Source organism: Mesorhizobium sp. M4B.F.Ca.ET.089.01.1.1 (genome assembly GCF_004022605.1).
Classification (GTDB): Bacteria; Pseudomonadota; Alphaproteobacteria; order Rhizobiales; family Rhizobiaceae; genus Mesorhizobium; species Mesorhizobium abyssinicae.
Map to the genome: position 1 here is coordinate 1 of NZ_RZOS01000006.1, position 44,726 is coordinate 44,726.

Sequence of the window (44,726 nt, forward strand, 5' to 3'; positions counted from 1 at the left end):
TTACAAGGCCGCAGGGCTCGATCCGGAGAAGCCGCCGACGAGTTGGGCCGAACTGACCAAGGTCTGCGACGCCTTCAAGGCGCAGGGTAAACCCGCCTGCTTCATGATGGCCAACAAGGAAGGCTACAACGCCGAGTTCTTCCTTTCGGAAGCCGCGAACCAGTCGCTGACCACGCAGCAACAGGCCGATTGGCTGGCAGGCAAGCTCCATTGGTCGGATCCGCCGATCAAGGCGATCCTGCAGGCCTGGGTCGATACCGCCAAGAATGGCTGGTACCAGGAGGGCGGCAACTCGCAGACCATGTTCATGGATGAGTTCGCCCTCTTCGAGCAAGGTGTCGGAGCCAACGTGATGGGTCTGCTCTCCAACGTCGCGCATTGGAAGCAGTTCGAAACCAACATGGGCGTCGACAAGGTCGGGGTCTATCCCATGCCCTCGCCGACCGTTGCTGCCGATCAGCATGAAGGTGCCCCCGGCGTTCCGCTCGACGGCGGCGTTGGCTACGGCGTGAACAAGGACTCCGCGAACATCGATCTCGCCGTCGACGCGGTGCGAATCCTCGCCTCGCCGGAAGTCCTGTCATACCTGGTCAACGACACCGGCTCGGTGCCAGCAAACACCGAAGTCAATACATCCGGCATTGACAGCCCTGGCCTCAAGCAGATCATGGGCTGGCTTGCGACCAGAGCCGTTCCGACCACGCATGCCAATTCTTCAGCGGCCGAGCTCGATGAATGGCACCACCAGAGCCAGCTCCTGTTCAACGGTGAAGCCACCGTGGACCAGGCCGCGGCGGCGCTGGACAAGGTCCAGGCTGAAGCCAAGCCGCAATAGCAATCTTCTCCACGCAGACAGTGGGGGCGCGAGACGCGCCCCCGTCCCCGCATCAGTGACGTGCCCATGACCGCCAATTCGTTACACCAGACAGGCCAAGCCGCGCGGACCCGTACCCGCCCAGGCCGGAGCCGCCGGGCAGAGGCGCGCGTCGCGGTGCTGTTCCTGCTTCCGGCCATCCTGCTTGTCCTGGTGTTTCGCATCTTTCCGCTGTTCTGGGGGTTTGGCATCTCCCTGACCAGCGCGACGTCGACCGACCCGGGCCAGTTCATCGGCGCCGGCAACTATCTGCGCGCACTGGACGACCCGAATTTCCGCTCCGCCATGGCCAACGCCGTCGTGGTGTTGCTTTCGGTGCCGATCTTTGTGACCATCCCGATGCTGCTGGCCATCCTGATCCACCAGGGCGTGCCGGGGCGCACGTTTTTCCGTTCCGTCTATTTCTTTCCCGCCATTCTCTCGAGCGTCATCATCGGGTCTATTTTCAGCGTGGTGCTGAGCTTCAATGGCAATCTGAACGCGTTGCTGAGCATAGCGGGGATCAGCGGTGTGGACTGGCTGGGGCACTCGGCGACCGCACTCCCGGTGACGCTGGCGATCCAATGCTGGTCGACCTTCGGCATGGGTGTGCTGATCTTCCTTGCCGGGCTGTCGACCGTGTCCAAGGAAATGGTCGAGGCGGCCCGTCTCGACGGCGCCAAGATGTGGCAGATCTGGTGGCATGTCATCATCCCGGAGCTTCGCCCGATCATCGAGTTCTCGACGGTGATCACGACCATCGGCCTGCTGACTTCGATGTTCGGCCTGATCTACGTGCTGACCGGCGGCGGACCCGGCACGGCGACGACGGTGCCCGAATATCTGATCTGGGCCGCACAGGGAAAGCTCAACCGGCCCGCCTACGCCGCCGCTGTCTCGATGGTCCTGTTTTTCATGACGAGCATTCTCGCATGGCTGCAGATTCGCATCTTGTCGCGCAACGCGAACATCTGAAGGAGAGGTCGTGTCAGGAGCAGGAAAACGACAGCGTCTGACCCTCAGGATCGCGGCGATCCCGATGGGGTTGCTGGCCTTGAGCTGCCTCTACCCGATCTTTTTCGCCGTCAACAACGCACTCAAGACACGTCACGATTACATGCTCGACCGCTTCGGGCTGGCCACGCAGCCCACGCTCGACAATTTCGTGCAGGCCTGGACCCGCGCGCACCTTGATGAGTATTTCCTCAATTCCGTGATCGCGACGCTCGGGGCGGTCATCCTGTTGATGGTCGTGTCTTCCATGGCCGGCTTCGCCCTCGCGTCGCTGCGCTTTCCCTATCGGCGCTTCCTGTTCGCGGTCATCCTGTCGTCGCTGATGATCCCCGTGCAGGTCGTGCTGGTGCCCTTCATGCGCACGATGCTTGCCCTCAACCTGGTCAACACGCACATCGGGCTCATCCTGTCTTACACCGCATTTTTCCTGCCTTTCTCGGTCTACATGATGACGGCGTTCTACTCCGGCCTGCCGCGCGAGCTGATCGAAGCGGCGCGGATCGACGGGGCCTCGCTGCTGCAGGTCTGGTGGCACGTGATGCTGCCCCTGGGAACGCCGGCATTGGTGACGCTGGCCATCCTCAACACGCTGAGCTGCTGGAACGACATTCTGATCTCCCTGCTGGTCATGCAGAAGCACCGCACCCTCATGGTGGGGATTTCCGCGCTCAAGGGCCAGTACTCGGACCAGATACCCCTGTTTACCGCTGGCATCGTCATCGCGGCGGCGCCGATCGTTGTTCTTTACATCCTGTTCCAGCGACGAATTGTTTCGGGCATCGCCGTGGGCGCAGTGAAAGGTTAGCCGATGGCGCGTGTCGAACTGAAACAGGTCAGCAAGAGCTTTGGATCGACGGACGTTATCCGCGATGTCTCGCTTTCGATCGAGGAGGGCGAGTTCGCCGTATTCGTGGGCCCTTCGGGCTGCGGAAAATCCACCCTGCTGCGCATGATTGCCGGGCTCGAAGAGACGAGCGGGGGCGAGATCTTCATCGGCGGTGACGACGTGACAGACGCCGAGCCTGCCGACCGCGGAGTGGCGATGGTGTTCCAGTCCTATGCGCTCTATCCGCACATGACGGTGGCGGACAACATGAGCTTCGGCCTGCGGATGGCGCACCGCCCGAAGGAGGAAATCGCCAGCAAGGTCGGGCGCGCGGCCAAGATCCTGCAGCTCGAAGACTATTTGCAGCGCAAGCCGGCCCAGCTCTCGGGAGGACAGCGCCAACGGGTGGCAATAGGGCGGGCGATCGTGCGCGACCCGAAGGTGTTTCTCTTCGATGAGCCGCTCAGCAATCTGGATGCCGAGCTGCGGGTGCAGATGCGCGTGGAACTCGCCAAGCTCCACCGGGTCCTTGGCAACACCATGATCTATGTGACGCACGACCAGACTGAAGCGCTGACCATGGCCGATCGGATCGTCGTGCTGCGCAGTGGGCGCATCGAGCAGATCGGCACACCGCAAGACCTCTATCAGGATCCCGACAACGCGTTCGTCGCGGGTTTCATCGGCTCTCCGCGGATGAACTTTCTGACCGCCATTATGCAGGCGGGGGGCCGTCTCGCGTTTGGAGACCAGGAGATGGACAGCCCGGCACAGACCCCGCTTGAGCCCGGCCGGAAACTGCAGCTGGGCTTGAGGCCCGAACATCTCGACCAGGACAAGGGTGTCGACCTCGAGGCAAAGGTGGAATTCGTCGAAGCGATGGGCTCTACGGCCTATGTCCACGCCACGCTGGCGACCGGCGAGACCATCATCGCGGAGCGGCGGTCGTCGCAACCAAGGACCGGCGACAAGATCATCCTGCATTTTGCGCCCGCATCGGCGCGGCTCTTCGGCGAAGACGGACAACGCATCCGGTGAGCGTTCACGCGCCTCCTCGACCGCATGAGAACGAGAGCCGACCATCCGCCGCGTGGGACGTGATCAAGACCAGCGATGACTGAAGCGATAATCTTGGGTCCGCCGGCCCGGCGCCGGCACCGGCTGCTCGCTCTGGCTGGCTGACGCCCAATCAGTCGAAGAACCCGGCGTCTTCTTCCAGCAGATACTGCTTGGCGCCCTGGGCGTCGATGTCGAGGCCGAGCCCGGGAGCTTCGAGCAGGTCGACCATCGAATCCTTTACCACCTGCTTGGGCAGGCCGATGACGATATCGTTCCACCACGGCTCCGAGGCGCTTGGATATTCGAATGCCACGTAGTTGGCGGGCAAGGTGGCGCAGACATTGATCAGCGCGCCGAGGCCGAGCAGGCCGTTGGCGGTGCCGTGCGGCGCCATCAGGATCGAGTGCATGTAGGCGTGCTCGGCGACCCATTTGAGTTCGGCAATGCCGCCAATATCGGCCGGATCGGGGCCGATGACGCGCACCGCCTGGGTCTCGATCAGTTCCTTGAAATTGTGGCGCAGGTAGATCTGCTCGCCGGTATGGATCGGCGTCGAGGTGGAGGTCGTCAGCTCGCGATAGGCCTGCGGATTGACCCAGGGCACATAGTCGCCGGTCAGCATGTCCTCGAGCCACATCAGATTGTACTTCTCGACCGCGCGGGCGAACCTGATCGCATCGGGCAGCATCCAGCCTGGACCGCAATCGAGCGCCAGGCTGACCTTGTCGCCCAGCACTTCCTTCATCGCGATCACGCAGTCGAGCATGTGATTGAACCCGCGCTCGCTGATCACGCCCTGATCCATGGCGCCGTGATAGCCGGCCTTCTTCTGCGTCACGCCGTAATGGAAGCCCTCGATGGTGTCCTTCATGTTGGAATGGAACGAGATTCCCTGCTTGATCATGAAGAAGTTCTGCGGCTGCTCCATCATCCATTTGACGTCGGCGGCGTAATCCTCCGGCCGATCGCCCGCGCGTTTGCGGCGGATCGAGCCGTTGTAGACACGCACCTTGTCGCGCACCTTGCCGCCGAGCAGCTTGTAGGCCGGCACGCCTGCCGCCTTGCCGGCAATGTCCCACAAGGCATGCTCGATGGCCGAAACGGCGGCACCATAGGGCTTGAACGAGCCGCGTTGGCGGATCTTCAGCATCACCCGCTCGACGTCGGTCGGATCCTCGCCGATCAGCGCGTCGCGGAAATGCAGCACAAACGGCTTGAGATAGGTCTTGGTGAACTCGACCTCGCCAAGGCCATAGAGGCCCTCATCGGTAACGATGCGCACTATGGGGTGCTTGCCGATGACGGCACAGCGCAGGTCGGTGATCTTCATGGCGCAGTCCTATTTCACAGACGAGAAAGCTGTCGGCGTGAGCAGCTGGCTGCTGATATTGGCAATGATCTGCCCGTCGCGCTCAGACTCGTCCCGGGCCCTGTGCCATGCCGGATCGGTGACGAAAGCCGCCCATTTCGCCTCACGCTCGGCCAGCGAATCCCAAGCGAGGAAATAGGTGAGGCGATTGCTGTTTTCGCCGATCGCCGTGGTGAAAAACCCGGCTTGGCGGATGCCATGCCTCTCCCAGATGGCCAGCGTCTGGTCGGAAAAGCGCCTGAGCAAAGCCGGCAGCCTGCCCGGCAGACAGTCATAGATACGCAGTTCGTAGAACATGGTTTGGTCCGTTTCCTTCTTCGCCTCTCCATTGGGAGAGGTCGACACGAATGGTCGGTCGTAGGCCTTGTGAGCCTGGAGGGAAGGTGGTCTGGGCTAACTCCAGGTCCGGTCCCAGCTATATTCATTGTCCCAATGCTCGGTGGATTGCCATATTCCCATGACACCCGGTTGCAGGTGATGCGAGATGACCTCGTCGACGACGTCGTCGATCCCCAGCCCCGGCTTGTCCGGCACGGTGATGAAACCGTCCCTGACGAGCGGCCTGGGGAGACCTGTGACGATGTCGTCCCACCAGTCGACATCGGCGGAATGGTATTCGAGCGCCATGAAGTTTTCGGTCGCGGTCGCGACATGCGCCGCAGCCATCGCGGCGATCGGGCTTTCTGCCATATGGATCGCCATGGCGACGCCGTGGTCCTGCGCCATATCGCCGATCTTTTTGGTCTCGAGGATGCCGCCGCTGGTGAGCAGGTCCGGATGGATGATCGAGACGCCGTCGCTCTTGAGCAGGGGCTCGAAGGCCTCCTTGAGATAGATGTCCTCGCCGGTGCAGATCGGCACCGTGGTGGCTTGCTGCAGTTGCCGGTATTGCTCGGTGTATTGCCAGGGGATCACGTCCTCGAGCCAGGCAGGTGCGTATTTCTCGATGCGGCGCGACAGGCGTATGCCGTCCTGCAGCGAGATGTGGCCGACATGATCGATGGCTAAAGGGATCTCGTAGCCGATGACCTCGCGAACCTCGTGGATATATTGTTCGAGCAGGTCGATCCCCTTTTCGGTGAAATGCAGGCCCGTGAACGGGTGCTGCACGTTCTGTGCATCGTAGGCGAGGTTGCGGGCCTTACGCTCTTCGGATGTGCCGCCACGGCCGCGCGGATTGGCGTGAAACCCTTCGAGCGCGCCGGCGGGCGCGACGACGGCGCCCGGAACATGGGAGATCTGCATCAAGCCCAGGTCCATCTTCAAGAATGTGAACCCGCGGTCCATGCGCTCCTTGAGGCGCTTGCCGGTTTCGGTCCCGCTCGGTTTCTCGGCGTCGGTATCGCAATAGACGCGCACGTGATCGCGAAACTTGCCGCCCAGCATCTGATAGATCGGGACGCCATAGGCCTTGCCTGCGAGATCCCACAGCGCGATCTCGACCGCGGAGACGCCCCCGCCTTGGCGGCCGTGCCCGCCAAACTGCTTGATGCGGCGGAACAGGCGATCGATGTCGCAAGGGTTCTCGCCCAGCAGCCGGCTCTTCAGCATCAGCGCGTAGGTGGCGCTGGCGCCGTCACGCACTTCGCCAAGTCCGACGATGCCCTGGTTGGTGTAAATCTTGAGCAGTGCCGAGGTGAACGGCGCGCCGACGATTTCGGCAACCCGCATGTCGGTGATGCGGAGCTCGGACGGCCTGGAATTCGTGTTCACCCGATTGAGCGCCGCGTCGGCTCCACCCGTCTCTGGCATGACTTATCCTCGTTCTGGTCGATGGGGCTTGTGACCCGCACATGGGCCGGCGAGCACGCCTAACTCAGCTCGATCTCGTGAGCCTGCAGATAGTCGCGGTTCATCTCGACGCCGAGACCGGGTCTTGACGTCAGCTTGAGGCTGCCGTTCGAAACGTCGAGCGGCGTGTCGATGAGATGATCGTATTTGGAGAGATCCCACTCCGACGTTTCGAGCTTGTAGAAGTTCGGAACGGTCATCATCACCTGCGCTCCCGCAACCACGTTTATCGGTCCCGCGGCATCATGGGGCGAGACCGGGATGTAGTAGGCCTCGCACAGGGCGGAGATCTTCTTGAGTTCGGTAATGCCGCCGGTCCAGGTCACGTCGGGCATGATGTAGTCGGCGAGCTTGTTCTCCAGCACCGGCACGAAATCCCATTTCGTGTGGCCGCGCTCGCCCCACGAGATGGCGGCGCTGACCTTCTCACGCACCTGCTTGAGCGCGTTGAGGCTTTCGGGCGGGCAAGGTTCCTCGAACCAGTCGATCTGGCCAGCCTCCTCGAGGCTGCGACAGAGGCGAATGGCGGTGGGAACGTCGAAGCGGCCATGCGCATCGATGAGGATGTCGACATCGGGGCCTGCCGTTTCGCGGATGAGAGCTGTGAGTTCGGCGGCCTCTCGCTCGTCCTTGCGGGTGATGCTGCCGTCGAGGTAGCCGTCCCGCTGCTCTCGCGACAGTCCATCGGTGGTGCGGCCCTGGTGCGGGAACGGATCGAACTTCAGCCCGGTGTGGCCGGACTCGACGATGTCTCGAATTTCACGGACCACAGCCTCCTTGCTGGTAAACTTGGCCTGGTTGGGATGGGTGTAGAGGGCGATTTCATCGCGCACCGGTCCGCCCAGCAACTCATAGATCGGCTTGCCGAGGACTTTGCCGCGGATGTCCCAAAGCGCTATGTCGATGGCGCTGACGCATTCGACGGCGGCGCCGCGGCTGCCCATATAGGTGAAGCTGCGGAAAACCTTGTGCCAGAGATGCTCGATGCGCGCCGGATCCTCGCCGGTCACGGCGGCACCGATCTGCCGCAGGATCGTGCAGAGCGCGCGGTTGGCGAGCTTGGTGGTGGTGGTGATCTCTCCCCAGCCGCTCACGCCCTCGTCGGTCGCCACTTCGACGAACAGGTACTCTCCCCAATAAGAAGCAGCGGACTTGATCAGCCATGGCCGAATGCTCGTGATTTTCATCTCACCTGCCTTTGTCCGATGCGGTCGGGATAACGACGTTCCAGACCGGATAGCCTACCCTGCCCGAGCGGCGTTGCGCGCGCGCATGTGTTCGAGGACATGCCGCCCGGAGCCCTCGACATGGCGTGCAATGAGTTCGGCTGCCTCGTCCGCATTTCCAGCTTTGACATGCGCGATGAGTTCTCGGTGCTCGCGAATGATCGCGGCGCGCCGGGCGAGCGTGAAATTGAAGCGCCGGCTCACCGCCCGCAGCACTTCGCGATGCTTCCACCAAAGCTCGGCGGCATGGCGGTTGTAGTGCCTCTGGTACATCACGGTGTGGAAGGCAGTATCCAGCTCACTGTGCCTGAACGTGTCGGCGAAGTTGTTCTCTTCGATCAGGGCCTGGATGCGTTCGAGCTCAGCAATGTCCTCGACGGTAGCCATATTCACGAACCATCGCGTCAGAGCCGGCTCGATCAGGACTCCGATCTCGTAGATATCCCGGACAAAATCCTGGTCTATAGGCCGCACGCGCGCCCCGCGGTTGGGAACGAAGGTGACAAAGCCCTCGCCCCGCAACAGTTGCAGGGCTTCGCGCACGGGATTGGTCGAGGTGCCGTGACGCCGGGCGAGATCGGTGACCACCAGCCGTTCGTTGGCGGCGAGCCGCCCTTCTATGATGTCTTCCCTGATCAGTTGATAAAGCGAGGCGCCCTCGCTTGAGGCCCCGAGAGCGTCAATCCCTTCGGGTGGTTCCGCTTTGAAATCGCTTGTTTCTGCCAAGGCCCGCTCCCCAATCATACACACTTTGACCGATATCACGCACGGTCCCCATAAACAATGTACGATTTATCGCGTTGACAGACAATCTGCGATCTGAAAACGTACAAAATGCTCGAAGGGATACATTTGAACGAGATATCCCCATGGCCGACGAGCAAAGACCGCTCGCCTCGATGCTGAGCGGCATGGGAGAGAAACCTGGAGGATACCTATGACGAGGATTACACTCGGCGGTGCCGTCCTGCGCGGCACTGTCTCCACTGCCTTAATGGCATCGTTGATGTCCGCACCAGCGCTGGGCGCGGCGCCGGTCGATCTGAGCAAGTGGTCGCCGGAATATGTGCGCTCCATTGCCGGCACACAGGATTTTGATACGGCGGCCGATTGCGGCAAGGTCACCCCGCTCGACTACAAGGGGCGGCTGACTTTCTGGTATCAGGGCGTGTTCGAGGGCGATCCCGACCTCCTGCGCCAGTACTACAAGGACTTCTTCGAGACCTTCCGAAAGACCTATCCGAACATCCAGCTCGAGGAACAAGCCCTCACCTATAACGATCTCCTCGACAAGTTCCGCACGGCGCTCCTTGGCAATGCGGCGCCGATGGCGGTCCGCCTGCAAATCCTGGGTGGCACCGAATTCGCCTCAAAGGGCTATCTGGAGCCGCTCAAGCCGGAGGATGTCGGGTATTCGACCGAGGATTTCTGGCCCGGCGCCATGAAGGCCGTGACCTGGGACGGGGTGACCTACGGCATTCCAACCAACAATGAAACAATGGCTTTCATCTGGAATGCCGACATCTTCAAGCGCGCGGGCCTTGATCCGGACAAGGCTCCGGCGACCTGGGACGACGTCGTCAAGTACTCCAAGCAGATCCACGACAAGCTCGGCATCGCCGGTTACGGCCTGGTGGCGCGCAAGAATGCCGGCAATACGCCGTACCGCTTCATGCCTCAGTTGTGGGCCTATGGCGGCGGCGTCTTCGACGAAGCCACGGCGAACCCGACGTATAAGGAGATCGAGCTCAACAGCCCGCAGAGCAAGGCGGCGCTGCAAGCCTCTTACGACATGTATGTTCGCGACAAGTCGGTTCCGGTTTCCGCACTCACCAACCAGCAGGCCGACAACCAGCCGCTGTTCCTGGCCGGCCAGCTCGGCATGATGATCTCGCACCCGTCCGACTACAATGTCATGCTCGACCTGCAGAAGAAGGCGACCGGCACCGACAAGGACAAGGCGCAGACCGTCATCGACAACATGCGCTACGGCCTGATTCCGACCGGCCCGGACGGCAAGCGCGCCGTCGTGTTCGGCGGCTCGAACATTCACATCCTGAAGCCCGAATATGTCGAAGGCGGCAAGGTGGACGAGCCGGCGGCCAAGGCCATCATCTGCATGTGGACGAGCCCCGAGTGGTCGCTAAAGATGGCGTACGCCGGCTCGAACCCGGGCAACCTTAACGGCTTCAAGACCAAATGGATGAAGGAGCGGCTGGACAGCATCAAGTTCCTCGATGTCACCACCTCGATGCTGCCATACGGCATTCCGTTCCCGGCGCTGCCGCAATCGCCCGAGATCATGAACATCATCGTCCCGGACATGCTGCAGAATGCCCTGACCGGTGCGATGACCGTCGACCAGGCAGCGGACGACGCGGCCAAGAAGGTGAAAGACCTGATGGGCGGCGGCCTCTAGCCGAAGCCTGACCCGATCTTGCCGGCTGCGCCGAGCGCGCAGCCGGTTCGCTCCGAAAAACAAGGGCACGCCAAAGTGACGATCGTGGCCGGAAAGACCGGGGCTCGGCGAAGATTGCGACCCCTGCTGGGCAAGATTTGGGAGCATCGCGCTGACTACGCGTACGTGCTTCCTGCGATTGCCGTGATGCTGATCGTCATCGCTTATCCGATCTACTACACGATCGAGCTGTCGTTCTTCAACACGCCACCCGGCCTGCAGCTCCGCGACAAGATCTTCGTCGGCTTCGGCAACTACACCGCCATCCTCACCAGTCCGGTGTTCTGGAAGGTCACCTCCAACACCCTTATCTGGACACTGGCATCCACCTTCATCTCCTTTGTCCTGGGATTTGCCTGCGCGCTGGCGCTCCATCGCGAGTTTGTCGGCCGGGGCGTGCTGCGCGCCATCCTGATCATTCCCTGGGTCATCAGCGCGGTCGCCGCATCCTATATCTGGAAGTGGATCTACCATTCGGACTTCGGGATCATCGGCGCGGTATTGGTCGGCCTCGGATTGGCCGATCGGCCGCCGAATTTCATCGACAGCGTCAGCACGGTGCTGCCCTCCCTGATCGTCGTCAATATCTGGCGGGAGTTTCCGTTCGCCATGATCATGATGATGGCCGGTCTTCAGACAGTCCCCGAGCAGTTGTTGCGCGCCGCAAAAGTCGACGGCGCCAATGCATGGCAGCGCTTCTGGCACGTCACCTTCCCGCATTTGAGAAACGTCTCCACGGTGACGATCCTGCTGCTGGCGGTGGCCAACTTCAATTCCTTCATCATCCCCTGGATCATGACCGGCGGCGGGCCGTCCAACGCTTCGCACATCTGGATCACCCACATCTATGAGCTCGCCTTCGGCCGGCAGCGCTGGGGGGTGGCATCGGCCTATTCGGTGCTTCTTTTCCTCATCCTGATGACGCTCGGCTACTTCTACGTCCGAGCGCTAAGCGGAAACGAACGCAAGGATGCAGGCGCATGAGCACGATCGCCGAGACAGCCCGTCTGGGTCAGGCCCGTCGACGCGCGAGCATCGACGGATGGCGGTGGGGCGGGCGTATCTTCCTCACGTTCATGCTGCTCTACACCGCATTGCCGATGATCTGGATGCTGCTCACCTCGATCAAGTCCGGCTTCGCCGCGATGCAGTTCCCGCCGCAATGGTGGCCTGACCAACCAACCCTTGCCAGCTACCAGAAGCTGCTTGATCCGCAGAACAGCGTCGGCCAGGACTTCCTCCGCTTCTTCTGGAACAGCCTTTTCGTCTCCACAGCCACGACCATCCTTTCGGTGATCGTGGCGGTTCCCGCGGCCTACGCGTTTTCTCGCTTCACGTTTCCTGGCCGGAACTTCCTGTTCTTCGCCGTATTGCTGCGCAACATGTTCCCGGCGGTGATCTTTCTCGTGCCGCTCTTCATCCTGATGCGCGCCATCGGGCTGGTGAACACGCATGGGTCGCTCATTCTCACCTATCTCACCTTCGGCCTGCCGCTGGCAATCTGGCTCCTCAAGGGCTTCTACGACAACATCCCGGTGCAGCTCGAGCAGGCGGCGCGCATCGACGGGGCGACGCGGTTCCAGGCCTTTGTCCTGATCGTGATGCCGCTCTCGGCGCCAGGCATCATCGCCACGGCGATCTATTCCTTCATCGGCGCATGGAACGAATACATCTACGCGTACACCTTCCTCTCCAAGAACGAGCAGCTGACATTGCCGGTCGGTATCCAGCGCTTCTTCTCGGAAAACACGACCGACTTCCCGGGTCTGATGGCTGCCAGCTTCATGATGAGCGTGCCCGTCGTGGTCCTCTTCCTCGTCCTGCAACGATACTTCGTACGCGCCCTTACCGAAGGCGCGGTCAAGCACTAGGGAGTTGCCGATGGCCCACGTGGTCCTCAAAGATCTCGTCAAGACCTATGGCGGCTTCAAAGCCGTCAACGAGGTTTCGCTGACGGTCGATGACGGCGAGTTCGTTGCGCTCGTCGGCCCTTCAGGCTGCGGCAAGACAACAACACTCAACCTCATCGCTGGGCTGATCCCGATCACATCGGGCGACATCCTCATCGGCGACCGGGTGGTCAACGACCTCGACCCCAAGGACCGGGACATCGCTATGGTGTTCCAGAACTATGCGCTCTATCCGCAAAAGTCGGTCTATATGAACCTCGCCTTCCCGCTGCAGATGCGCAAGCTGCCCAAGGACGAGATCGACAGGAAGGTCAGGGAAGCGGCGCGGGTGCTCGACATGACGCAACTGCTTGAGCGCAAGCCGCGCGAACTTTCGGGCGGGCAACAGCAGCGCGTGGCGCTCGGCCGCGCGCTGGTTCGAGATCCGGCGGTATTCCTGATGGACGAACCGCTCTCCAATCTCGACGCAAAGCTGCGCGTGCAGATGCGGTCCGAAATCAAGCGCTTCCATCAGGACCTCGAGGCGACGATCGTCTACGTGACGCACGACCAGCTGGAGGCCGTCACCATGGCAGACAGGATGGCCGTGATGAACGGCGGCTATCTGCAGCAATACGATTCGCCGGCACAAGTTTTCGCCCATCCCGCCAACATGTTCGTCGCGAGCTTCGTGGGCAGCCCGGCCATGAGCCTCATTCCGCTGGAGGCATCGACGGCCAACGGCGCCACCGCTCTGACGAGCGCTGAAGGCTGGAGCCTTGCACTGTCGGAACTCAACGCGCGCAAGGTCCAGGGAGCGACCACCAGGAAGGTCGTGCTCGGTGCCCGACATTCGACGATCAAGCTGCACAAGAGCGCCGTTCCCGGCGCCATCCCGGCCAAAGCCTACACTGTGGAACCGACCGGAGACATCACCTTCGTGCAAGCGTTCCTCTCCGGCGCGATCGTCAATATCAGCGTGTCCCCCACCATCGCCGTCGCACCCGACGAGCAGATCTGGCTCGAGTTCGACCAGGAGCGCATCCACCTGTTCGACGGCGAAACGGAGATGGCCCTCGAGGCCAACTGAGACAGGGCGGATGCGTGTGGAACGAGTGTGAATGACCACGAAGCTCAAGATCACGGCGATCAAGCCCTATCCGGTGTGGGTGGGGACCCGCAACCAGATGCTGGTCAAGATCGAGACCGATCAGGGCATCTTCGGCTGGGGCGAGAGCGGCTTGAGCGGTCGCGAGAAAGCCGTGGCCGGCGCGATCGAGCACTATCGCGAGTTCCTCATCGGCCGTGACCCGATGCAGATCGGCCGGATCTGGCAAGAGATCTATCGCAGCCAGTACTTCGAAGGCGGGCGCGTCCTGCAGGCGGCCATCTCGGCCATCGACATCGCCCTTCACGACATCAAGGGCAAGGCGCTGGGGGTGCCGGTTTATGAGCTGCTCGGCGGCAAGCAGCGCGACCGCATCCCGACCTTCGCCTCGACCGGTGACGAGGCCGAGGGCGATGCCGCCATCGAACGAGCCGGGGAACTGCGCGCGCAGGGGTGGCAGGCGATACGCTTCTTTCCCGTCGGGCAAAGCAGCAGGGACATCTTCGAGCCGCGCGAGTCGATCGGCGCTACCGCAAGCATGCTGAACAGGGCGCGCGAGGCGCTGGGCAACGACCTCGTGCTCGGCATCGACTACCATCATCGGCTGTCGGTGGCCGAGGCGGCAAGCTTCTGCAACAAGCTCGGCCGCGGCGTGCTCGATTTCCTCGAGGAGCCGATACGGGACGAGACGCCGGAGGCCTACGAATCCCTGCGTACGATGACCGACATCCCATTCGCCATCGGCGAGGAATTTGCCAGCAAGTGGCAATTCCTGCCCTACATCGAGCGCGGCATCCATCAGTTCAATCGGCTCGATGTCTGCAACGTCGGCGGGCTCACCGAAGCGATGAAGGTCGCGGGCTGGAGCGAAGCGCACTATCTGGACCTGATGCCGCACAATCCCCTTGGTCCGGTGTGCACCGCCGCGACCATACATCTCGCCGCCGCAGTGCCGAATTTCGCCTGGCTCGAGACCAGGGCGCCGGAAAGAAAGCTGGGCTTCGACAGTTCCGAGTTCTTCCCGGTGCAACCACAGCTCGACGGCCCCGACTATCCGGTCAGCGATCTGCCGGGGCTCGGCGTCGAGATCAACGAGGCGGCGATCCAGGCGCAGAGTTTCCGTTTCTGGGAAGCACCCCACCTCAAGCGCCGCGATGGTTCTGTCACGAACTGGTAGCGCAACGTCAACCGGAGTCCACCATGACGCATAGCCCCGACATCACCCGGCCGTCCAAGGACCTGATCGACGCGCTGAGGGAGATCGGCGCCGCGACCGTTGCCGGCACGCTTGGTCACATGGGCTTCCGCAATCCGCATATGGTCGGTCCGGTGGCGCAGAACCACGGCAAGTCGATCGTCGGCCCGGCGCTGACGCTGCAGTTCCTGCCGCAGCGGCCCGACCTCTTCAACGAGGGAGAATATGCCGATCCGGAGACGCAATTGCACCGGCACGTGCTCTACCACGCTCAGGAGGGCGACGTGGTCGTGGTCGACGCGCGCGGTGACATGAGTTCGGGTGTCTTCGGCGATATGATGTCGACGTATTTCAAGGGCAGAGGCGGCGCTGGCATCGTCATCGATGGGTGCATGCGCGATCGGCCCAATGTCGAGAAGCTCGATCTGCCCCTATGGCTGCGCGGCTGGACGCCCAATTACCATGTGCAGACCAGCATCTATCCCAATGCCCTCAACGTTCCGATTGCATGCGGCAATGTCACGGTGATCCCCGGCGACATCATCGTTGCCGACGATGACGGGGTGGTGGTGGTTCCCGTCGCAATGGCCGCGAAGGTGATCGAAGAGGCGCAGAAGCATCACGATTGGGAGGAATTCTCGCGCGAAAAGCTCATGCAGGGCGGGTCGTTGCAACGCTATTATCCGCTGCATGACGATGCCCGCGGAGAGTACGAGGAGTGGCGAAAAGCCAGATCCTGATAGACGTTTTTGCCACCCCTTAGTGTCAAATCGGAAAATTATGGCGGACCAAAAACGGTAGCGAAGGCGATGTCCTTGAAGCGTCGGAGCGGTTCGCCGGAACGCTCCACTTTCATGCGCAGGATCGCGCCTTCCCAGGAGGCAAGAAGAAACTCCGCCAGATCCCGTGGAGTGAACGTGCTGTCGATTTCCCCGGCAGCCTGGGCCTCCGCGATGCAGTCGCCAAAAGGCTGAAGCCACTCCCGGTACATCGCGACGAGATGTTGGCGCAGCGGCTCGCTCTCCTGGACCACCTCCAGGCTGAAGTCGCCGATCAGACAGCCCCGCACATAGCCATCGGCAGCGAGCTGATCCGAGATGATGTCCAGGTACCGCAGCAGTCGTTGCCGGGGCGCAAGACCAGCATCAAGGAGCGACTCGGAGATCCGCTTTTGGATCGAGGCAAAATACAGGTCCAAAACCTCGGCGGCGAAATCCTCTTTCGATCGAAAGTGGTTCGTAAACGAGCCCTGGGCGACACCGGCCTCCGCAACGACATCTCTGACGCCCGCGCCGTGATAGCCTTGGCGGAACATCACGGCCAGGCCAGCGTCGAGAATCTTGCTTCTAAGGGAAGCTCTGCAACGGCGTCGCGAAAACGATCAGGGTGGGATGCCTGTCTAGCTCGGCATCTAGCCCATACTGATCACAACCTTGCCGAACGGCCCGCGCCGCTGGTGATCGAAAGCCTCGTGGACCGCCTCGAAGGGATAGACGGCATCGATCACCGGTCTGACGCCCAGCGCCTCGATTGCCACATTCATGTGCTCGAACTGCCGTCGCGAGCCCGTGGCGATGCCCTGCAGCGTAATGCGGTTGCGCGTCAGCACCGGCGTCGGCACGGCCAGTTCGGTACCCGCCAGCTGGCCGATGAGGGATACAAGCCCGCCGGCTGCCACTGTCTCGATCGATTGCCGCAGATTGGCGCCGCCGATCAGCTCCAGGACATGGTCGACCCCGCGCCCGCCCCTAAGCGTCCGCACCTGTGCGCTCCAGTCGGGATTGGCGCCGGTGTCGAGGCAGAGCCTTGCCCCTAGCATCCGGGCGCGTTCGAGCTTGTCGGCGTGGCGCGACAGCAGGATAGGGACTTGCCCGAAGGCCAGCGCGAATTGCAGTGCAAATAGCGCCACGCCGCCGGTTCCTTCGATAAGCACAGTCGTGCCCGGCCGCGACCGGCCGGACTCGACCAACGCCGACCAAGCGGTGAGCGCCGCGATTGGCAAAGTCGCTGCTTCCTCGTCGCCAAGCGAAGCCGGCGCCGGCACGGCGGCGTCCTCGCCGAACACGACGTGGCGCGCCAGCACGCCCGGCAGCGACAACCCCAGCGTCTGTCTGTGCAACACCGGCGGCCCATCGCCGTCGGCCCAGTCGGCAATCACCTGCCCTAACACGCGGTCGCCGACGCGGAAACGCGTCACTTCAGACCCGATGGCGACCACCTCGCCCACCGCGTCCGACGCCGGCACGAAGGGCAGCGACATCGCCGGCAACTTGCCATCGATCAACAGCAGGTCCTTGAAGTTGAGCGCCACCGCGCGCACCGCGACCAACAGCGCGCGCCGGCCGACCGACGGCAACGGCACCGCCCCGCGTACCAGCTTGTCGAGCCCAAACCCGGTCATGCGCCAGGCTTCAGTCATGTCATCCATTGCGCATCTCCATCCGGCCTATATTACCATCGCGCATCCAGCTACAATGGTGCGAATTTGTCGGAAGATCGTTGCGACTGGATATACAATGAACCTCATAGCTGGCAGCCTTGAGGGCGCCCTCGCCTTCGTCCAAGCCGTCGATGCGGGCAGCTTTACCGCAGCGGCGGCGCGGCTACGCCTGACCAAATCGGCCGTCGGTCGCAAGGTGCTGCAGCTCGAGCAGCGGCTGGGCGTGCGCCTGCTCAACCGGACAACCCGCCGCTTGAGCCTGACGGCCGACGGCGAGATCTACTACGAGGCCTGCCGGCGCGCGCTTGCGGGGCTCAGCGAGGCACAGGACGTCATCGCCGCCGGACGACAGGCGCCGGCGGGCGTGGTGCGGCTAGCTCTGCCGCTGGCCTTTGGCCGCCGCTGGGTGGCGCCGGTGCTGTTCGGGCTGGCCAAGGACCATCCGGCGCTCCGGCTCGAGATCGGCTTCGATGACCACCGCTCCGACCTTGTCGACGACGGCATCGACCTCGCCGTGCGCCTCGGCCCTCTCGCGGACAATGCCTCACTGACCGCCCGGCGGCTGGGCACGCAGCGTTCGCTGTTGTGCGCCAGCCCCGCCTACCTGGCCACGGCCGGGACCCCCGCCGATATTCAAGGGCTGGCCCAGCATGCGCTGCTGGTCTACGGCCGGCGCGACTTCATCAACCCATGGCCACTGCCCGATGGCAACGGAACCATGCTCTACCAGCCGCAAGCCAGGCTGATGATCGGCGACGGCGATGCGCTGTTGCAGGCGGCGGTCGCCGGCTGCGGCATTGCCTTCCTGCCCGACTGGCTCGCTGGCAACAGCTTGCGTCGCGGCGAGCTGGTGCCAGTGCTGATGAGCTCGGCCGTGGACACTGCCCCCCATCCACCTGCTGTGGAGCGCCGGCCGCGTCGTACCGCCGCGCATGCGCGTGATCATCGATGCATTGGTCGCTCACGCCGCCTTGCTGCACGAGCGGTCATGAGCTGTCGCTACGGAGGGTCCCTGCGCTTGTGAAGGAACTTAGGCCCGAACGACGCCCAGGTTCGGATCAGATTTCCAGATCGTCGATGATGCGGGAGAGCGTCGAGCGGCCAAGGGCACTCATGGCGGGGTTGGTGCTCCGATAGTACCAGACCAGGCCCATCGCCTGCTGGAAGGCTCATGCCGCTCCGCGCTGCCACTCGAGCTGGCTTGATCCAAGATGGGCACGCACGGTTTCGCGCCGACTGCGATCAAAAAGATGCCATGCGGCGACAAGATCCAAGGCCGGGTCGGCCGGTCCGAAGCTGCCGCAGTCGAGCACACCAACAAGGCGGTCCCCACGCACGAGCAGGTTGGCCGGAATAAGATCGCGATGGCCCATAACGTCGGGACCGGACGGCGGCAGTTCACGCAGCCGAGCCCAGATGCGACGGAGCCGAGACACGTCCAGGAGACCCTCGCTGTTGTTGAAACAGATCGACATCCACTCGTCGTGGTCCGGAAGACTGCCGCCCCTCCCTTGCCCATCAAAACGACGTCCATCCGTGGTCGCTGCCCGCAGCGACGCAATCAGCCTGGCAATGTCGCGTGCGAAGGTCGCGGAAGCAGCAAGCCCATCGTGCGTGGCAACGTCACCTTCTATCCAACTCTGCATTGCCCAAGGCAGCGGATAGAGCGGGCCCGGTTGACCAAGCCCGAGCGGTCGAGGACAGGCAACCGAAGAATGCGCGGCAAACTCGGTCATGGCCGCGGCTTCGTTGCGCAGCATATTGGCGCACTCGACAGGCGCCATCGCACGCAGCGGGAATCTTGCCGCTACACTCGATCCGATCCTGAAGATTGCATTGACCGTACCGATCGCGCCAAGCTGCTCGATCTTCTCGTGGCGGTGCTCCGGGAACTGCTCGAAGACGATCGCGCGAACGATATCCGCATCGATATGGATCTGGTCCGAGTGCATCATGGTGCCGGCGTCTCCCTGCCAATTCCTCGCCGAATGGTCGGGACAAGCGTCGATGGCATGTCCGCATCCGCCACGTCACACAGCGCCAGATGTCCCGGCAGATGACACCAGCAGAAACGTCAATTTTGCGAAGCCTAGACAGCCAGACCCGGTCGCGTCTGCAACTCCTCGGTCCGGGATAGATACAGGTCGCGCAGATCGCGCTGCCTGAGCATGAGGTCCAGGATGCCATCCCTCGATTGCCGGATATGACGGCGGGATTCGCGGCAGGCCGTGTCGGCGTCCCCGGCAGCGATCGCTTCAACGATCATGTGATGGTCGTCACGCGCCGCCTTCCAGTCGTTCAACTGGGTCAACTCCATCCAGACATAGACCTGGCACTTGTCCAAAAGTCCGTTCAGCATTTCCGCGAGCATGGCGTTGGCGCTAAATCGCGCGATTGCGCGATGGATTTCCATGCCGGTCTGCATCTCTTCCAGCCGGGCGCGAGGAGCCGAATCGGTTTGCGCCAGGCGCTCGCAGTCCGCGACCAAGCCGCGCAGCAGTTCCACTTCATCGCGGGTGATGCGGGCGATCGCCAAGGTCGTCGCATAGGCGTCCAGCTCAGCCCGGATGTCGAACACATTCCGAAGCATCGTCTCGTCAAATTGAACCACCGCAAATCCGGTGCGGGGACGTTCGACCACAAGCCCGTCACGCTCCAATCGATTGAGCGCCTCGCGCACCGGCGTCCGGCTGACCTGAAGCTGTTCGACGAGCTCGAGTTCCGTAATTCGCCTGCCCGGTGACAGCTGCCCGGTCACGATCATCGCCTTAATCGATTCATAGGTCGACTGACGCAAATGGCCGCGGGCAACGTCGTTCATCGGGGCTCCTAACACCGGCTGGCGTCAACGCGGCAAATAGGTACCGGTTGACTCGCGCATTCGCAAGCGCATAGTGTATACAACAAAGTATGCAAAAAGTGTAGTCAATTGCTGCCCTACCCGGAAGGGGAATTGGGCAGGCTGGGGGAACGTCATTGATGCAAGCTGACATGGTGGTCACGAACGCAAGAATTCTGACCATGGACCCGGCCCGGCCGGCGGCTTCTGCGATGGCAATCGCCAACGGACGAGTTCTCGCTGTTGGCCACGCAACCGATGTGCTGCCGCTTGCCGGCAATTCGACGCGGATAATCGACGCTGCCGGCCGAAGCGTGCTGCCGGGCTTCATCGAAGCGCACATGCATGTGTTTGGCGGCGGCGCCATCCTCAATGACCTGTTGCTCACGGGCACGAAGGGTGAAGCCGCGATCCGCGACAAAGTGCGGGCTCACGCGGCGGCAAATCCGGAGGCGAAGGTCCTTTTCTGCCAAGGTGCCGATTACGACATGCTCGACGGCAGGCCGATCGACCGGCATTTCCTCGACAGCATTCTCGATGACCGGCCGCTGGCCTTCGTGGCCTTCGACCATCACACGATGTGGGCGAATACCATACTGCTCAAGGAAGTCGGGCTTCTCCATGGAAAGGCACTGGGGCCCGGCAACGAGGTGGTCATGGGCGGGGACGCCCTCGCCACCGGCGAACTGCGCGAAGTCGAGGCCTTCGGACCGGTCAATGTCTATGCCGGCACCTTTCGTTCGTCGCTGGGGCTTTCCACGGGAGGCGAGCCGCCCGAACCGCCAACGCCAGAGGAAAGGGCGCTGGACCGGGCATCCATAAAAGCCGCCCTGGCCTGGTGCGCCAGGCACGGGATCACGTCGATCCACAACATGGACGGAAATCTTTACACGCTGGAACTGCTCACCGAGATCCAGGAACAGGGCGCCCTGCTCTGCCGCGTCAAGGTTCCCTTCCATTTCAAGAACTTCATGACGGTGGCCATGCTGGAAAAGGCGTCCCGCATGAATGACGACTATCGCGGAGACTGGCTGAATTCCGGTCTCGTGAAGGCGTTTTATGACGGCGTGATCGAAGGCTACACCGCTTATCTCGTCGACGGCTATGCTGACAGGCCCGACTTCACCGGGGAACCGCTCTTCACCCAGGCCCAATTCACGGAAATGGCGATCGAGGCGGACCGGCGCGGTTTGCAGATCGCCGTGCACGCGATCGGCGACGGCGCGGTGCGCTCGGTCCTGAACGGCTATGAAGCCGCCATGAAGGCCAATGGCCCGCGGGACGCGCGCCACCGGGTCGAGCATATCGAGGTCATCCAGCCCAGCGACATTCCGCGCTTTGCTGCCCTTGGCGCGATCGCATCCATGCAGCCGCCGCATCCCCCAGGCGTGATGGATTTCCCGCTTGAACCGGCCAAGACCCGCATCGGGCCCGATCGCTGGCCGCTTGCCTATGCCTGGCGGACCTTAAAGCAGGCGGGAGCCCATGTTGTCTTCGCGTCGGATTGGCCAGTGGCGCGGATTGATGTCCTGGCTGGCATCCACGCGGCCGTCAACCGCAAGCCCTGGGCGCCGCATCTGCCAGACCAGAGCTACACCGTCCACGAGGCGATTGCGGCCTATACGATCGAAGGCGCCTATGCCGAACACGCTGAGGACCGGAAGGGACAACTCAAACCCGGTCATTTCGCCGATTTTGTCCTCCTATCCGGCGATATCGAGGCCGTTTCACCCGAGGAGATCAACACCCTCTCACCCGCACTCACCGTCTGCGGCGGTCGCGTGACCTTCGAGGCCTGATATGCTGGCATTGTCCCAACCCATCCAGCCGCAAACCGCGGATCGTCGCCTGGCGGTCCAGGCGATCGGCCTGCATAAGAGTTATGGGACCGGCGCTTCGGCCTTTCTGGCGCTTGACGACGTGTCGATCGACATTGCCGAAAACGAGTTCTTTACGTTGCTGGGGCCGTCCGGCTGCGGAAAAACGACCCTTCTGAGGCTGATCGCCGGGTTCAACTTTCCGACCAATGGACAAATCCTGCTCCGCGGCAAGGACATTGCGGCGCTTCCGCCGTTTCGGCGGCCCATCAACACGGTTTTCCAGAACTACGCACTCTTTCCCCACATGTCTGTCGCCGAGAACATCGGTTTCGGACTGAAAATGCTGGGCTGGACGAAGTCCAGGAGCGTGGATCGCGTGGCCGCGATGCTGAAACTCGTGCGGATGGAAACGCTTGCCGACCGTCGGACCAGTGAGATTTCCGGCGGGCAACAGCAGCGTGTCGCCCTGGCCCGCGCTCTGGCTCCGCAACCGGAAGTGCTTTTGCTCGATGAACCGTTGTCGGCCCTCGACTACAAGCTGAGAAAGGAAATGCAGGTCGAACTGAAGCGGCTCCAAACCGAAACCGGCATCACTTTTATCTTCGTGACGCACGACCAGGAGGAGGCCTTGGCAATGTCCGATCGCATTGCCGTCATGAACCGTGGACGGGTGCTCCAGGTTGGCCGTCCTCGGGAGATCTACAACGCTCCGGTGGACAGGTTCGTCGCCGACTTCATCGGGGAATCGAACATTCTGAGCGGCCGGCTTGTCGGGCAGGCAGCTGCGGATGCTCACCAGGTCAGAATTGCTGGCGCTGTCGCTACCGCCTACGGCAAAGCCGGAACTTCCGGCGACGGGACGGTTCAGGTCCTGATCCGCCCGGAACATGTCGACGTCCTCGACTCCCCGTCATCGGACTGCATTCCTGCAGTCGTCGAGGACGAGGTTTTCGTTGGGACGGACACCCGCCTTCAATTGCGCCTGAACGACGGTTCGACTTTCACGGCCCGCCTGACCAACAGCCCGGAACAAGAGAAAATCAGGACGTCCGGCACACAGGTATGGCTGCGAATCCATAGCCATAGCGCCCGGCTGCTCGGAGGCGACCATGTCCAGCATCGCTGAGATGGCGGCCACACGCCGAACCGCCGAAGGCCGGCGCCGCTGGTTGCTCAAGGCGCCGGCGCTAGCGACCATCGTGATCGCCTCTGTCGGGCCGCTTGCAGTGATGCTTGTCTATTCGGTGATGGCAAAGGGTGCCTTCGGCGGGGTCGCGCTCGGTCACTTCAGCCTCGACGGCTGGACGAATGTCTTTGTGGAGCGGGATCCCTTTGACGACACGCTCGTACTGGCCGACGCCAATCTCATCATCTTCTGGCGTTCCATCAAACTGGCACTGGTAGCGACGCTGGCCACGCTGCTCATCGGCTTCCCGACCGCCTATTACATCGCCACCCGGCCCGAGCAGGTCCGGTCGCAATGGATGCTGCTGATCACGATCCCCTTTTGGACCAATCTTCTGATCCGCACCTTCGCGATCATGGGCCTCCTGTCCAATCAGGGGCCGGTCAACAACATCCTCATCTGGGCCGGGTTGATCGACAAGCCCATGCAGATGCTTTTCACGGACGGGGCGGTTCTCCTGGGGCTCGTCTACGTCTACCTGCCGCTCATGGTGCTGCCGATCTATGCGAGCCTCGAGCGGATGGATTTCAACCTTGTTGAGGCAGGGTACGATCTTTATGCGACGCGCTCAAAGGTGCTTTGGCATATCGTCATCCCCTCCTGCAAGCCGGGCCTGATCGCCGGATCGATCCTCGTCTTCATCCCCGCAATCGGCGCCTATGTGACGCCGCGCGTCCTGGGCGGGGGAAAGAACATGATGATGGGCAACCTGATCGAACTGCAGTTCGGTCAGGGTCGAAACTGGCCCCTCGGGGCAGCACTGTCCATCTGCCTCCTGGTGATCGTGACAGTGGCGCTCATCATCTACATCCGCGGAAGTTCGGGTAAGGAGAATGCGCATGGCGGCTAGTCAGCACGCATTCGATTTGAAGGCGCAGCCAGGCTTCAGCATCATTGCGCGATCGGCGATCGTCGCTCTCTATTTGCCGATCCTCATCCTCGTCGTGTTCGCCTTCAACGCGACCTCCTCGCTCGGCGTCTGGGGCGGCTTCTCGTTCGATTGGTTCGTCAAGGCCTGGCACAACGACCTGATCATTAACGCAGCCCTCTTCTCTTTGTTTCTTGCCACCGTGGCCGGCGTCCTGGCGACCGTCATGGCCACGATGGCTGCCATTGCCATGACCCGAACCGACGCCTATCGCGGGCAGTTGGTCTCCTACGCCCTGATCAACCAGCCTCTGATCGTTCCTGAAATCGTAACGGCCATCTCGCTTCTGATCGTGTTCGCCGCAGTCAAGTCGGCAACCGGCTACTCGGGCACCGGCTATCTGGTCCTGGCGCACACGGCCTTCTGCATCCCGTTTGCGTATCTGCCGATCCGCGCTCGGCTGGAAGGCATGGATCTGACCCTCGAAACCGCGGCAGCCGATCTCTATGCGGATCCGTGGAAGGCGTTCCTGCATGTGACGCTTCCGAGGCTGGCGCCCGGCATCGTAGCGGGTTTCATGCTGGCCTTCGTCATTTCGCTCGATGATGTCGTCATCACCGATCTGGTGAAGTCCGGCGGACAGGAAACCCTGCCGACCTACATGCTGGGTCAGATCCGTCGAGACATGACCCCCGAAGTCAATGCTGCCGCCACCATGCTTCTGGTGCCCTCGATCCTTCTAGTGACGGCCGTGCATCTGATCAACCGCAAAAAATAAGCAACCTTACAGAGGAGTGACAAGCATGCGATCCATATTGACGGCGCTGACATCGGCGATGCTGCTCGCGGCAGCAAGTTCAGCGGCCCTCGCGGAGGAAGAATTGAGCCTCTACAACTGGGGCAACTACACCAGCCCGGAACTCCTGGAAAAATTCAAGAAGGAAACCGGCATCAAGGTCACGGTGACGGACTACGACTCCAACGATACCGCGCTGTCCAAGGTCAGGGCGGGCGGCTCGGGTTTCGACATGGTGGTTCCGTCGGCCAATTTCGTGCCGATCTGGATCAAAGAGGGGCTCCTCCTTGAATCGCGGCCCGACCAGATGCCGAATTTCAAGAATGTCGACGAACGCTGGGTGAATGTCAGCTGGGATCCGGGCCGTCATTACTCTGTGCCGTGGCAGTGGGGTATGACTGGGCCGGTCGTTGCCACTTCCGTCTACAAGGGTGACATCAACACCAGCGCAATCTGGCTCGATCCGCCGCAGGAACTGAAGGGCAAGATCAATGTCGTGCCCGAGAAGAACGATGTTCTCTATGCCGCCATCCGGTACGTGGGCGGCACTTGGTGCACCGGAGACAAGGCGCTGCTGAAGAAGGTTCGAGACAAGCTGCTTGAAGCCAAGAAGTCCTGGGTCTCGATGGATTACGGCATCGAAAAGATGGACAGCCGCGATACGCTGGCCCAGCTCTACTACAATGGCGCCGCATTCCGGGCGCGGCAGGTCAATGCCGACATAAAGCTCGGCTTCCCCAAGGAAGGCTATTCGCTGTTCATGGACAGCGTAGCAATTCTCGCCGACGCGCCGCATCCGGACAATGCCAAGAAGTTCCTGAACTTCATCATGGCGCCTGAAAACGCGGCCCTGATTTCGAACTTCGCGACCTATGCCAACGGCATCAAGGGCTCGACCCAATTCATGCGCGACGACATCAAGGCCGCGCCCGAGTTGAACATTCCGGCGGAGTACATTGCCGCCGGCGGCTGGCAGGAAGTCTGCCCCGCCGAGGTCGACGAACTCTATACCCGTATCTGGACCGACCTGATGAAGTGACGTTGCGTGCTCCGGCGGAGACCAATTCTCCGCCGGAGCCCCCGAATCTCAATTATCCGGGGACCCCTGGCAGGCACACGTGACTTCCAGCCAATGAGCGATCGCCTGCGCCGCTTGGGCTAATCGAAACCCCAACCCCATTGGTCGCGAGGGCCGCCGACATGACGGATCTGGTTGCTATCTGGCGGCGACATCGTGCCACCAGGCTGCCCACGTCATAACTACCAACACGCGATCGATGCGCCAGCCCGGGCAGCGCTATTCCGGCAGCCCCGCCTTTCGCAAACCTTCCGCAAGCAGAGCCATATCGGCCGGACGGCTAGTTGAAACGACGTCGGCGAGATTGGAAATTCGTTGGCCGGGATCGAGGGCGAGCATTCGGCTCACCACTTTTTGCGCATCCTCGGTTCGGCCCGCGTGAGCATAGCTTGCAGCCGCAAAGCGCAACGACCCCAAAAAGTCCGGCTTTTCCCGCAACGACCTTTCAGCCCAAGATGATGCCTCCTCAAATCGACCAGCGAAGAGATGAGCCACTGCAACCGCATTCTGCATGTCGAACATGAGCGGGTCGACGGGGCTCATGCGTATCGCGGTCGCCAGGTGCCGGAGTGAGGTTTCCGTATCGCCGAGGTCGGCTCTGACCCAGCCGCTGAATAGCCACGCGGTAGCCAGGTTCGGATTGAGCGCAAGCGCGCGATCAATGAACGCTGCTCCGCTATTATTGTCGCCCACGACGTAGGCGAGCGCGGTCCCGCCGCGGGAAAGAGCGATCGCGTCATCCCTGCCCAAATCCACGGCCTTCAGAGCCAGGCGCTCGGTTTCGGCGGTTTCCTGCTTGCGATCCGTCATCCAGCCGTTGGCCTTGCGCATGACGGCACACCAGGCGGCCATGCCGTATGCCGAGGCAAATTCAGGGTCGAGTTCGATGGCTTTGTAAAACAACTGAAGGGCGTCTGCGGTGGATTCCCTGGTCAACTGGTGGAGGCTTGCTATCCCGCGCAGATAGTAGTCGTAAGCGTCAAGGTGCTCGGTCGGCTTGCGCTTGGCCCGCTCGATCTCTGCCTGTTCCAGCTTCGGAGCGATCGCTCCAACGACACTGCGGGTCACTTCCTCCTGCAGGTCAAAAACGTCCTCCAGCCCGCCGTCGAAACGGTCGGCCCATAGATGTGCTCCCGTTGTCGCGTCGATAAGCTGCCCGGTGATGCGAATCCTGCTCGCCGCCTTGCGCACGCTCCCTTCAAGCACGTAGCGCACACCAAGCTCGCGTCCGACCTGCTTGATGTCCACTGCCCGTCCCTTGTAGGTAAAGCTCGAGTTGCGCGCGATGACGAACAGCCAGCGCGTCCGGGACAGCGCGGTGATGATCTCCTCAACCATGCCGTCAGCGAAGTAGCCCTGCTCGGGGTCGCCACTCATGTTGTCGAATGGCAAGACCGCGATGGACGGTTTTTCGGGAAGCGTCAGCGTGTCCCTTGTCGAGAATGCCGAAGTGGGTTTTGCTCGACTGACCCGATAGGCGCGCACCGCCTCCACGATGTTGTGGACCTGATGGCTGCCGAGGTCGGTGTAGGCATAGTCCAGTTTGCCTTTGACCTGCTCGTAGACGTTGCTCGCGATGCAGACGCCGCCAGGTTCCGCAAGCTTCTCGAGCCGCGCGGCGATGTTCACGCCATCACCGTAGATCGTATCGTCCTGTGCAATCACGTCGCCCAAATTCACGCCCATGCGGAAAGTCATGCGCTTGTCTTCGGGCAAACTTGCATTGAGAGCGGCCAAACTCTCCTGGGCTTCGACCGCACACTGCACCGCGTGGACTGCGCTGGCGAATCCGACAAGAAGGCTGTCGCCAGCGGAACCGACGATGCGTCCGTGCGATGCTGTGATCTTGGGCTCGATCACTTCAGCGCGAAGCCTCTTCAGCTGTGCAAGCGTGCCAACCTCGTCGGCTCCCATGAGGCGGCTGTAGCCGACGACGTCGGCAGCAAGAATTGCGGTGAGGCGTCGCTCCATGCCTGTGTCCTGCCTGCCCCATAGGTCGAAGCTTCGGCAGCGAGCGTATGCTAGTCCTACCGCGAATGCGAGCGTCGACGACGCCGGGACTGTTCCACGCCTTCGGCTTCTGCGCACACGGCCCAACTCGGTCCGGCCGTCGGCGATGCCGTGGCCGAACTCATTACGACCGGTCGTAACGAAACGCCGCTCGATGATTTCAGGATCGATCGCTTCAGCGGCGCGGCCCAGCGATCTGAATTGATCACAATTGGCCTCCCCAAGGCCGGTAGCAATGACCTCTTTTGGGAAACGCCAAACCTTACCGCATCGGCCGATATCAGGCGCGAAGCTGCCATTGCGTGGAGGAAAAACGGTCGCTGAGTGGCCGGATCTGCTTCCTGAATGAATTTTGGCGAACCGCTTCGTAACCATTGGGACGGCCAAGCCGTTTCTGACGCGGTCGACGATCTGCGTAGTTCAGACGCGAGGGGGTGCAGCAAGCTGCTTGCTCTTTGTCTCAGCGCAACGAGCCTCCCGGAAAGAGGATGCAAGATACCCGCTTCCAAGACGCGAGCAAGCGGCATGAAAAGCAAGATCAACGACGATGCGACGATGGACGAAATCATGCACGGGTCGCCGGCCGCCGTCCGGGTCCTGCTACAGCACGGCATGCTTTGCGTCGGCTGCCCGATTGCTTCGTTCCACACCGTTTCCGACGCAGCACGGGAGCACGATCTGGACGAGGAACAACTCAATAGTGATTTGCAGGCGGCGATAGAGAATTCCGACCCCGACTAGCTTTTCTCGGCACGGCCTTCCGCGATCAGAAGGAGCCGGTGAGGTTCGACTACGGTCACCTTTTGACGCCCGCTTTTGACCAATCCCTGGTCTTCCCATGCCGACAGCAGCCGGCTCACCGTATGGAGTGTCGTGCCCGTCATCTCGGCAATGTCCTGTCGTGAGATGGGGAAGTCGATGAGAATTCCTTCTACGGTCTTCTTGCCAGTCTGCTTGACCAGCTTGAGCAGCGCATGGGCGACGCGCTGGTCCACCTGCTCGGTGGCCATCTCGATGACACGCGCATGGGCATCTTGGAGCCTTGTGCCGACAGCCTTGTAGGTGTTGGCGCTGAAGCTCGGGAAACTGGCAGCGAATGTCGGCCAGAGATGGCTTGGCCAGGCCAGAACCACGCAATCGACGGCGGCGATTGCGTTCGCTGGATAGGTGGTGCGGCCAAGCGCATAAGCGATGCCCATCAGTTCTCCTGGACTTATGTAGCGCACCGTCACCTCATGACCGTCGGGCGTCGATTTCACCACGCGCACGTGGCCGTCCAGCAGTAGGAAAAAGGAATGTGCTTCCTGCTCCTGCTCGAAAACCGGCTGGTCCCGAGCGATCCGCATCGACTTCGCCTGCCCGACTATTCGATCGAGATCCGCGGTAGTCATGCCCTCGAAGACCAACAACCCGGCAATCAGCGATCGATCGAGGCTTGCCAACTGCCATTCCTCCCCGGCTTCAACAATCCGATTCCAGACTGTGTCACGGACGACCGCCCATCGACAAGTGATGCCATCTGTTCGCCGTCGTCTGCGATCCTGGCATTGTTTGCGCTGGGGCAAATTGCACCCGTCAGACATAGGATAGAAGAACAATGAGGGCATCCCTGCCCGGCGAGGCATATCATGGCAATTCCGCGGACACAGCCAAGCGCTTATCCTGCAATTCTTTCCTATGGCTTCCGGCCCTTCTTTCTACTCGGCTCGCTGCAGGCCGGCCTCGCCATTCTTATGTGGTTGCCTCTCTACTACGGCAAGCTTGCAACGCTTAGCCTGTTTGTGCCTGTGGATTGGCATATCCACGAACTGCTCTTTGGCTATCTGACGGCAGTCATTACCGGGTTCCTGCTTACCGCAATCCCGAACTGGACGGGACGACTGCCGGTTCAGGATTTCCGCTTGGCCCTGCTGGTATCGATCTGGATCGCGGGCCGGGTCGCCGTGTTCTTCTCGCAGGAAACCGGCTGGCTCCTGAGCGCAGTAATAGATTGCTCATTTCTTGTTGCCGTAGTGGTTGCAGCAGCGGCGGAAATCATCGCCGGTCGAAACTGGCGGAACCTCAAGGTGCTGTTGCCGGTCGCGACCCTTCTGGTGGCAAATGTCCTGTTTCATGTCGAAGCCGATTTCGTCGGGATATCCGATACGAGCCGCCGCCTCGGCCTGGGAGCGGTCGTCATTCTCGTCATGGTTATCGGCGGCCGCATCATACCGAGCTTCACCCGCAATTGGCTGGTTCGCGAAAAGCCGGGACGGCTCCCGACACCCTTTGGCAGATACGATGTCGGGACGATCGCGCTTTCCGCGGCGGGGCTTGCGGCGTGGACCGTCTATCCCGAAGCAAAGGGTACCGGCGTTCTGCTGATCGCAGGCGCAATCTTCAATGCTGTCCGACTCGCCCGCTGGGCGGGCACCCGGACGCTGTCCGACCCCCTGCTTGTGATCCTGCACATCGCATTCGTCTTTGTACCGGTTGGACTTCTGCTTACCGGGCTGTCCGCCTTCGCCCCGGAGACCATCCCAATGGCGGCGGGAATTCACGCCTTGGCGGTGGGCGCGATCGCCTGTATGACGCTTGCCGTCATGACGCGCGCCACCTTCGGCCACACTGGCCGAGAATTGAGAGCAAATAGCGCGACATGCGCGGTTTTCGGTGCCATCGTCATAGCTGCCATCTTGCGCGTGGCGGCTTCCATGGCGCCTTCCTACTCAATCTTCCTTCATGTCTCAGCTGTGCTCTGGGTGGCCGCCTTCGTCGGCTATGCAGTCCAGTTTGGCGGCATTCTAATGCAGCCGCGTCTGCATGCGCGTGGCAAGGACGCTCGCTGAAAAAAGCCGACCGGCTGGCGCTCGATTCCGCCAGTCATTTTTCATCATCCAATTTGCGCCAGCTCAAATCGCGGGGCCGCGCGGCAGCTTACAAGCATCAACGACGGTCGATGCCGTGATGAACTTCAAGAAAGGACTTCCAAATGAAACTGCCTCTGATTGCCGCAGCGATCGCCCTGCTGTCTGTCGTTGCCCCGGCCAATGCCGCGGAACACGTCGTACAGATGCTGAACAAAGGAGAGAAAGGCTCCATGGTCTTCCAGCCTGCCTTTGTCCGCGCGGCGCCCGGCGACACGGTCAAGTTCGTGCCGACCGACAAATCCCACAACGCCGAGAGCATCAAGGACATGATCCCGGACGGCGCCGAGCCTTTCAAGAGCAAGCCAAGCGAAGAAGTAACCGTGACGCTTACCAAGGAGGGCGTCTATGGCGTCAAGTGTGCCCCGCACTACGGCATGGGCATGGTTGCACTGATCGTCGTCGGCAAGCCGGTCAACCTCGATGCGGCGCAAGCCGTCAAGCAGGTTGGCAAGGCAAAGCCCGTCTTTGCCGAACTCTTCGCCGAAGCGACCAAGGCTGCTTCGAACTGATTTGACATCTCTTGGACTGCCTCCGGCAATGGCGGGCTGGAGGCACTGGCCGGGCAGACCAGGGAGGGGTCTGTCCGGCCATTTCCGTCACATTCGTGATTTTCCTGGGAGCGCGTGATCTCGCTCTGTTTCCAAGAGCAACCCGGCTTCTCTTTTGAGATTTGCGTAAACGCAAAGACGCGACCTGCAAATCAATTATCCTCACGGCATTCAACCGTTGCAATCGAAGGAGATGACGATGCTTACGAGACGTGAAGCTCTATTTGGTTCTGTTCTCACCGCAGCCGCCGTTGCCGCCGTTGGCGCAACGCCGGCCATGGCAGCCGCCAAGCCGAAGGATGTAGCCGGGTTGCCGCGCGAGAAAGTGATCCTCGTCGCGCCGCCCTTCGTGCATGCTCACGACCAGGTGGCCAAGGGGGGCCCCAAGGTCGTCGAATTCACCATGAATGTCGAAGAGAAGCCGATGGTCATCGATGCCGATGGCACGCAGCTCAACGCCATGACCTACAATGGTTCCATCCCTGGCCCGCTCATGGTCGTGCATGAGGGTGACTATCTCGAGCTCACACTGATCAACCCGGACACCAACAGTCTCGCCCACAACATCGACTTCCATGCGGCGACCGGCGCGCTAGGCGGCGGTGCGCTGACGCTGATCAACCCCGGCGAGCAGGTCACGCTGCGCTTCAAGGCAACGCGAACGGGAACCTTCGTCTATCACTGCGCGCCGGGCGGCGCGATGATCCCGTGGCATGTCGTGTCGGGGATGAGCGGAGCCGTGATGGTGCTGCCGCGTGACGGCCTGAAGGACGACAAGGGCAAGACCGTCCGCTATGACCGCATCTACTATATCGGCGAGAACGACTTCTACATCCCCCGCGACGAGCAGGGAAAATTCAAGAAGTACGAGTCGGCCGGCGACAACTATGACGACACAGTGAAGGTGATGCGCGGGTTGATCCCGACCCATGTCGTGTTCAACGGCAAGGCAGGATCGCTGACCGGCGACAACGCCATGAAGGCCAAAGTCGGCGAGACTGTCCTGATCGTGCACTCGCAGGCCAATCGCGACACCCGCCCGCACCTTATCGGCGGCCATGGCGACTTCGTCTGGGAAGGGGGCAAGTTTGCAAACCCGCCGGCCAAGGACATGGAAACCTGGTTCATCCGTGGCGGGTCCGCTGGGGCGGCGCTCTACACGTTCCTGCAGCCGGGCGTCTATGCCTATGTGAACCACAATCTCATTGAGGCGGTGGAGCGCGCACTTCACGGTCGACGGCAGCTGGGACGACGATCTGATGATGCAGATCGAGGCGCCCAGGGTCATCGCTTCGTAGTCGGGAGATCGGAACCTCGGTGCAATCCCACGGCGGAGCCAAGGGGTTGCACCCACAGCCGGACTTGATGCGATGTCCCTCGACCCAGTCTTTGCCTTCGGAACGATTGCAGCTGCTGCCTTGATCGGCGTGGGCATAACCCATACGCTCGACACCAGATCTATGGAGTTCCCTCAACCGGCAACCGTCAGCGAAATGGTGATTCTCAGACCAGGCGTGTTCGATCACGCTGAGCCGGGAGAATTCCTCAAGGAGAACCACCCCGTCGCGGCGCCCATCGTGCAAGTATGGATCGATGCGCCGCTGGAGATCATGAAATATCAGGTAAGCGTCGTCGAATATGCACGCTGCGTAGCGGACGGCGCCTGCAAGCCAGCCGACCCGCGCAAGATTGGCAACGTTGCAGTCACCGGTGTAAGCCATATTGATGCGGAAGCCTATGCGACCTGGATTTCAAACCGCACTGGAGATGCATGGCGGCTGCCGACGGATGCCGAGTGGGCCTATGCCGCCGGTGAACGATTCCGGAGCGATATCGAGAGTAAAGAAAACGACCCCAATAACCCGGCCCGTCGCTGGCTTGCCCAATACCGCACCGAGAGTTCGCTTGGACGGAAGCCCGACCCTGAACCAAGGGTACAGGGAGCTTTCGGCACCAACTCAAAGGGATTGGCGGACGTTGCTGGCAATATCTGGGAATGGACCTCGACGTGCTACGTCCACGCAACTATCGCCAGCGACGGCTTAGGGATTGCGAGCTCGATCGACAATTGCGGAGTGCACGTTGTCGAGGGATTCCATCGCACTTACATGTCGAACTTCATCCGCGATGGCAAAAGTGGCGGTTGCGCGGTCGGCACGCCGCCTGACAATCTGGGTTTCCGGCTTGTCCGCGACCGGTCCGGTGCCGTGCAGGCCGCCCTTCGGCACCTAGAATTGTCCTGACAGCACCGTAAACGAAAGTGCATGATGACAGTGAAACCAGTATTGACTGACAGGGTGCGCCCCGTCGCAGAACAACCTTTGGACCACGCCGGCATCGATCGGGCGTCAATAGGAAGACTTGTCCGCCAATTCTATGCCAAGGTCAGGAGCGACGAGCGGCTCGGGCCGATCTTCGCGCGCGAGATCACCGGCGCTTGGGATCCGCACCTGGAGAAGATGACCGACTTCTGGTGTTCGGTCATCCTCAAGAGCGGTGACTATCACGGCCGCCCGGTGCCGGCGCACCTCAAACTCCAGGACGTCACCGAAGCCGATTTCGGTATCTGGCAGGATTTGTTCGGGGAGACGGCCGCTGAACTCTTCGCACCTGAAACGGCGGCGGTGTTTGTCGACCGAGCGGAACGGATAGCGACAAGTCTGAAGCTTGCGATGTTCTTTCGCCTTGCTCCAGCGGCGGCCGGTGGTAGCGAATAGGTCGGCTTGGCAAGCGCCGGGCGCTGTGATTCTGCCAGACCGGTGCGGGGCTTGATTTTGCGCAAGGACTCCAAGCGATCGGGGCCAGTAGGTTCCTCGCATGATCCTTAATCTTTGCGTCGGCACGATCGTCATAAGCCTGACGGTCCTGATCCACACTTTCGGTCTTATCGCGATCACTCACGTGATGACACATCTTGTGGCGCTCTTCCGCATGCACGGCCGCCGCAGCCGGATCGTCGCCATGATCAGCGTGGTGATGGGGCTTTTTGTCGTCATGACGGCAGAAGTCTGGTTATGGGCTGGTATCTACCGGCTGCTCGGAATCTTGAGCGACTTCGAGACGGCGCTTTATTTTTCGACCATCACTTTTTCGACCGTCGGCTATGGGGACGTGGTGCCCGCCCATGGCTGGCGAATCCTGGCGGCGCTGGAAGGCGTCAACGGGTTTCTGCTGATCGGCTGGTCGACTGCTTATCTGATTGCCGCCGGCACGCGCGTCGGTCCATTCAGGATTGGCGAGCACTTTTGACTTGTGGCTTGGAGCCGTCGGTTCACACCGCCGCCGAATGCCGGCCGATTCCATTCTTCAGGTATTTGTCAAATTTCGCCGCCACGGTCCGGACAAGCGGACGGCTTTCCTCCGGTACGACGAAATTCTCGCCTTCGAGCCGGAGAACCTGTCCTGCGCTGGCAATGGCCAGTCGACTCGCTTCACAAAGTAGCCGTTGGCCGACGTTTCCAAAACGTTCGACAAGGTCTGTCGCCGAGAAAGCGAATTGGCACATCAGGCGTTCGATGACCCAGCCTCTCGCCTGATCATCGACACTGAATTCAATCCCTCGCGCTGTCGCCACCTGTCCGGAATTGACGGCCTTTTCGTACTCGCCGGTCGCAACGATGTTCTGGGCGTAGCCTTGCCGGTATCGGCTGATCGAGGAGGGGCCAAGACCGATAAGCGTTTCGCATTGGTCTTCGGTATAGCCCTGAAAATTGCGACGGATCTTGCCGGCGCGGGCGGCGATGGCCAGCGTGTCCTCCGGTTTTGCGAAATGATCCAATCCCAAGGCCTCGTACCCGGCCTCGACAATCAGTCGTGCAGTAAGCTGCGACTGCGCCAGACGTGCGGCGGAATCGGGCAGCCAGGCTTCATCGATCATCGTCTGGTGCTTCTTGAACCATGGCACATGCGCGTAGCCGAATAGAGCCAGCCTGTCTGGCGCCAGCGTCAGCGCCTGGGCGACGGTCGTTGCAACACTCTCGCAAGTCTGATGCGGCAGCCCATAGAGCAGGTCCAGATTGACGGATGCAACGCCCCGCGCGCGGACCGCATCGACAATGCTTCTCGTGAGGGCAAAACTCTGCTCGCGATTGATAGCCCTCTGCACTTTGGGATCGAAGTCCTGGACGCCAAGGCTCGCTCTCGTCATGCCGATCGCAGCGAAGGCATCCAGCCGCCCTTCGTCCATATCGTTTGGGTCGATCTCGACGCTAAGACTGGCATCATCGAGAAAGTCGAACCGGTCCCGCAACGCTCTACCGAGCGCCAGGATGTCGTCGGGCTTCAGCATCGTCGGGGAGCCGCCCCCGAAATGGACGGCGCGGACCTTGCCCCGACCGCTCACAAGCCTGCCGACAGTTTCGATCTCCCTATGTAGGGAGTGCAGAAAAGTGGCCACAGGAGCATAGTGACGTGTCTGCTTGGTATGGCAGGCGCAGAACCAGCAAAGCCGGTCGCAATACGGAATATGCAGATATAATGATATCTCGTCATCGCCTTCGAGCGCGTCCATCCATCCACGAACCACTACCGCGTCAACGCCCGGATGAAAGTGCGGCGCCGTTGGGTAACTCGTGTAACGAGGCACGTTCTCTGCCGGATTGGCCGTCAAAACGGGGCGTGCGTCTTTGATTGCTTTCGCTGGCATGGGGCCAAGGTAGCCCGCGCAAGTGTGGCGAGCCTTGATTTCAATCAAGGCATTTGGCGCCACGGACAAACTGACGCAACAGCAACGAGATGCGGTATGGTATTCTATTTCTCTCTCTGGGCTCGAGCGATGCAATGACGATCAGACAGGATGTCCACAGTGCCGGCATCCCCGTTCTTTGCCGATCCTGCGAAGCGCGCCACCGGGGGGTGTGCGGCGCGCTCGAGCCCAATCAATTGATCAAGTTGGCCAAGACCTCGTCGAGGCGTGCCGTTCCCCCGGGCGGTGAGTTGGTTGGCGATGCCGAAGCTGTTGAACGCTATTCAAACGTGCTTTCCGGGGTGGTTAAGTTGACAAAAAGCCTTCCGGACGGAAGGCAGCAAATTGTCGGACTCCAGTTCGCGCCGGATTTCTTGGGGCGTCCGTTCAAGGCGGAAAGTGCTATCAATGCCGAAGCTGCGACAGAGGTGTCGCTGTGCTCATTTCCAAAGACCGTCATCGAGCGGATGATGAAAGACTCGCAGGAGCTGGAGCATCGCCTGCTTGAGCAGAAGCTGAACGAGCTTGACGATGCGCGCAGCTGGATGGTGGCGCTGGGGCGCAAGACAGCCTCGGAGAAGGTCGCGAGCTTTCTTCTGATGATCACCAGGAATATCGATCCGGCCGTTGATGTCGCGGCTGGGCCGACAAGTTACGATCTGCCCCTATCACGCTCCGATATTGCTGACTTCCTTGGGCTGACGATCGAGACGGTAAGTCGCCAGTTGACCAGGCTGCGAGCCGATGGGGTAATCCGCATCGAGAACCATCGACACATAATCGTAGACAGCCTGAGCCGGCTGGAACAACGCTGCGGCGGCTGATGATTGGCGACAGAGCCCATACTGTTCTTCTTTGCAGCGCTGGTGCCACCGGCCTAGGAACAAGCACCGACAAAGCCTTGATCTCGATCAAGGCGGTGCAGGCCACAGTCGGAGCAAATAGGCGTCCTATTGATCATAGGCGTCACAATGGCCATCAAACAGGGTGCTCAACAAGCTGACATTCCCACGATCTGTGAGTCCTGCGAAGCGCGACAAGGTGGATTATGCGGCGCACTTGAGACTGGGCAACTAGTCAACCTGGCCAAGGCTTCATCAAGGCATGAAATCCCGGGGGGGACAGAATTGGCCGACGACGGAGCCTACTCGAATGTACTGTCCGGCGTAATCAAACTTACGAGAAACCTCTCGGATGGACGTCAGCAGATTGTCGGCTTCCATTTCGCGCCCGATTTTCTGGGCAGGCCTTTCAAGGCACAATGGCCCATCACGGCGCGAGCCCTCACGAAGGTGACGCTATGCTCGTTTTCAAAGACGATCATCGAGCGCATGATGGAGGAAACGCCAGCGCTTAGGCGTGTGCTGCTAAAGCACGCGCTGAAGCAGCTTGACGAAGCACGCTATTGGATGGCGGCGTTGGGGCGCAAGACTGCTTCGGAAAAGGTCGCAAGCTTCCTTCTGAAGATTGCCAGGAACATAGGTCCTGGCAACCACTCGGCGAACTCGATGAGCTTCGACTTGCCAGTCAAACGCGCGGATATAGCTGACTTTCTTGGACTGACGATCGGGACTGCCAGTCGCGAATTGTCCAAGCTGCGAACAGATGGTGTGATTAGGATTGCAAATAGGCGGCATATCAGCCTGGAAAGCGTTGCTCGGCTTGAGGAACGCTGCGGCGATTGAACTGCCAATCGTCCCTTCTCCGGGAAAGTAATAATATCCGCTTCGGCCGCCCTATCTGAATCCAACAGTTCGCCTGCAGGCTGCCCCATTGCATCGTTCTGCAGAACTGTCGCTCCCCAAACAAAAAAGAAGCCGCCCTTTGACCTGGATCAAGGCCAGAAAAGGGAAAATCCCGAATTCGTGCCGATGGCGGTCACGATCCGCCGGAAATTCGAGATCGGGGACTTCGCGATGAGATTTGGCACGGAGATCGTCCTTCTAAGCCTGTTTGCCTTTGCGGCCCTCGTCGCGGCAGGCTTCGGCGCGGATGAGCCTTTCCGCCAGCACATGTGGGTGTTGTTCTTCGCCGTGGCCGGCTTCACTGCGATCCTGTTGCGCAAGACGGAGTTCAAGCCGGCGGCCCCGATTGACCCAGAGGCTTACATGGATGGCCCGGTCCGCTACGGCGCCATCGCCACCATGTTCTGGGGTGTTGTCGGCATGCTGGTCGGCGTGGTCATTGCGCTGCAGCTTGCCTATCCGGATCTCAATATCCAGCCCTGGTTCAATTTCGGCCGTCTGCGGCCGCTGCACACATCCGGCGTTGTCTTTGCTTTCGGCGGTAACGCGCTGCTTTGCACGTCCTTGTATGTCGTGCAGCGTACGTGCCGCGCACGGCTCTTCGGCGGCGATCTCGCCTGGTTCGTGTTCTGGGGCTATCAGCTTTTCATTGTCATGGCCGCCACCGGCTACCTCCTCGGCATCACCGAAAGCCGCGAATACGCTGAGCCCGAATGGTACGTGGACATCTGGCTGACCATCGTCTGGGTCGCCTATCTCCTCCTGTTCCTCGGCACGATCATGAAGCGCAAGGAACCGCATATTTACGTCGCCAACTGGTTCTACCTATCCTTCATCGTGACCATCGCAATGCTGCACGTGGTCAACAACCTGTCGATGCCGGCCTCCTTCCTGGGTTCGAAGAGTTACTCGGCCTTCTCGGGCGTGCAGGATGCCTTGACGCAGTGGTGGTACGGCCACAACGCCGTCGGCTTCTTCCTGACCGCCGGCTTCCTTGGCATGATGTACTATTTCGTGCCCAAGCAGGCCAACCGGCCGGTCTATTCCTACCGGCTCTCGATCATCCACTTCTGGGCGATCATCTTCCTCTACATCTGGGCCGGGCCGCATCATCTGCACTACACCGCCCTCCCCGACTGGGCACAGACGCTCGGCATGGTGTTTTCGATCATGCTCTGGATGCCTTCATGGGGCGGCATGATCAACGGCCTGATGACGCTCTCCGGTGCCTGGGACAAGATCCGTACAGACCCGATCATCCGCATGATGGTGATGGCTATCGCCTTCTACGGCATGTCGACCTTCGAGGGTCCGATGATGTCGATCAAGACCGTCAACTCGCTGTCGCACTATACGGACTGGACCATCGGGCACGTCCATTCGGGTGCGCTCGGCTGGGTGGGCATGATCTCGTTCGGCGCGATCTATTACATGGTGCCGAAGCTATGGAACCGGCAACGGCTCTATTCGCTGCGGCTGGTCACCTGGCACTTCTGGCTGGCGACCCTCGGGATCGTCGTCTACGCCGCGGTCATGTGGGTCTCCGGCATCATGCAAGGCCTGATGTGGCGTGAGTACGACGAGCAGGGCTTCCTGGTCTACTCCTTCGCCGAAACCGTCGCCGCCATGCATCCATACTATGTGATGCGCGCGGCGGGCGGCGCGCTGTATCTCTCCGGCGCGCTGCTCATGGCCTGGAATATCACCATGACCATCCTCGGCTATCAGCGCGAGGAGCAACCATTGCCGGGTTCCGAACCCGCCCTCCAGCTTGCCGAATAAGGAGCCAGACAATGGGCTTGATGGACAAACACGCGATCATCGAGAAGAACGCCACGCTTCTTCTCGTCGGCTCGCTGCTTGTGGTGACTGTCGGCGGCATCGTCGAGATCGCGCCGCTCTTCTATCTCGACAACACGATCGAGAGAGTCGAAGGCATGCGGCCCTATTCGCCACTCGAACTTGCAGGCCGCAACATCTATGTGCGCGAGGGCTGCTATCTCTGCCACAGCCAGATGATCAGGCCGTTCCGCGACGAGGTCGAGCGTTACGGCCACTACAGCCTGGCCGCCGAGTCGATGTACGATCATCCGTTTCAGTGGGGCTCGAAACGTACTGGCCCTGACCTTGCCCGGGTCGGCGACCGATACTCGAACGATTGGAACGTCCAGCACCTTATGGACCCACGTTCGGTGGTGCCGGAATCAATCATGCCGAGCTATGCCTTCCTGAAGGACGCGCCGATCGAAATAAAGGACTTCTCGACGCATCTGATCGCGAACAGGCGTGTGGGAGTCCCCTATTCCGATGACATGATCGCCAACGCCAACGCCGATCTGATCGCGCAGGCAGACCCGAACGCCGATACGTCTGGCCTCGAGAAACGCTATCCGAAGGCCAAGATCGGCGACTTTGATGGCAATCCGCAGCAGGTCACCGAAATGGATGCCCTGGTCGCTTACCTCCAGATGCTCGGCACCCTGGTCGATTTCAAAAACTATGACGAAGCCGCCGGTTACCGCTGAGGAGAGCGAACATGGATTACACTCTGATGCGGGAATTCGCAGACAGCTGGGGCCTGCTCGCCATGGCGGTCTTCTTTGTCGGATGCATTGCTTTCGCACTCCGGCCGGGTGGCCGCGCCCAGGCCGATGAAGCCGCCCGTATTCCCCTCAAGGACGATTGATCATGAGCTCAGAGCATATCGACGACGTCTCGGGTATTTCGACGACCGGCCATGAGTGGGATGGCATCAAGGAACTCAACAATCCTCTTCCCCGCTGGTGGGTGATAACTTTCTACGTCACCATCATCTGGGCAGTGGGTTACACCATCGCCTATCCGGCATGGCCGATGCTATCTTCAGCGACGAAGGGCGTGCTCGGCTATTCCAGCCGCAACGATGTCAGGAACGAGCTGGCGGCCGCAGAAGCCGCCAAAGGCAAATATGTCGCTGCCATCCAGGAAAAGACCGTCTCCCAGATTGCTGCTGACGACGCGCTGCGTGAATTCGCGGTCGCGGCCGGCGGAGCCACGTTCAAGGTCAATTGCGTCCAGTGCCATGGCTCGGGTGCGCAAGGATCCAAAGGCTTTCCCAACCTCAATGACGACGACTGGCTATGGGGCGGCATGGCCACCCAGGTTGAGCAGACGATCATGCACGGCATCCGCTTCGCCTCGGATCCGGATACGCGGCAATCGGAAATGCCTGCGTTTGGTGCCATCATCACGGGCGACCAGATCAAGCAGGTCAGCGCCTATGTCGCCGGCCTTTCCGGTCCGGTCCAGAACAAAGGCCTGATCGAGCCCGGCGCCAAGGTGTTCGCGGAAAATTGCGTCGCCTGCCATGGCGCTAATGCGAAGGGCAACAGGGAGTTCGGGGCACCTGACCTGACCGATGCGATCTGGCTCTACGGATCGGGCGAGACGGCCATCGCGGCCCAGGTCCGCGAGCCGAAACATGGCGTCATGCCAGCCTGGATCGGACGTCTCGGCGAGACCAAGGTCAAGGAACTTGCGGTCTACGTCCATTCGCTTGGCGGCGGAAAATAGGAAGGCGGGGGCCTGTTCTCTTCCCTCAGCCGCCAAAGCGACGAGGCCCGGCCGCGCCGGGCCTCGGTTCATTTCCGACATTCCAAGATTGACCTGCATCAACGCGGCTCGGCCGGCCGAGCGGCATTGTTTGGCTCAGCGCGGGCACGACAATCGCCAGCGCGCGAGTGGAGACAACCGTGCTGGATCAGATACAGGTAGAACGACTGGAAGCCCAGGCGGTCAATTCCGCCAAGACCCGGCAGCCGCTCTATGCTGCCCGGAAGAAGATTTTCCCGAAACGGGCCTCGGGCAGTTTTCGCCGCTTCAAATGGCTGGTGATGGCGATTACGCTGGGCATCTACTATCTGACGCCATGGCTGAGATGGGATCGCGGGCCGTTCGCCCCAGACCAGGCCGTGCTCCTCGATCTCGCCAACCGCCGCTTCTATTTCTTCTTCATCGAGATATGGCCCCAGGAATTCTACTATGTCGCCGGCCTTCTGATGATGGCCGGCATCGGCCTTTTCCTGATCACATCCACGGTCGGCCGGGCCTGGTGCGGCTACACTTGTCCGCAGACTGTCTGGGTCGACCTGTTTCTCGTCGTCGAGCGTGCGGTCGAGGGCGATCGAAACGCACGCATGAAACTCGATGCCGGCCCATGGACCGCGCGCAAACTTGTGTTGCGTGCGTCGAAACACGCGATCTGGCTAGTCATAGCGGCAGCCACGGGGGGCGCCTGGATCTTCTACTTTGCTGATGCGCCGACGCTGATTGGCGAAGTCTTCACTGGCGCTGCCGCACCGGTTGCTTACGCAACCATCGCTGTGCTGACGGCGACCACCTACACGTTCGGCGGACTGATGCGTGAGCAGGTCTGCACCTATATGTGCCCGTGGCCGCGTATTCAGGCCGCCATGCTGGACGAGAATTCGCTCACCGTCACCTACAATGACTGGCGCGGCGAGCCCCGCTCGCGCCATGCCAAGAAGGCCATAGCCGCTGGACAGCCAATCGGCGATTGCGTCGACTGCAACGCCTGTGTCGCAGTCTGCCCGATGGGGATCGACATTCGCGACGGCCAGCAGCTTGAATGCATCACCTGCGCGCTTTGCATCGATGCCTGCGACAGCATTATGGACAAGCTCGGCAGGGAGCGCGGATTGATCTCCTATGCGACATTGTCCGATTACAACGCCAACATGGCTGTGGCCACTGGGGGCGGTGAACGCCCGGTGGACCCTTCGCTGGTGCGAACCGCCGGCGGCACATTCTCCGAGAAGTTGGCGCATTTCCACATACGCAAGATCTTCCGTCCGCGCACCTTTATCTATCTTGGCGCCTGGTCGGCAGTCGGAGTCGCACTGGTTTACTCGCTGCTGACCCGCGAGCGGCTGGAGATCAATGTCCTGCACGACCGCAACCCTCAATTCGTCACTCTTTCCGACGGCTCGATCCGCAACGGCTACACCGTCAAGCTGCTCAACATGATCCCTGAGCCAAGGACCATCGTCCTCACCTTGCAAGGTCTGCCGGGCGCCGAGATGAGCACGGTCGGCGACGATCTTACTCCGGCTCGCTCTTTCGCCACCCTGGTCGAGCCTGACCGGTTGAAGACGCTGAAGGTTTTCGTGCGCCAGCCCCCGGGACAGATTCTTGGGATCACGCAAAGCTTCAAGTTCCGGATCGACGACAGGGCCGGCCACGAGTCCGCAGAATACACAGCCACGTTCAATGCACCGGAGAACGCCAGATGAGTGCCCATTCGCAGAGATCCCGCGAATTCACCGGCCGGCACATGCTTTTCACCATTCTCGGCTTCTTTGGCGTGGTCATTGGGGTCAACGTGACCATGGCGACCCTCGCCAGCAAGAGCTGGACTGGCCTTGTCGTCGAAAACACCTATGTGGCGAGCCAGCAGTTCAACCGAAAGGCGGAGGAAGGTCGCGCGCAGGCGGCGCTCGGCTGGACTGGCGAACTGACGATCGTGTCGGGCAACGTGCGCTACAGCTTGAGCGACGCCGCCGGCAAGCCTGTTCCACTGCATGGCGTGAAAGTCCGGTTCCGTCATCCTGCCTATGAAGCAGAGGACAAGACTGTCGTTCTGGCTTCTGGCTCGGGCCAGGAATTCGGCGTCCGTCATACACCGAAGGACGGCGTCTGGATCGTCGAAATCGATGCCGACGCCGGTCTGGCGGAGCCCTATCGCGACGTGCGTAGAATCATGATTTCCCATGGAGCGCTGCAATGAGCTGTTGTGCACCAGGCGCCGAAATGGCGCTGGATCTCGACGGGGCCACATCCGCCCTGCCGTCGAGCCAGGAAATCAGGCTAGCCAGCCGCTCGCTTGGCGATGACCTGCACCAGACCGACCTCTCGGTGCCAACGGTTCATTGCGCTGCCTGCATCCAGACGATCGAGACGGCAATCGGCAAGCTGGGCCATGTCGAAGGCGCTCGCGTCAACTTGTCGACAAAACGTGTTTCGGTCCGCTGGCGTGGCGATGAGGTTCCAGCATTCGTCGCTACGCTTGGACGACTGGGCTATGAAGCGCACCTGTTCGATCCGGAGCCTGACGGGAAGGACAAGACGCTCTCGGAACTGATCCGCGCCGTCGCGGTCGCTGGCTTTGCGGCGGGCAACATCATGCTGCTTTCGGTCTCGGTCTGGTCCGGCGCAGAAGGCGCGACCCGCGACCTATTCCACTGGGTTTCGGCGCTGATCGCCATCCCCGCGCTCGCCTTCGCCGGCGGCATCTATTTCCGCTCGGCCTCGAATGCGCTGCGCCACGGTCGCATGAACATGGATGTCCCGATAGCGGTCGGTGTCTCGCTCGCCTATGCCATGAGCCTCTACGAGACGATCACGCACGGCGAGCACGCCTATTTCGATGCGTCGGTGTCCTTGCTGTTCTTCCTTCTGATCGGCCGTACGCTGGATCACGTGATGCGGGAGCGCGCACGGACCGCAGTGAACGGCCTGGCGCAACTGGCGGCGCGCGGCGCCATGGTGCTGCGGGGTGACGATACACGCGACTACCTGCCCGTCGGCGAGATCGAACCGGGCATGCAACTGCTCATCGCGGCCGGCGAGCGGATTCCGGTCGATGGCAATATCCTCAGCGGAATCTCTGATCTCGACTGCTCGCTGGTATCCGGGGAAAGCGCGCCCCGGACCGTGGGCTCGGGAGCGCAGGTGCAGGCCGGCACGCTCAATCTCACTGGTTCGCTGACCATGCAGGCGACGGCCGCGGCGAAGGATTCCTTCCTGGCCGAAATGGTCCGACTCATGGAGGCCGCAGAGGGTGGCCGCTCGCAGTATCGCAGGATCGCCGACCGGGTCTCTGCCCTCTATGCACCTGTGGTTCATCTCGCGGCCTTGCTGACATTCCTGGGCTGGGTGGTCGCGTCCGGCGACTGGCACTTGGCAATGACGATCGCGATCGCCGTTCTCATCATCACGTGCCCTTGCGCGCTCGGCC

General features: G+C 61.3%; 43 protein-coding genes and 2 pseudogenes. 33 read left to right on the forward strand and 12 right to left on the reverse strand.

The window, feature by feature from the left end:
- The 4 genes from EN780_RS01205 to ugpC all read left to right on the forward strand — a co-directional run.
- On the forward strand, positions 1–835 hold an 835-nt coding region (locus EN780_RS01205), incomplete at its 5' end, for an extracellular solute-binding protein (protein WP_128271699.1).
- Positions 836–991: 156 nt separating this feature from the next.
- A complete protein-coding gene (locus tag EN780_RS01210; protein WP_245478072.1) occupies positions 992–1,828 on the forward strand; it encodes a sugar ABC transporter permease in 837 nt (278 codons plus the stop codon).
- Positions 1,829–1,838: 10 nt separating this feature from the next.
- Positions 1,839–2,672 (forward strand): carbohydrate ABC transporter permease, encoded by an 834-nt coding sequence (locus EN780_RS01215; RefSeq protein ID WP_210215013.1) that lies wholly within the window; start codon positions 1,839–1,841, stop codon positions 2,670–2,672.
- Between the two features lie 3 nt (positions 2,673–2,675).
- A complete protein-coding gene (gene ugpC, locus EN780_RS01220; RefSeq protein ID WP_128271701.1) occupies positions 2,676–3,731 on the forward strand; it encodes a sn-glycerol-3-phosphate ABC transporter ATP-binding protein UgpC in 1,056 nt (351 codons plus the stop codon).
- A 151-nt stretch (positions 3,732–3,882) separates the two neighbouring features.
- Here the strand turns inward: ugpC and EN780_RS01225 are convergent, their stop codons facing one another.
- The 5 genes from EN780_RS01225 to EN780_RS01245 form a co-directional block, all read right to left on the reverse strand.
- Positions 3,883–5,082 carry a mandelate racemase/muconate lactonizing enzyme family protein gene (locus EN780_RS01225; RefSeq protein WP_128271703.1) on the reverse strand — a complete coding sequence of 400 codons (1,200 nt, stop codon included), beginning with the start codon at positions 5,080–5,082 and terminating at the stop codon, positions 3,883–3,885.
- A gap of 9 nt (positions 5,083–5,091) precedes the next feature.
- Complete coding sequence (locus EN780_RS01230; RefSeq protein WP_127282693.1) at positions 5,092–5,418, reverse strand: NIPSNAP family protein; 327 nt, start codon at positions 5,416–5,418, stop codon at positions 5,092–5,094.
- Between the two features lie 96 nt (positions 5,419–5,514).
- A complete protein-coding gene (locus EN780_RS01235) occupies positions 5,515–6,873 on the reverse strand; it encodes a mandelate racemase/muconate lactonizing enzyme family protein (protein ID WP_128271705.1) in 1,359 nt (452 codons plus the stop codon).
- Between the two features lie 59 nt (positions 6,874–6,932).
- Complete coding sequence (locus EN780_RS01240; protein ID WP_128271707.1) at positions 6,933–8,099, reverse strand: mandelate racemase/muconate lactonizing enzyme family protein; 1,167 nt, start codon at positions 8,097–8,099, stop codon at positions 6,933–6,935.
- Between the two features lie 54 nt (positions 8,100–8,153).
- Positions 8,154–8,864, reverse strand: coding sequence for a GntR family transcriptional regulator (locus tag EN780_RS01245; protein ID WP_127282690.1), 711 nt, complete (start codon positions 8,862–8,864; stop codon positions 8,154–8,156).
- A gap of 211 nt (positions 8,865–9,075) precedes the next feature.
- Between EN780_RS01245 and EN780_RS01250 the strand changes: the two genes are divergently transcribed.
- From EN780_RS01250 to EN780_RS01275, 6 genes are all read left to right on the forward strand, one after another.
- A complete protein-coding gene (locus tag EN780_RS01250; RefSeq protein WP_127282689.1) occupies positions 9,076–10,557 on the forward strand; it encodes a sugar ABC transporter substrate-binding protein in 1,482 nt (493 codons plus the stop codon).
- A 75-nt stretch (positions 10,558–10,632) separates the two neighbouring features.
- Positions 10,633–11,580, forward strand: coding sequence for a sugar ABC transporter permease (locus EN780_RS01255; RefSeq protein ID WP_127282688.1), 948 nt, complete (start codon positions 10,633–10,635; stop codon positions 11,578–11,580).
- Entirely contained in the window at positions 11,577–12,467 is an 891-nt protein-coding gene (locus tag EN780_RS01260) for a carbohydrate ABC transporter permease (protein ID WP_127282687.1), read from the forward strand. The genes EN780_RS01255 and EN780_RS01260 overlap by 4 nt, the downstream gene beginning before the upstream one ends.
- 10 nt (positions 12,468–12,477) lie before the next feature.
- A complete protein-coding gene (locus EN780_RS01265; protein ID WP_127282686.1) occupies positions 12,478–13,575 on the forward strand; it encodes an ABC transporter ATP-binding protein in 1,098 nt (365 codons plus the stop codon).
- A 31-nt stretch (positions 13,576–13,606) separates the two neighbouring features.
- Positions 13,607–14,770 (forward strand): mandelate racemase/muconate lactonizing enzyme family protein, encoded by a 1,164-nt coding sequence (locus tag EN780_RS01270; RefSeq protein WP_128271709.1) that lies wholly within the window; start codon positions 13,607–13,609, stop codon positions 14,768–14,770.
- Positions 14,771–14,793: 23 nt separating this feature from the next.
- Positions 14,794–15,528, forward strand: a complete 735-nt coding sequence (locus tag EN780_RS01275) for a ribonuclease activity regulator RraA (protein ID WP_128271711.1) — start codon at positions 14,794–14,796, stop codon at positions 15,526–15,528.
- A gap of 38 nt (positions 15,529–15,566) precedes the next feature.
- Here the strand turns inward: EN780_RS01275 and EN780_RS01280 are convergent, their stop codons facing one another.
- Both EN780_RS01280 and EN780_RS01285 read right to left on the reverse strand, forming a co-directional pair.
- Positions 15,567–16,127 (reverse strand): TetR/AcrR family transcriptional regulator, encoded by a 561-nt coding sequence (locus tag EN780_RS01280; protein ID WP_281035331.1) that lies wholly within the window; start codon positions 16,125–16,127, stop codon positions 15,567–15,569.
- Positions 16,128–16,199: 72 nt separating this feature from the next.
- Positions 16,200–17,216 (reverse strand): NAD(P)-dependent alcohol dehydrogenase, encoded by a 1,017-nt coding sequence (locus EN780_RS01285; RefSeq protein ID WP_210215014.1) that lies wholly within the window; start codon positions 17,214–17,216, stop codon positions 16,200–16,202.
- Between the two features lie 88 nt (positions 17,217–17,304).
- Between EN780_RS01285 and EN780_RS01290 the strand changes: the two genes are divergently transcribed.
- Positions 17,305–18,252, forward strand: coding sequence for a LysR family transcriptional regulator (locus EN780_RS01290; RefSeq protein WP_245499841.1), 948 nt, complete (start codon positions 17,305–17,307; stop codon positions 18,250–18,252).
- A gap of 145 nt (positions 18,253–18,397) precedes the next feature.
- On the opposite strand, the gene EN780_RS01295 is transcribed toward EN780_RS01290, so the two are convergent.
- Positions 18,398–19,183 (reverse strand): aminoglycoside phosphotransferase family protein, encoded by a 786-nt coding sequence (locus tag EN780_RS01295; RefSeq protein WP_245499842.1) that lies wholly within the window; start codon positions 19,181–19,183, stop codon positions 18,398–18,400.
- A 134-nt stretch (positions 19,184–19,317) separates the two neighbouring features.
- Positions 19,318–20,049, reverse strand: coding sequence for a GntR family transcriptional regulator (locus EN780_RS01300; protein WP_128271715.1), 732 nt, complete (start codon positions 20,047–20,049; stop codon positions 19,318–19,320).
- A 158-nt stretch (positions 20,050–20,207) separates the two neighbouring features.
- Here EN780_RS01300 and EN780_RS01305 point away from each other — a divergent pair, with 158 nt between their 5' ends.
- Genes EN780_RS01305 through EN780_RS01325 form a run of 5 tightly spaced genes read left to right on the forward strand, consistent with a single transcriptional unit; the run spans position 20,208 to position 25,776 of the window.
- Positions 20,208–21,866: an amidohydrolase gene (locus tag EN780_RS01305; RefSeq protein ID WP_128271717.1), complete on the forward strand. Its 1,659-nt coding sequence runs from the start codon at positions 20,208–20,210 to the stop codon at positions 21,864–21,866.
- Position 21,867: 1 nt separating this feature from the next.
- On the forward strand, positions 21,868–23,013 hold the full coding sequence (locus EN780_RS01310) for an ABC transporter ATP-binding protein (RefSeq protein WP_127308714.1): 1,146 nt from the start codon (positions 21,868–21,870) through the stop codon (positions 23,011–23,013).
- Positions 22,997–23,923 (forward strand): ABC transporter permease, encoded by a 927-nt coding sequence (locus tag EN780_RS01315; protein ID WP_127284780.1) that lies wholly within the window; start codon positions 22,997–22,999, stop codon positions 23,921–23,923. Before EN780_RS01310 ends, EN780_RS01315 begins: the two co-directional genes overlap by 17 nt.
- Positions 23,913–24,719, forward strand: a complete 807-nt coding sequence (locus EN780_RS01320; RefSeq protein ID WP_128271719.1) for an ABC transporter permease — start codon at positions 23,913–23,915, stop codon at positions 24,717–24,719. Before EN780_RS01315 ends, EN780_RS01320 begins: the two co-directional genes overlap by 11 nt.
- 25 nt (positions 24,720–24,744) lie before the next feature.
- Positions 24,745–25,776 carry an extracellular solute-binding protein gene (locus EN780_RS01325; RefSeq protein ID WP_127308713.1) on the forward strand — a complete coding sequence of 344 codons (1,032 nt, stop codon included), beginning with the start codon at positions 24,745–24,747 and terminating at the stop codon, positions 25,774–25,776.
- Positions 25,777–26,034: 258 nt separating this feature from the next.
- Here the strand turns inward: EN780_RS01325 and EN780_RS01330 are convergent, their stop codons facing one another.
- Positions 26,035–27,786, reverse strand: coding sequence for an adenylate/guanylate cyclase domain-containing protein (locus EN780_RS01330; RefSeq protein ID WP_128271721.1), 1,752 nt, complete (start codon positions 27,784–27,786; stop codon positions 26,035–26,037).
- 56 nt (positions 27,787–27,842) lie between these two features.
- On the opposite strand from EN780_RS01330, the pseudogene EN780_RS01335 reads away from it, so the two are divergent.
- Positions 27,843–28,005: pseudogene (locus tag EN780_RS01335) on the forward strand (FAD-binding oxidoreductase); the annotation flags it as partial.
- Positions 28,006–28,350: 345 nt separating this feature from the next.
- Complete coding sequence (locus tag EN780_RS01340; protein WP_127284777.1) at positions 28,351–28,566, forward strand: DUF1858 domain-containing protein; 216 nt, start codon at positions 28,351–28,353, stop codon at positions 28,564–28,566.
- Here the strand turns inward: EN780_RS01340 and EN780_RS01345 are convergent.
- The gene (locus tag EN780_RS01345; RefSeq protein ID WP_127284776.1) at positions 28,563–29,267 is read right to left on the reverse strand and encodes a Crp/Fnr family transcriptional regulator; all 705 of its coding nucleotides are present in this window, start codon (positions 29,265–29,267) and stop codon (positions 28,563–28,565) included. The genes EN780_RS01340 and EN780_RS01345 overlap by 4 nt on opposite strands.
- Positions 29,268–29,453: 186 nt before the next feature.
- On the opposite strand from EN780_RS01345, the gene EN780_RS01350 reads away from it, so the two are divergent.
- The 6 genes and pseudogenes from EN780_RS01350 to EN780_RS01375 all read left to right on the forward strand — a co-directional run bounded on the left by EN780_RS01350 (position 29,454) and on the right by EN780_RS01375 (position 34,531).
- The gene (locus EN780_RS01350; RefSeq protein ID WP_128271723.1) at positions 29,454–30,653 is read left to right on the forward strand and encodes an NnrS family protein; all 1,200 of its coding nucleotides are present in this window, start codon (positions 29,454–29,456) and stop codon (positions 30,651–30,653) included.
- 143 nt (positions 30,654–30,796) lie between these two features.
- A complete protein-coding gene (locus EN780_RS01355; RefSeq protein WP_128271725.1) occupies positions 30,797–31,243 on the forward strand; it encodes a pseudoazurin in 447 nt (148 codons plus the stop codon).
- Positions 31,244–31,481: 238 nt separating this feature from the next.
- Positions 31,482–32,580, forward strand: a pseudogene (gene nirK / locus EN780_RS01360) (copper-containing nitrite reductase).
- A 72-nt stretch (positions 32,581–32,652) separates the two neighbouring features.
- The gene (locus EN780_RS01365) at positions 32,653–33,525 is read left to right on the forward strand and encodes a formylglycine-generating enzyme family protein (RefSeq protein ID WP_128271727.1); all 873 of its coding nucleotides are present in this window, start codon (positions 32,653–32,655) and stop codon (positions 33,523–33,525) included.
- A gap of 24 nt (positions 33,526–33,549) precedes the next feature.
- Positions 33,550–33,999 (forward strand): group III truncated hemoglobin, encoded by a 450-nt coding sequence (locus tag EN780_RS01370; protein ID WP_127284783.1) that lies wholly within the window; start codon positions 33,550–33,552, stop codon positions 33,997–33,999.
- A 100-nt stretch (positions 34,000–34,099) separates the two neighbouring features.
- A complete protein-coding gene (locus EN780_RS01375; protein WP_127284771.1) occupies positions 34,100–34,531 on the forward strand; it encodes a potassium channel family protein in 432 nt (143 codons plus the stop codon).
- A gap of 22 nt (positions 34,532–34,553) precedes the next feature.
- On the opposite strand, the gene hemN is transcribed toward EN780_RS01375, so the two are convergent.
- Positions 34,554–35,927: an oxygen-independent coproporphyrinogen III oxidase gene (gene hemN, locus EN780_RS01380; RefSeq protein ID WP_128271737.1), complete on the reverse strand. Its 1,374-nt coding sequence runs from the start codon at positions 35,925–35,927 to the stop codon at positions 34,554–34,556.
- Between the two features lie 134 nt (positions 35,928–36,061).
- On the opposite strand from hemN, the gene EN780_RS01385 reads away from it, so the two are divergent.
- The 9 genes from EN780_RS01385 to EN780_RS01425 form a co-directional block, all read left to right on the forward strand.
- Positions 36,062–36,790, forward strand: a complete 729-nt coding sequence (locus EN780_RS01385) for a Crp/Fnr family transcriptional regulator (protein WP_128271729.1) — start codon at positions 36,062–36,064, stop codon at positions 36,788–36,790.
- A gap of 147 nt (positions 36,791–36,937) precedes the next feature.
- Positions 36,938–37,651: a Crp/Fnr family transcriptional regulator gene (locus EN780_RS01390; RefSeq protein ID WP_128271731.1), complete on the forward strand. Its 714-nt coding sequence runs from the start codon at positions 36,938–36,940 to the stop codon at positions 37,649–37,651.
- Between the two features lie 231 nt (positions 37,652–37,882).
- The gene (ccoN, locus tag EN780_RS01395) at positions 37,883–39,493 is read left to right on the forward strand and encodes a cytochrome-c oxidase, cbb3-type subunit I (protein WP_127284831.1); all 1,611 of its coding nucleotides are present in this window, start codon (positions 37,883–37,885) and stop codon (positions 39,491–39,493) included.
- Positions 39,494–39,504: 11 nt separating this feature from the next.
- Positions 39,505–40,236 (forward strand): cytochrome-c oxidase, cbb3-type subunit II, encoded by a 732-nt coding sequence (gene ccoO / locus EN780_RS01400; RefSeq protein ID WP_128271733.1) that lies wholly within the window; start codon positions 39,505–39,507, stop codon positions 40,234–40,236.
- An 11-nt stretch (positions 40,237–40,247) separates the two neighbouring features.
- The gene (locus tag EN780_RS01405) at positions 40,248–40,397 is read left to right on the forward strand and encodes a cbb3-type cytochrome c oxidase subunit 3 (RefSeq protein ID WP_127284833.1); all 150 of its coding nucleotides are present in this window, start codon (positions 40,248–40,250) and stop codon (positions 40,395–40,397) included.
- Positions 40,398–40,399: 2 nt separating this feature from the next.
- Complete coding sequence (ccoP, locus tag EN780_RS01410) at positions 40,400–41,263, forward strand: cytochrome-c oxidase, cbb3-type subunit III (RefSeq protein ID WP_127308705.1); 864 nt, start codon at positions 40,400–40,402, stop codon at positions 41,261–41,263.
- 179 nt (positions 41,264–41,442) lie between these two features.
- Positions 41,443–43,002 carry a cytochrome c oxidase accessory protein CcoG gene (gene ccoG, locus EN780_RS01415; protein ID WP_128271739.1) on the forward strand — a complete coding sequence of 520 codons (1,560 nt, stop codon included), beginning with the start codon at positions 41,443–41,445 and terminating at the stop codon, positions 43,000–43,002.
- Entirely contained in the window at positions 42,999–43,496 is a 498-nt protein-coding gene (locus EN780_RS01420; RefSeq protein WP_127308703.1) for a FixH family protein, read from the forward strand. The genes ccoG and EN780_RS01420 overlap by 4 nt, the downstream gene beginning before the upstream one ends.
- On the forward strand, positions 43,493–44,726 hold a 1,234-nt coding region (locus EN780_RS01425), incomplete at its 3' end, for a heavy metal translocating P-type ATPase (protein ID WP_133372568.1). The genes EN780_RS01420 and EN780_RS01425, both read left to right, overlap by 4 nt.

Excerpts from the sequence above, each read along its gene's own strand:
- ugpC (WP_128271701.1), top strand. The coding sequence starts at position 2,676 with ATGGCGCGTGTCGAACTGAAACAGGTCAGCAAGAGCTTTGGATCGACG.
- EN780_RS01225 (WP_128271703.1), bottom strand. The coding sequence starts at position 5,082 with ATGAAGATCACCGACCTGCGCTGTGCCGTCATCGGCAAGCACCCCATA.
- EN780_RS01230 (WP_127282693.1), bottom strand. The coding sequence starts at position 5,418 with ATGTTCTACGAACTGCGTATCTATGACTGTCTGCCGGGCAGGCTGCCG.
- EN780_RS01235 (WP_128271705.1), bottom strand. The coding sequence starts at position 6,873 with ATGCCAGAGACGGGTGGAGCCGACGCGGCGCTCAATCGGGTGAACACG.
- EN780_RS01240 (WP_128271707.1), bottom strand. The coding sequence starts at position 8,099 with ATGAAAATCACGAGCATTCGGCCATGGCTGATCAAGTCCGCTGCTTCT.
- EN780_RS01250 (WP_127282689.1), top strand. The coding sequence starts at position 9,076 with ATGACGAGGATTACACTCGGCGGTGCCGTCCTGCGCGGCACTGTCTCC.
- EN780_RS01260 (WP_127282687.1), top strand. The coding sequence starts at position 11,577 with ATGAGCACGATCGCCGAGACAGCCCGTCTGGGTCAGGCCCGTCGACGC.
- EN780_RS01265 (WP_127282686.1), top strand. The coding sequence starts at position 12,478 with ATGGCCCACGTGGTCCTCAAAGATCTCGTCAAGACCTATGGCGGCTTC.
- EN780_RS01270 (WP_128271709.1), top strand. The coding sequence starts at position 13,607 with ATGACCACGAAGCTCAAGATCACGGCGATCAAGCCCTATCCGGTGTGG.
- EN780_RS01275 (WP_128271711.1), top strand. The coding sequence starts at position 14,794 with ATGACGCATAGCCCCGACATCACCCGGCCGTCCAAGGACCTGATCGAC.
- EN780_RS01285 (WP_210215014.1), bottom strand. The coding sequence starts at position 17,216 with ATGGATGACATGACTGAAGCCTGGCGCATGACCGGGTTTGGGCTCGAC.
- EN780_RS01290 (WP_245499841.1), top strand. The coding sequence starts at position 17,305 with ATGAACCTCATAGCTGGCAGCCTTGAGGGCGCCCTCGCCTTCGTCCAA.
- EN780_RS01295 (WP_245499842.1), bottom strand. The coding sequence starts at position 19,183 with ATGATGCACTCGGACCAGATCCATATCGATGCGGATATCGTTCGCGCG.
- EN780_RS01300 (WP_128271715.1), bottom strand. The coding sequence starts at position 20,049 with ATGAACGACGTTGCCCGCGGCCATTTGCGTCAGTCGACCTATGAATCG.
- EN780_RS01305 (WP_128271717.1), top strand. The coding sequence starts at position 20,208 with ATGCAAGCTGACATGGTGGTCACGAACGCAAGAATTCTGACCATGGAC.
- EN780_RS01310 (WP_127308714.1), top strand. The coding sequence starts at position 21,868 with ATGCTGGCATTGTCCCAACCCATCCAGCCGCAAACCGCGGATCGTCGC.
- EN780_RS01315 (WP_127284780.1), top strand. The coding sequence starts at position 22,997 with ATGTCCAGCATCGCTGAGATGGCGGCCACACGCCGAACCGCCGAAGGC.
- EN780_RS01320 (WP_128271719.1), top strand. The coding sequence starts at position 23,913 with ATGGCGGCTAGTCAGCACGCATTCGATTTGAAGGCGCAGCCAGGCTTC.
- EN780_RS01325 (WP_127308713.1), top strand. The coding sequence starts at position 24,745 with ATGCGATCCATATTGACGGCGCTGACATCGGCGATGCTGCTCGCGGCA.
- EN780_RS01330 (WP_128271721.1), bottom strand. The coding sequence starts at position 27,786 with ATGGAGCGACGCCTCACCGCAATTCTTGCTGCCGACGTCGTCGGCTAC.
- EN780_RS01340 (WP_127284777.1), top strand. The coding sequence starts at position 28,351 with ATGAAAAGCAAGATCAACGACGATGCGACGATGGACGAAATCATGCAC.
- EN780_RS01350 (WP_128271723.1), top strand. The coding sequence starts at position 29,454 with ATGGCAATTCCGCGGACACAGCCAAGCGCTTATCCTGCAATTCTTTCC.
- EN780_RS01355 (WP_128271725.1), top strand. The coding sequence starts at position 30,797 with ATGAAACTGCCTCTGATTGCCGCAGCGATCGCCCTGCTGTCTGTCGTT.
- EN780_RS01365 (WP_128271727.1), top strand. The coding sequence starts at position 32,653 with ATGTCCCTCGACCCAGTCTTTGCCTTCGGAACGATTGCAGCTGCTGCC.
- EN780_RS01370 (WP_127284783.1), top strand. The coding sequence starts at position 33,550 with ATGACAGTGAAACCAGTATTGACTGACAGGGTGCGCCCCGTCGCAGAA.
- EN780_RS01375 (WP_127284771.1), top strand. The coding sequence starts at position 34,100 with ATGATCCTTAATCTTTGCGTCGGCACGATCGTCATAAGCCTGACGGTC.
- hemN (WP_128271737.1), bottom strand. The coding sequence starts at position 35,927 with ATGCCAGCGAAAGCAATCAAAGACGCACGCCCCGTTTTGACGGCCAAT.
- EN780_RS01385 (WP_128271729.1), top strand. The coding sequence starts at position 36,062 with ATGACGATCAGACAGGATGTCCACAGTGCCGGCATCCCCGTTCTTTGC.
- EN780_RS01390 (WP_128271731.1), top strand. The coding sequence starts at position 36,938 with ATGGCCATCAAACAGGGTGCTCAACAAGCTGACATTCCCACGATCTGT.
- ccoN (WP_127284831.1), top strand. The coding sequence starts at position 37,883 with ATGAGATTTGGCACGGAGATCGTCCTTCTAAGCCTGTTTGCCTTTGCG.
- ccoO (WP_128271733.1), top strand. The coding sequence starts at position 39,505 with ATGGGCTTGATGGACAAACACGCGATCATCGAGAAGAACGCCACGCTT.
- EN780_RS01405 (WP_127284833.1), top strand. The coding sequence starts at position 40,248 with ATGGATTACACTCTGATGCGGGAATTCGCAGACAGCTGGGGCCTGCTC.
- ccoP (WP_127308705.1), top strand. The coding sequence starts at position 40,400 with ATGAGCTCAGAGCATATCGACGACGTCTCGGGTATTTCGACGACCGGC.
- EN780_RS01420 (WP_127308703.1), top strand. The coding sequence starts at position 42,999 with ATGAGTGCCCATTCGCAGAGATCCCGCGAATTCACCGGCCGGCACATG.